A 57,516-nucleotide genomic window follows, 5' to 3' on the forward strand; every position below is an offset into this window, starting at 1 on the left:
TGAACTTTGGCTGGTGATTGACTTATGTTATTCGTCGGTATGACTGATGCCTTGGATGCCGGTGAAAAGCTTTTTCGGCGGTGTTGTCGCCGCCGCCATCACGGAGACTGAGCGGCTGACTGCTAGGAACAAGGCATGGCGGGCTGGAATTCTTTTCAGCTTAAGGTGGATGGTCACCCGAACGACTTTCCATCCGAAGAGTCAGAAGCTGTATTCTCCTCTGGATTTTCCTGAGCCTGGCCGAACATATCAGCCGCTCCCGAGTGAGAACGAGAACCACGCTCCGCGCGAATGATCCGCAGAATCCCGCGGACGCGAGCTGCGTTCATGCGAGCTTTCTTGAGGTTCTCGCGAGCCTGCTCCCGCGTTATCAGATTTTCGCGGATCGCTCGGTCAACCCGTCGGAGTAGCGGATCGTCATGCATGTACCCGTAATGCAGATCGGCAAGCACTGTTCCCAACGACTTAGGACGCCGTCCAAATCAATTAGGACAATACGGGCGGCACCGGGGGCCGCCGCCGGTTGAGAGCGGCGACGGCTTTTGCTTTGCGCGCTCAAGCAGCCGCAACTTACCGCCGCGCGGCGTGAAGGAAACGGTCAGCGGGCGCACCGAGGCCATCAATTTGATGACGTTCCCGTTCGCGCAATTCATTGACTAGACGTTCGAGGTAGGGCGGCAAAGGCGAGGCTTCGAGAGATAAGTACTGTTGCAACCTGTTACCCACCTCGTCACAGATCGACCGGGAAGTCTTATGGTCGATGTGGTCCGATGTTCGACCGGTCGGTTTCATATCGCGACCTTTCGATTGGGCCCCACGATTTGCTTAAGTTCACGAGCCTGAAAATGTTTCCCGTACCTTGAAGGATGCCCATAGTTCCATCTAATGGAACGAAGCACTGCCCATATCAGACCCGAGTTGGTGCAGCCTTTCATAGGGCAGCATGCGGTGCGCGTCAGACTGATTGCCATCGTCAGCGCTGATGCGAGCAGCCCGCCGAGTTAGTGAAACTCTAGGCGCTTTTCAACACGTTCCGAATGTCCGTTCCGGGTCAAAACCGGCGATGAGGTGAGCGTGGACCGATGCCGGTCTGCCGCTGACAGCAGACGTGGCAACGGCTGAGGCGTTGTTCGGCTCGGCGCCAGTTCCGGACATTCGGGCTTTACAGCGGACGTTCGCGCGCGGAAACGGTCGAAGGTGTCCCGCCACTAACTAAGCACGATCCAAAATTCTAGCGATTAAGGTCGGGGACACAGGCTAGTCCCAGCGATACCTTGTCGACTGCCTTCGGTCTGCAACAGCCCTACACAGAATGATGGCAAGGGCTTACTTGAGCCACACAAGCAACGGAACAGATGCCCGACCGGTGCACGACAACGTCCCCTCGTAAGCGCGCGTTTTGCGGGCGGTATACGAACAGCGAGCGCCGTCCAACACCATCTCGGCTGCCACCTGCGCATCCGGGCCAGCGAGTTGCAGCCGTATCTCTCCGGCTCGTTCCTCTGGTCCGTCCCGAGTGCAGATCCCCACGTGCTTCATCTTCAGCGGGCCGGAAAACTCCTTGCGAGGGCCCGACCCGCTTTCGATGAGATTGCCGGTCAGTTCCCATTCGCCCAGCACACCGGCCTGACCAAGGAACTCCATGGCTCCGAGCTTCGGCACGTCGCAAAGACACAGTGCAACGGCGCCGAGCATGGCCGCCCCACCATCGCGCCACATCCTCCGTAGCATCAGAGTTTGCTTCCGGTTGTCTCTCGCATTTCTATCAGCTCGGGTCGCGATACATCGGCATCAGCGGTGAGCCGAGCAATCTGCACCGCACATTCTCGGACCTTTACTTGATCGCCGGACGCCTTGGCGCTTTTGCTCACCCCGATATACGTCACGAGCCGATTAGGCTCCTTTTTGAGAACGGCCTCATAGGCGGCAAGCGCTTCCTTGGCCATGCCGCGGTCAAGCAACATTGCGCCATAGAGCTCGCGCGCCGGCGCCAGCGGTCCCGGAGTGACGGGATGTTTCTCGGTCGTGTCTTCCGCGTCCACAGCGGCACTCATCGCATTGAGCGCCTCGTCGTACTGGCCTTCGGCGTACAGCACCCAGGCGCTCGCGACCTGCCGCTGGATGTCGACGATGTTGGACCAATAGGCATCCTTTGCCTCATTCAGTTTGTCGCGCAACTCGACGAGCTTGGCGATGTCGGCCTTGGCGGCAGCCGTATTATCGGACCGCGCGGCGCCGACCGCCCGCGCAAAATAAGTAATCGCATCTACATAGGGATATTTGGTCGGCCGCACCTGGAGCGCGGCCGCCGCCTTCCAGTCGCCGCGTTCGAACACATAGCGAGCCTGGCTCGCCGCGACCGCATAGGGGCCGGGGAACCGCTCGAGCTTGAACTCAAGCTTGGCGAGTTCGTCGACCACCGCGCGCGCTTCCTTGTCCTCGGCCAACTGGAGATAGGCATAGACCAGATAGTCCATCGCGTGCGCTTGGTCGTGCTGTTCGCCGTCCTCCTTGGCGAGGCGCGCGGATTCCTGGTTCGAGGCAATCGACTCCTTCCAATAGCCGACGCGGGTAAAGATATGCGATGGCATGTGCTGGGCGTGCGGCGCGTGAGCCGCGATCTTTGCATAGCGCCTTGCCGCATCGAGGCCTTTTTCCGCGAGTGCCGGGCAGTCGTAGAGGTGGATAAGATAGTGGGCGACGCCCGGGTGCTCGGGCTGGCGCTTGAAGATCGGCTCCAGCAACGCCGCACCTTTTAGCTGGTTGGCGTATGTCTTGTCGGTCGGGGACGCTGCGACGTTGAGTGTGATCGCGTACGCGATCTGCGCCTCGTCATCGTCCGCATAGCGTGTCGCCACCTGCTCTTCCGCCGCAAGATACCTCTGTACCCGTATGCGATGGTCGACCTTGTCATAATCGACGTACATCGCGGCGATCGCATCAATGTAATCGCGTTCGCGCTGCGTCTTGGCGCCGAGCGTCTGGCCTTCTTTGACGGCTTCGAGACCACGAGGAAGACTGTCCGGCGGCGGCGGCGCGTGCGGGTTATAGAGATAGCTGAGCGCAATCCCCCAGTAGGCGATGGCGCATTGCGGGTCTTCCTTGAGGACCTCCTCGAAGGTGCGTCTCGATGCGCTGTACCAGAACGAGTGCTGATACAGCATGCCGAGATCGAACAACTCCTGGGCCTGCGGGTTGCAGGACGTGGCAAAATGCACTTTGCCCAGTCGTTGTTCAGCAGCTTGTGAGGTAGCAGGTTGCGAAGCGGTCGCGGCCACCAAGCCAACGACCATTGCGAGGGGAACCCGTTTCATGGACCCACTCCGTGCCGTTGATGGAGAGCGTGAGAATATCACCTTTCCCGGATATCCGGAACAAGATAGTCCGTTGTTCCGGAGTACTCATGTCCGAGTTGGGTCACGAGCGCCTCTCGGAAGGGCGACCAGTCACTTCCGGTCTACCCCGATAAGCAGACCATTTCAGAACCGCGCTGACTTCGCATTGGGCCACAAGCGGACTTTGGCTGGCGCCAGCTCAGATCAGCCTTGGACCAATGCCAGACAAACGCCACCACTAAGGTGTTCGAGGGAGGCGAGGCAAGAAAAAGTGCGGGCCGAAGCGGAGAAAGCATTGGCAGAGCGCAAGCGACGCCGACGCTTTCTAAGCGAACTATGAACGGCTAAGGGCCGATCGGCTTGCGAGGCCCTCGTAGTGAAGGTCTCCGGCGTTACTGGGGAGGCCTTTTGCGAGGAAACGCTCCGCCCGGTCTGCTGTATACATTCACCCTTTTTGCTTTTCTTCTGCGCTTTTTCCATCGGAGCTTTTAGAGCGTTCTTCGAAGCGATCAGCGCCCTTAGCTAGATCGTGCCCCGTCTTGCTCTCGTTTTTCGCTTCTTCGTTAGCAGTCGCCTCGCGCAAGTCTTCAGCGGCCCGTTCCCCCGCTTTTGATGATTTTCGTTCGTCTTCCATTTGATGCTCCTTCCCTGATAAAGACGCCTCACCAGGAATAGGTCTAGCCCGGCTCTAACAGTTTCCAATCAGATCGCCTGGACATTGTTCCAATTCCGTTGAAGCTGCCTTCAGGAAGTGAATTGCCATCGGGGATCGATCCAGGAAATCAGCGGGCACCGGTCGTTTTGGGGTGCTAAACTGTCTCTGGAGAGCGCTAGCGCGCCTCCTGGCGCAAAGCTGACCTCAGTCGAGCCGCGCGGTCCATATCAGCTTAACAGCGCAAAGCCGACATCGAAGCTTACAAACAGCATGTCCGCTTCGGGTCCAGATTCGGAATTGGCGGGCCAGCGCATTTTGGACCGCTTTCCACCCGGTAGCTGACCCACTCTTCGGCGGTCGTGATGGCAGCCAAGGGCCCAGGCTGTGTGAAAACGATCTGTTTGCCGTGATTCGCGCGATAAGATTCCCTGCGTTTGCAGGGGGCATCTAATGAAGCGCTTTGTTGAAGGGGTGAACCGCGGACAGAGCACGTTGTTTCCTGCACTGCTCGACGACTACGTGGCCGAGGACAATCCGGTACGTGCGGTTGATGTGTTCGTCGACGGGCTCGATCTGGCTAAGCTCAGCTTCGTTGGCGTCCAGCCGCTCGACACGGGGCGACCCGGCTACCATCCCGGCATGATGCTCAAGCTCTACATCTACGGCTACCTCAATCGTGTGCCGTCGAGCCGACGCCTGGAGCGGGAATGCCAGCGCAATATCGAGATGATCTGGCTGACCGGGCAGCTGGCGCCGGACTTCAAGACCATCGCAGATTTCCGCAAGGACAATGGCAAGGCCATTCGTGAGGTCTGCCGCGAGTTTGTCGCGCTGTGCCGCAAGCTTGACCTGCTTGTTGCAGCGAGCGTCGCCATCGATGGATCGAAGTTCAAGGCCGTCACTGCGCGGGACAAGAACTTCACCGAGACGAAGATGAAGCGGCGCTTGGAGCGGATCGACGAGAGCATCGCCCGCTATCTCTCGCAGCTCGAGACCGCCGATCGGCACGGCGATGCAGTGCCAGAGGCGAAAGTTGCGAGGTTGAAGGGCAAGATCGAGAAGCTCAAGGAGGAGACCGTCCGGCTCAATGCGATCAATGCGGAGATGATGAAGAGCGAGGACAAGCAGATCTCGCTGACCGATCCTGACGCGCGCTCGATGGCGACAAGCGGCAAGGACACCGGGATCGTTGGCTAAACGTGCAGATTGCAGTCGATACGCAGCATTATCTCATCGTGGCTCACGAGGTGACCAACGTGGGCACCGATCGCCACCAACTCGCTAACATGGCCGGGCAGGCTCGCGACGAGATGGCTGTCGAGACGCTCGAAGTCGTGGCAGACCGCGGCTATTACGATGGAGAGGAGATCAGGGCCTGCGCGGAAGCAACGCACTTTCTCACGAAAAAGCTGCCGAAGGTGGCCACTGAGATGGCGCTCACCGTGCTCGCCTACAACATGAAGCGCGTGATGACGATCATGGGCGTAGGTGGATTGCTGGAAGCGATGCGGGCGTGAGGCCGGCCTCTGCGCGACCAAATCAGCGCCTACATGAAGCTCCCGATTGCCACCGAGATGAGAGGTCGATTCCACCGAATTAGAAGTTCGGCGGCCGCGAAATGCGCCAGTGCGCCCCAAGTTGCGTGATTTTCACACAGCCTGGGCCAACAGCAGTCGTTTCAGCAAACGATTCGCTACCTGCAACCCGAAAAGTGAGCCCGGCTTGGTCCCTGCCGTCAGTTATTGAGAGCGCCCCACAATTGCTTTCGGGCATGCGGTCTGACTCATTGGAGTTACAGCCTGGTATTGTTCTCGACGACGACGAATTGAATCGTGGTGTCTCCTACGTTTTGCAAACTCATGCCATGGGGGCGGAGGCTCATCTAACAATGCGCCCGCGATTATATAGATCTTTACACAAATCGGGCATGGACCACTTTCGGTAAGATGCCTTCATCGCAGAATAAGTTGTTACCTGAACGCTTGCCAATTCCAACCGATATAGGCCGTAAAGAAGGCAACGATTCCCGTCCCCACAGCCATGGCGAATATCTGCTCTAATGAATCGAGTGGAACGACACTGGACACGGCCAACGCAACTCTTCCGACGAGTACAACTACCAAGCACGCGACAGCGAGCGCGGCAGCCCGTCTGCGCAACGTGAGGAGAAGTAGCCCGGCAATTGTGTATAGGGTGCCGTATCCAAAGACTAAAACCGCAGAAACAGCGCCGAGTGCAGTGGAGATGCCAAAGAATTTATGGGTAAAAGCAGTTATCACCTCCGCGGCGCCGGACAAAATCATCAAGACCCGACGATGGTGAGACATCGATTTTGCCGTATCTGCGATATGTCCGCTGTCCGGCTCAACCCAACCCAGACCTCTGAGTGGTTATGAGTCCAAGCCCTGAATGCGACGGCACCATCCTCGCCCGCGCTAGTGAAAGTGAGCGCGGTGAGATGCTGAACTGGCCTGGCTTCCACGCCAACTGAATGGTGCCCCGTGCCATCGGGCGAAATGATCCGCGAGGCGTTTGAGTACGTGCTCGGCCGATGTGGAAGTCGCGCGCGTCGTGATGAGGTTTGTTTTGGCTTCCTATCATGACCAGCTTGCGCCGTGCATTGGCCGCTCTCGCGCCCCGCGCGCATGAGGCGGCGCAACAGCCTCTAGATTGTAAATGCATTTTAGTTTCAAGGTGTTAGCCCCTTCACAGTCTTTGTGAAGCCGAGGGCCTAAGCTTTGAGAACCACCGCTCGGAAGGCAACGACGACTACACCGGAATGGTATTCCGTACCTGCGACTATCGCCGCCGTTTTTGGCTTGGCCATTATCGTTTTAATTGCCATTGGGGCTTGGTAGGCAGGAGAGCAAGACTGCTTTCAAGCCGCTCGGGAGGCAAAGATGAACACACCCGAGGCTGTGCGATGCCCAAGATCCTGCTGGTCGAAGACAACGAGATGAACCGCGACATGCTCTCGCGGCGCCTCGTGCGCGGCGGCTACGAGGTCATCGTTGCCGAGGACGGAGCGCGCGGCGTCGCAATGGCGACGAGCGACAGGCCCGATCTCATTTTGATGGACATGAGCCTGCCGGTGATCGACGGTTGGGAGGCGACGCGCCGGATCAAGGCCACGCCCGAGCTGCGCAAGATCCCCATCATCGCGCTCACGGCGCACGCCATGGCGACCGACCGGGACAAGGCCCTCGAGGCCGGCTGTGACGACTACGATACAAAACCGATCGAGCTGCAGAGGCTGCTGAGTAAGGTCGAGACGCTGCTCGCGGCTGCGGGACAGTAGACGACCACAAGGTCTGAAGATGCGATGAGAGGGAGTAACTCATGAAAACGGCTCAATACAAATGGTCTCAAAGTGAGGGGTGGCGCCCGAATTTGCCGACCGGTGAAGTCGGACGACAAAGTGTCGTGTTCGTTTTTGGCGCGAGATCGCTGATGCAGGCAGGCGCCCCCGTGGGCGAGTTGCGCGACCATTTCAAAGGGGCCGCCATGCTCGGTTGCTCGACTTCCGGCGAGATCGTCGGCGACATGGTCGTCGACGACTCGGTGATTGCCACCCTTGCGGACTTCGAACATACGCGGCTCCGGTTCGCCTCCGCTGCGATTGGCGAGGCGAAGGCAAGCTATGACGTCGGCAAGGAGCTCGCACGGCAGCTCAACGACGCCTCGTTGCGCCACGTGTTCGTGCTTTCTGATGGCTTACACGTCAATGGCTCCGACCTGGCGCGCGGTCTCGCGGGCGGCGTCTCGGAAGGCGTGTCGATCACCGGCGGCCTTTCCGGAGATGGAACCAACTTCGCCGAGACTTGGGTGATTGCCGACGGTGGCGCGGGCCCCCAGCGCGTGGCAGCGGTCGGCCTGTATGGCAACGATTTGCGTATTGGCTACGCATCGATGGGCGGCTGGGAGCCATTCGGGCCGCTGCGCATCATCACTCGGGCCGAGGGCAACATCCTCTACGAGCTGGATAGGCGGTCAGCGCTCGATCTCTATAAATCGTACCTGGGCTCACACGCCGACCGGTTGCCAAGCTCTGCCCTGCTCTTTCCAATCTTGGTTACCGAAGCAAAGGGCGGCCAGGGTGTCGTCCGGACCGTCCTGGCTGTGGACGAGCAGAACAAGTCAATGACGTTCGCCGGCGACATCCCACAGGGCGGAACGGCGCACTTGATGAAGACCCATGTTGACGATCTGGTCGACGGCGCGACGGCCGCCGCCAAGGCCAGCCTCAGTGGGCTGGGCGGCAGGCGACCAGATCTTGCAATTCTGGTGAGCTGTGTCGGTCGTAAGCTGGTGATGAAGCAGCGTACCGAGGAAGAAATTGAAGCAATCCGGGATGTCTTCGGGACGGATACGAAGATTTCCGGGTTCTACTCGTACGGCGAGCTCTGTCCCTTCGTGCACGGTGGCGAGTGCCGCCTGCACAATCAAACCATGACCATAACGACGTTCGCCGAGCACTGAACCTCATAGGGCACCGATGCACAGGCTGCTACGACGCCAGCTCAGAAAGCACCTCGGTATCGAGGACGCAGTACCGGCTGTGCTGCAAGCTTTCGTAGCAGCCGTCGATGCCGCATACGCCGATTTCGATGGCGATCGGGCGATACTGGAGCGCTCACTCGAGCTGAGCTTGAAAGAGCTGTCGGAGGCACGCGACAAGGCCACGCAGGCCCAGACCCGGCTGACCGACGCGCTCGAGAGCATTTCGGAAGGCTTTTTCCTGTTCGAATCCGATGATCGCATGGTGCTATGCAACTCACGCTATCGCGAGCTCTATCCGGGGTTGGCCGACCTCATGCAGCCGGGGCTGGAGTTTGAGCATTTGATCGAGACCGTGGTCGAGCGCGGGATCGTGGCCGATGCAGCTACACGACCTCAAGAATGGGTGGAGCAAAGACTTGCCCGGCATCGCAACCCCAGTGGGCCGTTTCTACAGCACCAGTGGGACGGTCGCTGGATCCAGATCAGTGAGCGCAAAACACAGGATGGTGGTACCGTTGCCGTGTTCACGGACGTGACCGAACTCAAACGGCGAGAGGAGGAGTTGGCAGTTGCGCGCGACACGGCAACGGAGGCCCAGCACCGGCTGGCCGACGCGATCGAGAGCATCTCGGAGGGTTTCTCGCTCTACGATGCCGACGACAAGCTGGTGACATACAACCGGCGGTACCGGGACATGCACGGCACCGGCAGCATCGATGTCGTGAATCAGGGCGTATCGTTCGAAACGATCCTCCGCAATGCGGCCGCGAGCGGCGAGATCCGCGACGCCGAGGGACACGTCGAGGCCTGGGTCGCGGAACGTCTGGCCCGGCATCGCGATCCCCAGGGCCCGCATGTGCAACGCCGCTCAAACGGGCGCTGGATCCAGATCAACGAGCGCAAGACCGATGACGGCGGCACGGTCGCGACCTACACCGACATCACCGACGTGAAGCAGGCGGAGCAGGCGATCCAGGAGAGCGAGCAGCGGCTGCGCATCATTGCCGAGGCCGCGCCGATGGCGGTGGCGATCGTCACCTTCGATGACGGGATCATCCGGTATGCCAATCAACGCTTCAGCGAAATGTTCGAGCTCGAAAGTTCGCCCGCCCTGGGCGTGCAAGCGAGGACTCTCTACGCAGACCCGCAGTATCGCGAGCGCTTCATCGGCGCACTCACCGAGCAGGGCCATGTGGAGGGCATGGAGATGCTGTTCAAGCGGGCTGGAGGCGAGGAGTTCTGGGCGCTCATAGCGTCGCAGCGCGTCCAGTTCGAGGGGCGCCCGGCGATGATCAACGGCCTCGCCGACATCAGCGACCGCAAGCGCATGGAAGGCGAGTTGCACAAGGCGATCTGGGCGAGCGAGCAGGCGACCCGCGCGAAGTCGGATTTCGTCGCCAGCATGAGCCATGAGCTGCGCACGCCCTTGAACGCGATCATCGGTTACAGCGAGATCCTGTTTGAGGACGCCCAGAGTTCCGGGCGCGAATCGGAGATGGCGGACCTGCGCAAGATCCAGGATGCCGGCAAGCATCTGCTCGGCCTGATCGACAACGTCCTCGATCTTTCCAAGATCGAGGCCGGCAAGATGACGCTCTATCTCGAGACGTTCGAGCTGCGGCCCATGATCGATAGTGTGGCGGCGACCGTCACCGCGCTGGCCAAGAAGACTGGCAACGTCCTCGTGGTGAACTGCGCCGACGAGGTCGGCGCGATCCACAGCGATCTGACCAAGGTGCGGCAGATCTTGTTCAATCTTCTCAGCAATGCCTGCAAATTCACGCGGAACGGGACGATCACCCTGGCCGCGCTCCGCGATACGAACGAGGCCGGCGACGGGATCGAGTTCCAGGTGCGCGACACCGGTATCGGCATGACGCCGGATCAGCAGGCCAAGGTGTTCGAGGCCTTCACTCAGGCCGATGAATCGACGAACCGCGCCTATGGCGGCACCGGGCTCGGCCTCGCCATCACCAGGAGCTTCTGCCGGCTGCTGGGCGGCGATGTGACGCTGACCAGCGAAGCCGGCAAGGGGACGACCTTTGTGGTTCGTCTGCCGGCGGTGACACACGCCGCTCCGGACGCTGCGACCGGGGCGGTAGAGAAGCGTTCTCTGGATCTGCAGGTCGCGGAGCCCGAGCATGCGCCCATCGTTCTCGTGGTTGACGATGATCCCAACGCGCGGGAGCTGCTGCGTCGACACCTGCAGCGCTGTGGCTACGCCGTTCGCATGGCTGCCAATGGCGAGGAGGCGATGCAGCTTGCCCGCACGCTGAAACCCGACGTGGTCACGCTCGACGTTCTGATGCCGCAGATGGATGGCTGGGCCGTGCTCAGTGCCATGAAGGAAGATGCGGCACTCGCCGAAATTCCCGTGATCATGGTCACGATCGTCGACAACCAGAGCATCGGCTTCTCGCTCGGCGCCGCCGATTACCTGATCAAGCCGATCAATCGCGACCAACTGGTCCGTGCGGTGGAAAAGTGCTGCCCGCGGGGCGAGCCACGGCACGTGCTGATCGTCGAGGACGACGCTCCGACCAGCGAGCTGATGGCGCGCGCCTTGCGGGAGATCGAGTGCACGGTCACACAAGCGGAGAATGGTCGGGTTGGCCTCGAACGCTTGAACGAGGCCTCACCGGACGCAATTCTGCTCGACCTGATGATGCCCGAGATGGACGGGTTCGAGTTCGTCGCGCGGCTGCGCGCCGAATCCCGCTGGCGACGCATCCCGGTCATCGTCGTCACCGCGAAGGCCCTGACGGCCGAGGATCTCGCGCGTCTCAACGGCCAGGTACAGCATTTGGTGCACAAAGGCGAATACAGCGGCAAGGCCGTGCTGGCGGCGCTCGACGAGCTGGTCCCCCGGCATGCCCACGCGCGGATCCGGAGCGACCATGAGCATCATTGACACCGACCGCGCGCGCGCCTCACGTATTCGGCTAGCTAACCTTCGCCAGGAACTGCTGTCCCCGGTCAACGCCCTGCTCGGCTATGCAGAGATCATGCACGAAGAGGCGTCGCGGGAAGGGCGTCAGGATATCCTGCCCGATGTCAACCGTGTCCTCCGTGCCGCCCGGGATCTCGCCGACAAGGTCGACCAGCTGGTCGAGGGCGATCGCGAGAACGACGCGACCGACCCGGCGGCCGCCCCCCAGGAGCAGCAGCTACGCCATGAGCTGCGCACACCCTTGAACGCGATCAAAGGCTATGCCGAGATGCTCAGCGAGGATCTAGCCGATATCTCGAGCGGCGCGCTGCGGTCAGACCTCGACCGAGTGCTGCTGGCGGCCACCGACCTGCTGCCACGTCTCGATCGCATCGTGCGATTTTCGGCCGATCTCGGTGAGACGAACCTAGCCTGCGACCAGACCGGCGCGGCAATGGTAAGCGAACTGATTCGCAGCCTGGGGCCAGTCCGGCAAGAGCCGTCTGCCGTCACCGAAACCGGCTCCATTCTCGTCGTCGACGATATCGAAGCCAACCGCGATCTCCTGTCGCGCCGACTGGCCCGCGATGGTCATCGCGTCGCTTCCGTAGCCGGGGGTCAGCAGGCCCTGCAGGCGCTCGAGCACGATGAGTTCGATCTCGTCCTGCTCGACCTGATCATGCCCGACATCAACGGACTTGACGTGCTCGTGCGCATGAAGGCGGATGAGCGGCTACGTCGCATTCCGGTTATCATGATTACGGCCCTGGCGGACACAGAGAGCGCCGTCCGCTGCATCGAGGCCGGCGCAGAGGATTATCTCCCGAAACCGTTCGATCCGACCCTGCTGCGCGCGCGCATCAACGCGTGCTTACACAAGAAGCGCTGGCGTGACCGCGAGCAGAGGTATCTTCGCCGCATCGAGGACGAGACCGCCAGGTTCGAGCGGCTGCTGTTGACCATCCTGCCAAGACAGGTGATTGGCCGCCTGAACCAAGGCGAAGCCATGATCGCCGACCGCTTCGAGGGCGTGAGCGTTCTGTTCGCCGACCTGGTGGGCTTCACCGAGCACTCGGCACGGGTCACGCCTGGAGCGACGGTCGAGTATTTGAACCGGCTGTTCTCGGAATTCGACGCGCTTGCCCACGAGCTCGGCGTCGAGAAGATCAAGACCATCGGCGATGCCTACATGGCCGTGGCCGGCTTGCCCGATCCGAACCCCGATGCGTTCGCAGCGATCGCGAAAATGGCGCTCGGCATGATCGATCGGCTAGGCCGCGTCAACGGCCATTTCGGTTGGCCCTTGCAAATCCGGATCGGCATACATTCCGGTCCGGTGGTCGCCGGCATCATCGGCACGCACCGCTTCATCTACGACGTGTGGGGCGATACTGTAAATGTCGCCAGCCGGCTCGAGGCCTATTCTCTGCCCAATCGAATCCATGTGTCCCAGGATATCGCCCGCCACCTCGTCGGTCCCTTCGCGCTGGAGCCACGCGGCAGCATTGACGTGAAGGGCAAAGGCAAACTGGAGGCGTTTTTCTTGAGCCGGATCTAGGCGCGCACCCGCGGGCGCGTCTGATGCCGCTCGGGCGCGCGAACGGCGATCGAAGCTTGTGCCGACCGACGACGCGCCGCCCAGCCCTCCTCGTTTAGGAAGTTAGGTGTCCCATCACCACGCCAACGACTGCCCGTCATGTCCGCGTGGTGGCTCAATTGGAAGGGTCATTGAAGCTTTTTCCCCCTCGGACGGGCGGATGACTTCCGAGATCGGTCAATTGCGTCATTCCGACCGTGCGCCAGATACTTCTGGTCGATCCCTGATAACAGACATTTTGGTGCCTGCCGGCACGTCTCAAAGGTGCGAGAGTCGGAAGCGTCCTGCCTGCCCGCTCCGAGCACTCTCGCTTAGCTGTATATGCGCTGGTTAGGATCCGAGAGCTCAACCTATGCAGGGTTAAGTTCTCCTCAGCAAACTAACGGTGGGACCATCAGAAAATGCGCCGGGATGCGCCGCGGGGGAGCTTCGGGTTATCTATCAGAGGCGATGACGCAAAAGCGACGTGGACAACTATCTAATTAAAAGATCTTCTCACGACAGCAGACGTGCAACCCGGTTCGCTTCGGTTCAGGGCCAATTGCGGAACAAGTTGGCGATGATCGGAACGCTCCCCATCTCTCAATCTCCTCGTCGTCGGCGCCATTCGTCTGGAGAAAGGCCAACGCACGTTCTTGAAAGCGCGACTGAACGCAGCTTCTGATTCGAAGCCGACAGCCGCTGCGACGGAGACAACCTTGGCACCGTCTTCGACAAGCACTCGCCCGCACATCGGATGGCGGTCAGGTGCAGAAGTATTATCGGCTTTCAGCAGCAACCTCTAAAGCGACCTTTCCCGACGGCATAGCGCGCTTGCTGGCGTTCGCGAAAGAATTCCACATACGTCATGATCGGCTGGTCGGGATGCTTCACTCGCCGGTGCGCAACGTATGTTTCGTAATCGGGAACGCCGATCATAAGACGCGCAGTACGCGTGCTCCAATAACCGGCGGTTCGCATCGCGCTGGCGGACTGGTCGAACAAATTCTGCAGGTCAGGCATGGCTACCTCCCGCGGCTACCCCGGCGAACTCTATTTCCATTGCGGTCGGCTGCGGATTGCCCAGTGCTCGCCAGATATTGATCAGGCCGTAGATCACTGTCGCAACGACCACCAGCACGAACAAAGCTGCGAGCGATGCATCGACGTAGTCGTTGAAGACGATCCGACTCATCTCGCCAAGCGTTTTTGCCGGTGCCAACAACTGACCTGCTGCGATCGCATCGCTATATTTGAGCGCGTGGCTGACGAACCCCACGTTCGGATCGGGGCTGAACACCTTCTCGAGCCCCGCGGTCGTCGTGCAGGCCACGAGCCACGTGGCGGGCACAATCGTCACCCAAGCGAACCGCTCGCGCTTCATCTTGAACAGGACGACGGTGCACACCGTCAACGCGATTGCCGCCAGCATTTGGTTGGCGGTGCCGAACAGAGGCCATAGCGTCCAGATACCACCCAATGGGTCGATCACGCCGACGTAAAGAAAGTAGCCCCACAGCGCGCACGAAAGCGCCGAACCGATCAGGTTGTTGGTCCAGGACGCAGTCTCCTTGAACGCTGGGACAGCGTTGCCGATGAGATCCTGAATCATGAACCGGAGCACGCGCGTTCCAGCGTCAACCGTGGTGAGTATGAACAGGGCCTCGAAGAGGATCGCGAAGTGGTACCAGATGCCCATTAAGGTACGGCCACCAAGGAACGACGACAGAATATGGGCCATGCCGACGGCGAGCGTTGGTGCGCCGCCGGTGCGTGACATGATCGACGTCTCTCCGACGTCCTTGGCCATTTGAGTAATCTCGTCCGGGGTCACCACGAACCCCCAAGCCGAGATCACTTGCGCGGCTTGCTCAGCCGTGGTGCCGATCAGTCCTGCAGAGCTGTTCATCGCGAAATAGACGCCGGGATGGATGATGCTCGCGCCGATCACCGCCATGATCGCGACGAACGATTCCATCAACATTCCGCCGTAGCCGATGAAGGCAATCTGCCTTTCGTTCTCGATCATCTTCGGCGTCGTCCCTGACGCAATGAGAGCATGCCATCCGGAAACGGCGCCGCAGGCGATTGTAATGAACAGGAAGGGGAATAAGCCGCCGGCCCAAACTGGTCCGCTGCCGTCAATGAATTTGGTGACAGCAGGCATCTGGAGATTGGGACGAACGATGATGATGCCGATGGCCAAGAGCGCGATTGTGCCGATCTTGAGGAATGTCGAAAGGTAATCGCGCGGAGCCAGAAGCAGCCAAACCGGCAGCACGGATGCGACGAAGCCGTATCCGATGATGATCAGCGCCAGCGTCTCGCCATGTAGATCGAAGTACACCGCGAGCTCAGGCGTCTCGGACACGGTCTTACCATAGATCAGCGCAGCGAGAAGCAGCACGCAGCCGAGCAGTGACATTTCGCCGACTCTGCCCAGGCGGATAAAGCGGCTATAGACACCCATTAGTAGCGCGATCGGAATCGAGCAGAACACCGCGAAAGTTCCCCACGGACTGCCGATCAATGCCTTGACGACAACGAGAGCGAGGACCGCAAGTACAATGACGCAGATCAGGAGAATGCCTACCCCTGCGATCGTGCCAGCCACCGCTCCCATCTCGGCACGCACGATGTCGCCGAGCGAGCGACCATCGCGCCGCGTCGATAGAAACAGAACAGTCATGTCCTGGATCGCACCGCCGAACACCGCGCCAGCGAGAATCCAGAGCGTACCCGGCAGATAGCCCATTTGCGCGGCAAGCACTGGACCAACCAGTGGACCCGCGCCGGCGATCGCCGCGAAATGATGGCCATAGAGCACGTACCGATTGGTCGGAACGTAATCGAGACCATCATTATGGCGAACGGCAGGCGTTAGTCGTGTGCCATCGACCCCGAGCGCCCGGTCGGCGACGAACAACCCATAAAACCGGTAGGCGATGAAATAGATGCAAATCGCGGCGACGACCAGCCACGCTGCATTGACAGTTTCACCTCGGTTGAGCGCCACGATCGCGAATGCCGCGGCACCCAGAAGAGCGACCGCGATCCATAAGAGCTTCGACTGGCGCGCACTTGAATTGTTGATGATACTCATGGATGTCCTCCCGTACTGCAGGAAGCCCAACCAAACAAAATTCACCCTGGCGGGGACCTAGATCGAGGCAAGGGTGTATTGGCTGGGATCCTTCCTTTCCGTACACCAGGTCGGGACTGGGTATTTCGCTAAGCTCAGAGCCCACTATAGTTCCGCCTGACGGTATAATTCTAGGACTCTGTTTGTTCGCTGGGAAGTGATTAGGATCGTGCGAAGAAAGTCTCGTGGCTGGGCCAATGGATGATGGGCACCTCATCAGGGGGCTGGCCCAGCGACAGCGATCCATAACCGTTTCGCGTGCTAGTTTTCATCAGGTGTTGGAGTACAGCAACTTGGTCCGTTCAGGGTCAGAACCGGACCTCATATGCCCTTCTATGAAGAGAGCGATGCGACACGAGCCGCCAGACTATTCAGGCTCGCCTACGGCCGGCGCCTCCGATGCCTACTCAAAGCACATTCAGGAGTTGGGCCCGACGCTCCGGAGCATGACCTTGTCCCGGTGATGGCGTGGCGCGGTATCGTGCCCGCTCACGGATCGCGAGATGCGAGGTACGCTACAATCGCGAGAAGATCCTGCTCGTCAAGATCGGCGACAACTTGGGCCATTAACGGGCTCCATTCTCCCGTTCGGGCGCCGTGCTGGAAGTCATAGAGCTGCCGGAACATGTAGCTCGGTGAACGACCAGCAATGCTTGGCAGCGGTCCAAGCCCTTTCAGGTCCGCGCCATGGCACAAAGTGCATTGGATCGTTTTGCCCGACCCACCTTTCATGACTAGCGCCTCGCCTTTGGCGAGGCTCCCGATTGGTGCATACGCTGTGAAGGTCGATCGAGGGTCGCGGCTTTCGAAGCGGAGCAAATCGTCGGGGACCTCCACGATTCGCGCTCCGATCGGCTCGCGCTCGCTGGTTTCCACCGCAGCCCAAAGCAGACCCGCCACATAGGTCTTTGGCGCGGTGTCGCTCTCGACCACCTTGATGCGTTTGCGCGGTTGCAAGGCCGAAAAGTAGGCTGCCGCGGCTTCGATTTCGGCGTCGGTGATCGGCTTAGAAAGCTCGATCATTAGCTTTGGCGGAATTCGCCCGGGGAGAGTTGTACCGCGTGCCCCGCTCTTATAGTCGGCCATCTGCTGGATGATGTAGCTCTTCGGCAGCCCTGCAAGGTCCGCGTTTTCCGGACCACCTGGCCCTGTGGCGCGGTGACAATATCCGCATGCGAACACACCGGGTTTGCGGCCGTTCGCGACGATGTCCGGCAGCGCGCCGTGGTCGCTGGGGTGCCAAACCGGCGCAATGAAACGATCACGCAACTGGCTCCAGGTATAGCCGGCCGTGCTGTCTGGTACGCGAACTGGCTTTCCGTCATCGACGGGAGGCTTGTAGTCGGGATTGTTCGGCGTATAGGCCCAAGCGGGGGGACCGTCTGCGGCGGTCGCAATCCGCATCGCGAGCAAGCCACAAACGATCACAGACGAGAGCAGCGCGGGAACAATCCTCATTTTCAGTTCCCCGACTGTCCGAGCCGGCAGCTATGGGGAGCTTGCCGCACCCATGAACTCCGGGCAAGTGCCCGCGAATGTCAAGGTACTCGAAATAACTGAAGCCGTCCGAGCAAAGCCTGGCCGCCGCGTGTGCCCCGCCAAAGCCATTCAGCCCGACGTTTGATCTCGGTGTTGCTCTGAAGCCCCGCCGGGTCCGACGCGACCAGGTCATTCATGACGCGGAAGTCGGTACGTTTACTACATGTCTGGGCTGGGTCATTCGAGCCACTTCCGGTCCGCCCCGATCAACGGACATTCTCAGCGCCCGTCGGCATGTCTCAAAGGGGCCATTGGCGGACATGCGGCACGTTTCGGTCATTAGATCATACGGACGAGAGAGTCATACGGACGAGGTTTCCGGCAGCCCGGTGTCGGCTGCCCAGGCGGCCGGTCGCTCAAGGACGCGCAATGAGCAACGGCTGGACGTTTTCGCCGCCTGCCATGAGGGGATTCGACGGCTCGAAGTGCTCGCGCAGTTCTCGCCTTTTGACGAGCGAGCGCGCAACAACAAAGGCGTCCTTCAGGCGTTTCGCTTGCCGGACTGCGACATTGAAAAAGGCGTTGCCGAAATAGGTCCACTTGGCTTTGTCCCGGCAGCCGAACGATGGATGGTCGGCATCGGCCGCGGTGATGACCAACGTATCGGGGTTCGCGAGACGAGGGATAAAGACCCCGGAATAACAGGCCGAGATGACCACCACCTTGTATCGCATACCGGTCCGCGCCAGCATGCCGGCGAGATTGGACGGCGTGAGCGTTTGCGTAAGCCGGCCCGCTTTGACTGCAAGCCCGTCGGGGGAGCCGTGCGAGGTGAGAATCAAGAACAGAACATCGTTCTCGGCGTCCATTCCATTGGCCGCCGCCTGCAAGGACCTAGCGAGGCCTTCAATCGTTGCACCTCCGCCTATCTTCCAATTGTATTGCACGTTGACCGGGCCGCTCCCGAAACGGCCCGCTACGACCCGTGCTGCACCGATTGCCTCGTTTCTAAACACGCCCTGATCGCCGAAAAGGCCGAAGGACACGACGCTTACCCTGCGAGCATCCTCAACGGCGCGCGCCGGCGAAAACGACGGCGCAATGGTCAAAACAAAGGCGATGAGCGGCGCGCCGAACCGGCCGATCCAACGTGGATGCACAGCTTCACCAGGCCATTTCGTTCAACAGGTCACGTGAAAGAGCCCGATCCTCCTGGCGTGCGAGCGGTTGAACATCCGGATCGCCTCGGGTGTCGGCCTCAACAGCACCTCGCAGCCCTTCCTTTCGAAATAGGCTTCGGCTTCCGGTGACAGGTGCACGTTGCCCATCTGACCGGAACCAATGACGACTTGGTCGCACCCTTTCTCGAAGAGAAAGCTTCTTTTTCCGCTTCACAACTTTGCCGGAAAGACGAACGACCACGTCGTGCTGATACGTCGTTCCGTCAATCGTAATCGCGCCAAATGTGGTGCTGTCAATCTTCATCGTGACCTCCTGATTAGACTCCAGCTCCAAATATGCAGCAGTGAGGCGCCTCGACGTCGGCATCATCTCCCTCAAGAGCGTTCCAATAGAGCACGTCGATCTTTATAGCCGCATACAGCGCTTCGAAAAAATCTCGTCTCGTAAGGGCTACAGCGTAAGGGCCCTTGACTAAAAGCACGCCGTTCGAGCACGCAGCCCTCGCTAAAATACGAAGGCAAACAGGGCGTTGTGAATCCTATTCGGCCGCGCTTTGTGCTAGTCTTCCAGTCGTCCATACCTTGAACCAAGCGAAATTAAAACAGGAGGATGGGCCTGACACAGACAATCAATCAGATCCTACGGTGCAGTCTGCGGTTTCTCAGCGAGGTCAGTTTTGCCTGAGACCGTGCAAGGGATCTCCTAGGAAAGATTCTCTTGCTCACCTCGAAGACACGCTCATGACGGCTCCTGTAGGAAGAGGGAGAGACGATCATGATCAAGGTGAAGATTAATGGCCAGGAACAGAATTGGGATGGCGATCCCGATCTTCCGCTACTCTGGTTCATCCGTGATGAAGTGGGACTCACCGGCACCAAGTTCGGCTGCGGCCAGGCGCTGTGCGGCTCATGCACCGTTATCGTCGACAAGCAGGCGGTGCGCGCCTGCATCACCTCCGTGTCCGATGTCGGCGGCCGCGAGGTCACCACCATCGAGGGCCTGCATCCGACCGGCGACCACCCGGTGCAGAAGGCTTGGCGGCAGCTCAACGTGCCGCAATGCGGCTTTTGCCAGACCGGCCAGATCATGCAGGCGGCGGCGTTGTTGATGGATAATCCAAAGCCGTCGCACGACCAGATCCGCGAAGCCCTGTCCGGGAATATCTGCCGCTGCGGCTGCTACCAGCGGATCGAAAACGCGGTCCATCTCGCTTCGACGGGGGTGTGACATGAATATCCTCACCAATCCCAGCAAGCTTCGCGGCTTCGAGAAGCACATCAAGGTCGAGAACGTTTCGCGGCGCAGCATCCTCAAGGGCCTCGGCCTCGCCGGCGGCTTCGTGCTCGCCGCACCCGTGATGATGCGGCCGAGCTTCGCCTACGAGACCGGCGCGGGGAAGATGCCGCACGGCGTCGTGGTCGACCCGCGCGTGTTCGTCTCGATCGCGCCGGATGGAATGGTCACCATCGTTGCGCACCGCTCCGAGATGGGAACCGGCGTGCGCACCAGCCTGCCCCTGATCGTCGCTGAAGAACTGGAGGCCGACTGGAAGCGCGTTCGCGTCCAGCAGGCGCATGGCGACGAGGTCAAGTTCGGCAACCAGGATACCGACGGCTCGCGTAGCACGCGGCATCATCTGATTCCGATGCGCCAGATCGGCGCCTCGGCCCGCACCATGCTTGAGCAGGCCGCCGCAAAACGTTGGGGCGTGCCGGCAGCCGAGGTGAAGGCCGTCAATCACGAAGTCGTCCACAGCGCGAGCAGACGCAAGCTCGGCTTTGGCGAATTGGCCGCCGATGCAGCCAAGGAGTCGGTGCCGAGCGTTGAAGGCCTGAAGCTCAAGGATCCCAAGGACTTTCGTTACCTGGGCAAGGGCGAGATCAGCATCGTCGATCTTCACGACATCACGACGGGAAGGGCCGAATACGGCGCCGACGTGCGGTTGCCCGGCATGAAATATGCCGTGATCGCCCGCCCGCCGGTGACTGGCGGCAACGTGGCGTCGTTCGACGGCGCGGAGGCGATGAAGGTTTCCGGCGTCGAGAAGGTGATGGAAGTCAAGGGCTGGCCATGGCCCTCGAAATTCCAGCCGCTCGGCGGGATCGCCGTGATTGCCCGCAACACCGGCGCGGCGATCAAGGGCCGCGACGCGCTGAAGGTCACCTGGGAGGACGGCGCCAACGCCAAATATGACTCGGTTGCCTATCGGGCCGAGCTCGAGGACGCGGCGCGCAAGCCCGGCCTCGTCGTGCGCAAGGAAGGTGACGCCGAAGCCGCGCTGAAAGGCGCCGACAAGGTGATCGTGGGCGAGTACTATTTGCCCCACCTTGCCCATGTCGCTATGGAGACGCCGGTCGCGGTCGCCGACGTCAAGGGCGACAAGGTGGAGGTCTGGGCTCCCGTGCAAAGCCCGGGCGGCACGCGCGAGGACGTCGCCAAGACGCTCGGTATCCCCGAGGAGAACGTGACCGTCAACGTCACGCTGCTCGGCGGCGGGTTCGGGCGCAAGTCGAAATGCGACTTCGCGCTCGAAGCCGCGCTGCTGTCGAAGGAGCTCGGCGCGCCGGTCAAGGTGCAGTGGACGCGGGAGGACGATATCCGCAACGGCTTCCTGCACACCGTCTCCGTCGAGCGCATCGAGGCGGGCCTCGACAAGAGCGGCAAGGTGATCGCCTGGCGGCATCGCAGCGTCGCGCCAAGCATCGCCTCGACCTTTGCGGCCGGCACGGTGCACCAGGCACCGTTCGAGCTCGGCATGGGGCTGGTCGACATGCCCTTCGAGATCGCCAACATCCAGTGCGAGAACCCGGAAGCGGCCGCGCACACCCGCATCGGCTGGTTCCGTTCGGTGTCCAACATCCCGCGCGCCTTCGCGGTGCAGTCGATGGTCGCCGAGATCGCGCAGGCGACCAACCGCGACCCGAAGGACATGCTGCTGGAGCTGATCGGTGCGCCGCGGATCCTCAACCTCGCCTCGGTGAAGGATTTATGGAACTATGGCGAGCCCTATGACAGCTATCCGATCGACACCGGACGGCTGCGCAAGGTGGTCGAGCTGGTCGCCGACAAGGGAGGTTGGGGACGGCAGGTGCCCAAGGGCCACGGCCTTGGTATTGCGGCGCACCGCAGCTTCGTCAGCTATATCGCGACCATCGTTGAGGTTGCCGTCGACGACAAGGGCAAGTTGACGGTGCCACGGGTCGATACCGCGATCGACTGCGGCGCCTACGTCAATCCCGAGCGCATCCAATCACAGATCGAGGGCGCGGCGATCATGGGGATGAGCCTCGCCAAACATGGCGAGATCACCTTCACGAACGGCAGAGTGCAGCAGGGGAATTACGACGACTTCCCGGTGATCCGGATCGACGAATCGCCTGCGGTCACCAACGTCTACATCGTGCCGCCCGCGAGCCCCGATACGCCGCCGAGCGGCGTCGGCGAACCCGGCGTGCCGCCGTTCGCGCCGGCCCTGATCAATGCGATCTTCGCCGCCACCGGCAAGCGCATCCGCGCGATGCCGATCGGCAAGCAACTGGAGGCGTGAGGTGGAACGTAACTTCGCACCAACCGTTTCATTGGTCTGGACAGGAGACGGACCGATGAAACAGATCTTGGCGGCGCTCGCGGTGTCGCTACTGTCGGGCGCCTTTCTTTTGAGCGCGCAAGCTACGAGCGCTCAAACTAACCCGCCGCCGGCCACTGCTACACGGCCGGCAAAGACGCCGAAGGATCAGAGCTCTGTACCAAGCAATGCGCCGAAAGCCACGCGAACCCAAACCACTGGCGAAGGCAGCCGCGATCCGACGGTGAAGGACATGAACGTGAAGGAGAAAGGCAAGGTCGAACGGATGGGCAAGTAGTTTGGCCGTGACGTTTGACCTTCTCGCGTGCAGCTCGGTTCCACCTCGCTCGAAACGCTTGAGGGCTTTATCCGGCAACGTGGAAGCCGATGAGAGAGGATGACGATTCGAAGAAAGTCATCGCGCTGAAACGGAAGCGGCGGACCTTTCGGTCCGCCGCTTTTTTGCAGCCGTTCCGCGTGCGGCTATTTCTTGACCGCAAACACCCAGACGACGCCGCCCTGGGGCACATTGTTCTCCACGCCGACATTCTGGGTGGCCAAGGCATCCTGGATGCGCTGCGCATCGACGCCCCAGCCGGACTGGATCGCAATATATTGCGTGCCGTCCACCTCATAGGAGACCGGCATGCCCATGATGCCGGAATTGGTCTTCTGCTCCCACAACAGTTCGCCGCCCTTGGCGTCGAAGGCGCGGAAGTAGCGATCGTTGGTGCCGCCGACAAAGACCAGATCGCCCGCGGTCGCCAGCACCGAACCGAACAATTGCGACTTCGGGAAGGTGTGCGACCAGACCTTCTTGCCGGTGGCCGGGTCCCAGGCCTGCAATTCGCCGATGTGTTTGCCGCCGGGACGGATCGTCAGACCGATGTCCTCCGGCTTGGTGCCAAGCCAGAGCTGGCCTGGAACCAGCGCCACCTTCTCGCCGGAGAAGCCGCCGCAGGTGTTCTCCATGGCCGGCACATAGACATATTTCGTTTTCTGGCTGTAGGCCGCCGACGGCCAGTCCTTGCCGCCCCACAGTGACGGGCAGAACTCGACCCGCTTGCCAACCACCGGCTTGTGCGCGGGGTCGACAATCGGCTTGCCGCTCTCGGGCTCAATGCCTTTCCAGACATCGGTGTAAACATAGGGCCAGCCGGCTACGTAGCTGATCTTGTCCGGCTTGCGCTCCAGGATCCAGAAGATCGCGTTGCGTCCCGGATGGATCAGACTCTTGACAGATCGGCCATCCCTTTGCAGGTCGACCAGCATCGGCGCCTCGACCTCGTCCCAGTCCCAGGAATCGTTCTGATGGTACTGGAAATGTGCCTTGATCTTGCCGGTCTCAGGATCGAGGCCGAGCACGGAGGTCGTATAGAGATTGTCACCGGGATGAGCGTCCCCGGGCCACGGCGCAGCATTACCAACACCCCAATAAATGGTCTTGGTGTCCTTGTCGTAGTTGCCGGTCATCCAGGCCGATCCACCGCCGGTCTTCCAATCGTCGCCCGTCCAAGTATCATGGCTGGGTTCGCCGGGGCCGGGGATAGTGAAGGTCCGCCACAGCTCCTTGCCGCTATTGGCGTCGTAGGCGGCGATATAGCCGCGGACGCCGAATTCACCGCCGGATCCGCCGACGATGACCTTGCCGTCGACAACCAGCGGCATGAGGGTCAAATACTGCCCCTTCTTATAGTCCTGGACCTTGGTGTCCCAGACCACCTTGCCGGTCTTCGCATCAAGCGCGACCAGGTGATCGTCCGTCGTGGCGAGATAGAGCTTGTCCTGCCACAGGCCGACGCCGCGGTTGGTCGGATGCAATTGGAACAAATCTTCCGGAAGTGACCGCTTGTAGCGCCAATATTCTTCGCCGCTCTTGGCATCAAGCGCGATCACCTGGCCCATCGGCGTCGTGACAAACATCACGCCGTTGTTGACGATCGGCGGGGCCTCATGGCCTTCGATGACGCCGGTGGAGAAAGTCCATACCGGCATCAGGCTCTTCACGTTCTGTGTGTGGATCTGCTGGAGCGGGCTATAGCCCTGCCCATCATAAGTCCGCCGATACAGCATCCAGTTGCCGGGTTCGGGATTTTCAAGGCGGGCTTGCGTCACCGGACTGTAATTTTCGATCGGACCGGCGACAGCAGCGGTTGAGATAAGGGTTGTGAACGCAACACAACCCGACAATAGCCATTGCTTTCTGGTCATGACGCCATCTCCCTGTGCTCTTCTCTCCCTCCCCTATGGTGGGTGGTGCGATCGTCTGGGGCACGGGAATCGGATGCGACCGCGCCCCATCACCCTGGCTGTTGAGCACCTACCTTTCCAACGAAGGTTGCAGTTATGGTGAGCGAGCCGTCGGCTATCGCCAACGGCAGTGCCGGCAAACGCCGGGGCGCGGGCCCGAACACGACTTCCGCGCGCTCGCGGGGATCGAATTCGGAGTTGTGACAAAAACATTTAAGAACGTCTTTGTCGCCCGTCTCGGACTTCAGCCAACCGGTGACAGAACATCCGGCGTGAGTACAGATCGCCGAATAGGCGACGATGCCTTCAGCAGAGCGTGATCGGGTCTCCTCATCCAATTCAGCGAGATCAAGCCTTATGATCAGAATCTCGTTGAGCCGCGAGCCGTTGCGGACTACCGAAGTCTCGGGGTCCTTTGGCCAAGCGTGCAGCGGAGGGTCGCCGAGCTTCAAATCATCGGGCTTGATGACGTCGCCGGCACGCTCTCCTTCGGAGACAACAAGGAGATCCCCTTTCTTCGGCCGGTCGCTGCTGCCGGGCTGATCTTCCTGCGCCGCAGCGAACCTGTTCGCCGCCAGGAACGCTCCGGCCGCGAGCGTCGTCAAGAGAAGCGAGCGTCGCGTTTGGTTCGGACACAGCATTGTCTTCTCCAGCTCCGCCACCGAGCCTGAATTTCAGTCGCGCGTAACCTCCCTGCCCAACGGCAAAACGCTTAAACCGGCACGTGGCGACGCGGTCACATGCAGGCTTGCTACCCTCTACGAGGCTCAACGCGGCCTTTCAGCGCTGCCAGCCGCCCCCGTCGAGGTGCCGGTGGCTGAGCCCGTTGTCGGCGGAGCAGTGTCAGTCCGCCCAGGAGGATGGGTGGAAGCGCCCGGCTTTTCCTGCTCACCGACATAGCCTGACTCGCCGGACTGGCGGGTCTTGGCACCCTTGTCCGCCTCCTCTTGCACCTGCTGCGGGTTGGGTGCCGTCTGCTGCTGCGCCAGCGCCGGCAGGGCGATCATGGTTCCGCTCACAACAAGCATCGCAACGATTATGGTTCGCATGGAGGGTCCTCCCCATCGTAGCGTCACTTTGTACGAATACGAACGCGCCGGTTCGCGAAGGTTCCTAGTTCAACCTCATATTTTCAAGACAAGGGATGCGGCGCAGCCGCGCAGCTCGGGAGATAGGCGACATGGAAACAAACTCGCCGACTCGGCTTAGTGTGATCTCGGCGCCTCAGAGATCTTAAGCCATCTGGACCGCGCCACTGTTTCGTTCCTCTTGCCGGGGAGCGCCTGATGTCCTGCGCGATGCCAATTCACCGTTGAGCTGTTGCCACGGCGCGCCGGGCCATCCCGGACGCCAGCATGCTCTCGTCGAGCCAAGCAATGGCGCAACCGGATCATCGGTGCCATGGAGGCTCTGCGAATACGGAGCGCGAGTAGCCGCGCTGTTCGATGATATCATCGAGCCCGCGAGGAAACGCGACGTCGCAGAAGCACAGCTTTTGGCGCAAGCCGGCCCTAAAATGCCGACCCTATGTAGCACCGGGGGATCTCGCGCGCGAAGAGCTCTTTCGACAGCACGCGCCTAGGCATCAATCAGGACGCCCGGATTGAGCATGCCTTCCGGATCCAATTCGCGCTTGGCTGCCCGCAATGCGGCGGCGAAAAGCTCTGGCCGCTGTCTGTCGTACCAGGGTCTATGATCGCGACCAACGGCATGATGATGGGTAATGGTGCCGCCTGCGGTGATCAGCGCGTCGCTTGCCGCGTTCTTGATGGCCTGCCACTGTTCGAGAAGCGCGCCGTGTCGACCGCGCGCGTGGAAGGAGAAATAGGGTGCGGGCCCGTCCGGGTAGACATGGGTGAAGCGGCAGGTGACTTCACCTTTGATCCCAGTTGCTTCCAGAATCGCGCGTTCGGTTGCTGCTTTGACCTTGTCGTGAAAGTTTTCGAACCGATCCCAGGTGATGGCGCTCTCGAACGTATCGTTGATGAGGCCGGCGGGCGTCAGAAATTCGCGCGCATAGGGCATGCGAATAAATGCGTTGCGCCAGACGCCTGCCGCGCCTTGGAGATGCGCGTCGCTCGCCGTCGCAGGCTCCGGCGTCCCGCAGTGGTCGGCGCAGCATTCAAGTGCGCGCGCGAACCAGGCGTCCAGAGGATGATCGCCCGATTCGAATGCGAGCACCATGACTGCAGTGCTGCCGTCGGCCGCACCCGTGTTGAAGGCCTCCCGTGGGTCCAGGATCCGGCAATTGGAGGGATAGAGGCCGGCTTGCGCGACCGCACGCACAGCGCACGCGGCATCGAAAAATGAGGGAAAGCGAACCGATGCGCCAGCGCGGAACTTTGGACGGGGCTGCAATCGCATCCAGGCGCGCGAAATCACACCCAAAATTCCTTCCGAGCCGATGAACATGCGGTCGGGACTCGGCCCGGCACCCGAGCCGGGAAGTCGGCGCGTCTCCAGCACGCCAACAGGCGTCACGACGCGCAGGCTTTCGACGAAATCGTCGATATGAGTATGAAGACTGGCGAAATGGCCGCCCGATCGTGTCGCAATCCAGCCGCCCAGGGTTGAATATTCGAAGCTCTGCGGAAAATGCCGTAAGGTGAAGTTGTGCGGCTTGAGCTGGTTTTCCAGAGACGGACCATAGGCGCCAGCTTCGATCGATGCGACGCGCGATAACGGATCTACTTCGATGACATTGGAGAGATTGCGCAGATCGAGGCTGACGGCAGCCTTGTGCGTGATGCCGTCAACCCGCGGCTCGACGCCGCCGCACACGCTCGATCCGCCTCCAAAAGGTGTCAGCGAAGCGCCAACGGAGCCCGCCCAGTCCATCACAGCGGAAATCTCCGACTCGTTACGCGGATAGGCGACGACGTCGGGCGCACTATCGTAATTGCCAAGCATTGCTCTAACGTAATCCGGATAGGACTTGCCATAGGTGTGCGCGGCACGATCGTAGCGTTCGCTCGTGCAGAAGGGCGTGAGGGAAGCCGGCGGCACCACGCGCGGCTCCCGCAAGGAGAGCTCTTCAAGGCCCGGAACAGCGACCGTGTCGAATTCGTCAGCTCCAAATTTGACGTGATAGCGGCCGAGGACAAACTTCCGTTCCTCTTCGCTCATGCCTTCGCCTTCGCGTCCCCAGCCGTAATGTTTCAGCCTTGTGTCGGTCATGAGCGTTCCTCGCAGGAGCAGCGGTTAAGCCTAGCGCACGTCACGTCCGGTCTACCCGCGGTTGCGGACATTCGAACCAATTCGAGCGACTTCGGCTCGGGGCCAAGAGCCGACGTTTCCCTTCCGGCCCTCGCGACGATAAGTGTCCTCCATGGCGCCACCGCGTCGAGTAAGATTTTCGCCTCCTTCGAGTCGAGCGTGCCGAAACCGTGAACCAGCAGTAGATCGGAGCGAGGAGATCACGGGCTTCGACGTTCCTGCGCCCCCTCGCTCCAATGGCGCGCGGCGTGCGTGTTGGCTGCAGTGCAGCAATCTCGCTCGGCTGGGTATCCCCCACGTCGGTCATTCTCTTTTATGGCGGTGCTGAAAGAGGAATATTTGTGGCCGTGCGGAAGAAGGAGTACCATAACTTCAACTTGCACTGCCGGGTGACCTCGTCCTGCCCTGTTAGGGAGAAACGATGGGTTACGCAGGTGCTGTAGCTCCCCATCGCTAGTTACCCATCCCTAGCCTCGGCTTGGCTCGCGCCCAGGAGTGGTGGAGCGCGCCGACTGACACGGGCGCGGTTTGAGCTATGGTCAGAGCCGGCTGCCATGACGGGTGTGCCCCGGGTATCGACGTATTCTATCGCGGCCTGAATAACCGTCTTTGGACAAGCTGGGGGCCGGACCAACCAGGAGGCCAGTTTTGCAGCGCGCCTGCCGACCTAGGAGGCGAGGCTTTTACATACATTGGCGCCCACCGCAGTCGAGGAAGCAGGCTAAGGCATTTTTAGCGCCAGCCTGCAAAAGCGGCTTCCACGTTGCAATGTGGTTGCCCCGGACGACTTGTCAGGAGGAGACAAACATGCGGTCAGAACGAGAAATTTGCACATCATCCGTCACACGACGCGGGTTCTTGAAGCAGGTGGGCGCCGCGGCTGGAGCTGCGGGTTTGGCGCCGGCGGTTTCGTCGCCGTTTGTGTCTAGCGCTCTTGCACAGGCCAAGACACTCAAGATCCTCCAGTGGAGCCATTTCGTGCCGCAATACGATAAATGGTTCGATGGTTTTGCAACGGAGTGGGGCAAGAAGAACGGCGTCACCGTAACTGTTGATCACATCCCGCATCTGGAGCTACCGGCGCGCGCCGCGGCCGAGATTTCTGCGGGAGCCGGACACGACGTTTTTGCCTTCAATGGATCGGGCGGCCCGCACCTGTACGAAAAACATGTCGTCGATCTCACCAGTCTCGTCAGCGAGGTGGAGAAGAAGCACGGCAAGGTCCAGCCGATCGGTCGCCAGATCGCGTACAACGAGGGTACGAAGGTCTGGAGCGCCCTTCCGGCCTACTACATCCGGTTCCCCGGCCTTTACCGGAAGGACCTGTGGGACGAGATCGGGATGAAACCCGATACTTGGGAAGATATCCGCGTCGGTGGGGCCAAGCTGAAGGCGAAGGGCACCCCGATTGGTATCGGGCTTGGGCACTCCGTCGACCCGAACCTCTCGTACCGCAGCATGTTGTGGAGCTATGGCGCGTCTGAATGCGACGAGACGGGCAAGCGCGTCACCCTCAACTCGAAAGAGACGCTCGAGGTCGTGAGGCTGGTTCGCGCCCTTTATAAAGAAGCCATGGAACCGGAAGTCTTGTCCTGGGACGATGCCAGCAACAACCGGTATCTGGCGTCCGGTCGAGGATCATGGATTCACAACCCGATCTCCGCATACCGGTCGATACAGAAGTCCAGCCCCGAATTGGCCGACAAGATCTACGTCTGGAAGACGCCGGCCGGCTCTGTGCGTAGGCTGGCGAGTGGAGCGCCCAACTCCTACGTCGTCTGGCGTTTCGCGCGCAACAAGGACACAGCAATCGAGTTCCTGCACTACTGGACTGACAATTGGGTTGCATCCTTCGAGGCGAGCACGGGCTACAATCATCCGCTGTTCGAGAACATCTTGCCCAAGCCCATGCCGATCTTGTCAAACGACCCAACCTCACACCCAGCCGACAAGCTGCAGGTGCTGGAGACCGCCAATGAGTGGCACGCTACTTATGGCTATCCGGGACCGGCCGGACCGGCCTCGGACGAGGTCGCGGACAATTTCATCCTCGTCGACATGATGGCCAAGGCCGCGACCGACAAAGCGACGCCAGAGGAAGCGGTCGCCTGGGCGCAGAAAGAGATCGAGCTGATCTACAAGAAATGGTCGGCGGTATGAACCGATTCGAACAGCGGGGCGGGCGGGTAGAGCTGCTCGCCTCGCGAAACGTTGATACCGATCGGGCAAGGCAATTGCAGCCTGCCGGCCGCGGAGGGCTTTAGGTCACTGCTCAAGGCACAGAGGAAGTCCAGATGGCCGCGGTGGTTGCCAAAGACATCAGAAAGGATTTCGGTGACGTCGCTGCCGTCGATGGTGTCAGCTTATCAGTCGGCGACGGCGAGTTTCTGGTGCTGCTCGGTCCATCGGGTTGCGGCAAGACCACCTTCCTGAGGATCATCGCCGGTCTCGAGCGGCAAACGTCCGGCGACGTCCTGATCAACGACGAAATCGTCAATGACATCACGCCGCGCGCACGTGGCGTCGCTATGGTGTTTCAGAGCTATGGCCTCTATCCGCACCTGACTGTCGCCAACAACATTGCATTTCCGCTGAAGACGCAGGGTACGCCGCGGCCCGAGATCAAGCGCAAGGTCGATTGGGCGGCTGGCCTGCTCGGCATCGATCGCTTGCTTCACCGGCGTCCCCGCCAGCTTTCGGGAGGCGAGCGCCAGCGTGTGGCGCTGGCCCGCGCGCTCGTACGCAATCCAACCGTGTTCCTGCTGGATGAACCGCTGTCCAATCTGGACGCGAAGCTACGGGCAAGCGCGCGCAGTGAGCTGAAGCAGCTCCAGCAGAAGGTGGGAACGACCACCATTTACGTCACGCACGACCAGGTCGAGGCCATGGGCATGGGCGATCGCATCGCGGTTATCGACTACGGCAAGCTCCGACAAGTCGGAACTCCAAGCGAGATTTACGACCACCCCGCCGACGATTTTGTCGCGAGTTTCCTCGGCACCCCGCCCATGAACCTGGTCGAGCATAACGGTGGACTGTTGGGCTTTCGGCCGGAGCATTTCCTGCCGCGGGAGATGCTTGATGGAGCCGCTCTCTCCGAGCTGCCCTTCCGCATCGATCGCATGGAGTATCTCGGATCGGAGCGTATCTTGTACGGCGCGTTGGATGGCTTCCAGGCGAAGCGCGAAGTCACGGCGAAGCTGCCGGCCCACGTTCCGCTGTCTGGCATCCGCGCCGGTGAATGGCACAAATTTGCGGTTCGGGAAGCCGAGCTGCGCTATTTCGACCGGGACGGTCGGCGTACCGTCAGCCCCAAGGAGCAGGCTCGATGAGCGCGATCGCCGAGGCAGCCGCGCCCCGCCGGCGGGCGCGATCGCGGTTTACGTTCGATCGGCTCGAGGTGCTCGGGCCGCTGTTCATCCTCCCCGCGATCCTTTATGTCGTCGTGCTCGTCGGGCTGCCATTCCTACTTGCCCTATATTACAGCGTCAGCGCCTACAGCATCTTCAATCCGAGCTACGCGTTTGTCGGGTTGAAGAACTTTCGCGAGGTCATCGACAGCGAGATCTTCCGGCGGACGCTGGCCAACACCCTCATCTTCACGATCAGTGCCCAAATCATCGGCCTGCTGCTGGGCAAGATCGGCGCTATGCTCCTCATGCAGGAGTTCCCGGGGCGCCGGCTTGCCCGTGCGCTTATCGTTCTGCCCTGGGCAGTACCGGTGTCACTGGCGACGCTGGCCTGGGTGTGGATGTTCGACTCGCTCTATAGCGTCATCAACTGGACGCTGATCGCGGTAGGATTGATCGATGCGGCAAACCGGCCACAGTGGCTGGGGCAAGAAGATTTGGCGATGATTGCCGTGGCGGTCGTGCATGCCTGGCGGTTATTTCCTTTCGGCGTCGTGATCTTCCTTGCCGGATTCACGTCGGTGCCGCAGGATGTGCTCGATGCCGCCACGATCGACGGTGCGGGCTTCTGGCGGCGCAACTATCAGATCATCCTGCCAATCATCGCCCCGATCATCATGATCGCTGTGATCTTTGGCACCGTGTTCACCTTCACGGATCTCAGCGTCGTCTATTTGCTGACGAAGGGCGGACCGATCAACAGCACGCAGGTGCTCGGCTCGCTGGCGTTTCAGGTGGGCATCCTCTCGGGCGATGTCGCTCACGGGGCGGCCATTTGTTTGTTCCTGTTCCCCTTCCTTTTGGTCGCGGTGATCTTTCTCTTGCGGTCGCTGCGGCGGCGGGAGATTTGACATGCCGCGCCTTGCCGGAAAAGTAGTTGGGCAGAGTTCGTTTTATGCCGCGGTGGTTACTTTGGTTGTATTCGCCGCGTTTCCCTTCTATTGGATGCTGATCACCACTTTCAAAACTGACGGCGACCTCTACAATCTCAAGTCCATCCCTTATTGGTTCAACGCGCCGCCGACGCTCGAGCATCTCAATTATTTGTTTGAAGACACGCTATTCGTGCAATGGCTGTCCAATTCCGCCCTCATCGGGCTTTGTGTCGTGGCGATCACTCTTCTCGTGGCCCTGCCAGCCGGCTATGGACTAGCGCGCATGCCGGGTCGTAGCGGCGAAAATCTGAGCATCGGTATCTTCCTGACCTATCTGGTGCCGCCGACGCTTCTGTTCCTGCCTTTAGCACGAGTCGTTACGTTGCTCGGATTGCAGGACAGCATGTGGGCTCTTGTCGTCGTCTACCCGACTTTCACCATCCCGTTCTGCACCTGGCTGCTCATGGGCTTCTTCAAGTCGGTGCCGCGAGAGATCGAGGAGGCCGCAATTGTCGACGGCTGCACTGTCGTGGGGGCATTCGTGAAAACGGTCCTTCCTCTTTCGGTGCCTGCCATTCTGACCGTAGTGATCTTTGCGTTCACGCTAACGGTGCAGGAATTCGTGTACCGCTGACCTTCATCTCCTCTTCCAGCGAGAAGCCTGTTACTTTGGGAGTCGCGACGGATTTGATCCGCGGAGATATTTTTTATTGGGGCGAATTGATGGGCGCGGCGCTCATTTCCAGCATCCCGGTGGCGATCGCTTATAATCTCTTTTTGGACCGCTTCATCAGCGGCATCACAGGCGGCGCGGTCAAATAATCGGCCATTTTCGTGCTGCGCCTTAGCATGCACGGTCAGAGCCGGTTGGCACTTCGCAAAAGTGCCATTTCCAGCCCATGCACCGCAGCAAGCAGCTCTATTCGATCGGCTCGTCCGCGCGGGAGGGCAGCATCGTGACACGGTGAGACCAAGCACCTTTGCGGTCTTCAAGTTGATGATCAACTCGAACTTGGTCGGCCGCTCGACCGGCAGGTCGGCAGGCTTCGCACCCTTGAAAATCTTATCGACGAAGACAGCGGTGCGACGCAGGGCGCATCAGCGCACCGGCATTTCGTTCTCGATCCAGGCGGTCAACGAAGCGTGCTTGGGCGACCAATCCAGCTCCGCCCGCGCGCGCCTGCCACGCACCCGGCTGTTCGAGCCCAGCGAATAGACGGCGTGGCCGAAGCCCAGCGCGGCGATGGCGTCGTCGATCGGCCAGGGCTGCGGCGCGCCGAGACCGAGGCGCCGGGCGATCGCCGCTGCGGCCTCGGCGAAGGAGGCCTCGCCGTTCTCGACATAGTAGAAGGCACCGGCCGGGGCGCGGGCCAGCGCCAGCGCGTAGAGCTCGGCCATGTCCTCGACATGCGCGTTCGACCAGATGTTCCGGCCGCGCCCGACATGGCGGACGATGCCGGTCTGCTGCGCCTGCGCGACCAGGGTCGGGATCTGCACGCTGTCGGGGTGCAGCCCCCGACCGGTGCCGTAGATCAGGCTGTTGCACAGGACGACGGACCGTAAACCGCCGCCGGCGGCGCCGATGATCAGCCGGTCGATGGCGACCCGCGCCGCCTTGCCCGGCACCGGCACAATCGGCGTGTCCTCGTCATAGATCCGGTCCGAGGCCCAGTCGCCGCGGGCGTCGTCGGCCACCACGCTGGTGCCGCTCGTGTGCAGGAACGGCTTGCCGCTGCCGGCGAGGGCTTCAAGGAAGGCGTCGACCGCGGACCGATCGTCGGAGCTGGCGGCATTGATCACCGCATCCGCCGACTTCGCCTCCTGCGCCAGCAGCGCAGTGTCCGAGAGATCGCCGAGCACCGGCTCGATGCCGAGCGCCTGCAGCCGCGCCGCCTTCTCCGGCGACCGCACCAGGCCGCGGATCCGATGGCCCGATGCCTTCAACCGGAGGGCGACGGTGCCGCCGATAAAGCCGCTGGCGCCGGTCAGGAAGATGTTCATGCCTGTTGCTCCCTACATGCCCCCAGTCCGGTGCAAGACCGGAAGGGCTGATAATTCGGCTTCCCGGTCGCGTGAGCGCGCCGATTGTTGCCATCTCTTCCGATGAAAGCTCAAAGTCGAAGATCGCGGCGTTGTTCCCGATGCGATCGATCTTGGTGCTCCGCGACAGCGCCACCACCACACCGCCATGCGCGCAGTAACGCCGCAAAGAACAGCGTGCTCGATATGTGGCGAACTTTAGATTCACGTGACTAGACGCACGCGGGATCGAAGGACCGCGCCCCTCCCCGCATTAGGCGTCAAAGCAATTTTAGTCGGCGAACTGACTTCATCCCGGGTTTGGCGCCGGCCCGTGACGAATTGAGTCATGTTGCCTTCCGAAGGACGTCTGTCAGCCGCGCTTGCACGAGCGCCTTTCAACGTCTCAGAAACAGGCCGAGCCCGTTGCTGTTGAGATATTGGATCGTCAGTTCGTGTGCCGGCTCGTTACCACTCCGTTCGAATGTGATCGACGACAGTGAACCATCCGGTTCGTTCTCGCTGGAGGGGCTCACCGAAAACACGTCACCGTTCCAGTGTGTCAGCACGTATGGCGTGCCCGAAAGTCCGATCTTCAGCTCCAGATGGCCATTCACCTGAAAGATCTCGGCATTGCCGAAATAGGAGCTGGCATAGGTACCGACATAGGATGAAAGCTTTGCCGTCGGCGCTGGAGTGGTGGAGGGCGATTTGCCGACGAGATCGCCTATCGGCGCCATGAGCCCCGCCATCGCCACGCTATAGACAGCAAACCAATCCCGCGTGATCATGCCGAACTGGACAAGATCCGTGAAGGAGGCGCCGAGTGCCTCCGCTGCACCGCCCGGTCCCGCGTTCGTCAGCACGACGATGCCAACCCCGGCCGACGGGATTATTGCGTAATGGGTCCCGGCCCCCATCGCGAAGGCACCGGAATGACTAATCATCGTGCGGCCTGCCGGTGTGATTCCAACGCCGAATCCGTACCCGTAGAAGCTAGGCCTTGCGTCGACCGCGGAGGAGTGGCTCGAAATGACCTCGGCCGTCACGGCCGGAAGCAGCGCATCTGCTGGAATGATCTGCCGACCTTCGAATTTGCCGTTTTGCAGCACCATCGCCACCCAGCGGGCGAGATCATTTGCCGACGAACTGACGCCGCCGGCCGGCGACTGCGGGTCGGGCAGACGTTGATACTTCGGCTGAAAGCCGGCGCCGACCTTCACATGCCCAAAAGCGCGATTCGATCGCCTTTCGAAATCAGCGAAGCGTGAGCTAGTCGCGGTCATGCCGAGCGGCTTGTAAAGGACATCTTCGGAAAGGTTTTCCCAGCCCTTGCCCGATGCGGCAGCCACAGCCTCCGCCGCCGCCGTCAGGCCGAAATTTGTATAGGCGTAAGTATCGCGGAAGCCGTGGAGCGGCAGCAGACGTAGGCGTTCCAGCACGGTTCGTCGGTCATAGCCGAGATCTTCCAGATCATCGCCGGCGTGCTCCGGCAAGCCCGAGCGGTGGCTGAACATATCGGCAATCGTGACATGCTGCGTAACCCAGGGATCACCGAGCTTAAACCAGGGCAAGCGCGCGACGAGAGGCGTTTCCCAGTTGATGATGCCCGCGCCGACTTGATGAGCCACCACGCTGGCCGCAAGGGATTTCGAAAGGGAAGCGATCTGAAACACGGTATCTGCGTCGATCGGCTGGCTCTCGGTGATTTTTCTGACGCCAAAACCCTTCGCGTAGACCGTTTTGCCATCTCGCACCACCGCCACCGCCATGCCCGGCACACCGCTCCTCTTCATGACGTCGCTCGCGAGCGCGTCGAGGCCAGCGATAGCCTTGTCGATCTGGTCCTCGGATATGGGCACGCCGGCGATCTGAGGCGGTGATGTGTCGGCAAGGCTTGGTATCGGCGCGGCAGCCCAAATAAGACATAAGGCAACTAACTTGGCGGCAATTACGCTCCTGCCCGGGCAAAATACCGCAATCGACTCTGGCAAGGACATGATGCGGCACTCCCCTGTTGCAACGCCCCATTGAAATGAACAGCGGCCGTTGTGGCCATGATACCGCTCCAGCCTAGTCAACCTCTCCGGCAAGACAACCCATAATTGCTGACCGCATTCGATGTGCCAAATGGCTTGTGCGAGGTCGGTTCTGACCGCCAAGCGGAAATCTCTCGTGACCCTGGCTGATACGCCGACGAGGTGATCGAAGCCGAGATCAACCCCAGTCAGAATGTCTCTTCCTGGGCCCAAAGCTGCTGATTTGACTTGGTCGGCATTCGCTTCGGCTGCTGGAGGGACACCGCTCGCCCGTAGCACTTTGGCCGTCCCATCTTGCGGAAATCCATTGCGTGCTGTACTGCTTTCTGAAGAATTAAGTACAAACCGGACTTAGAGCCGTGGTACGCAAGGCAAAACCCGTTGAAGCTGTCGCTTATATGCGTACCAGCAGCGCCGCAAACGTTGGCGAGGGCAAGGACAGCGAGCGCCGCCAAAGGCTAGCCATCGCAGGCTATGCTAGAGTGGCGGGTTACGAGATCGTTGATTGGTTTTACGATGCCGCTGTTAGGGGCGCCGATCCGGTCACGGCTCGTCCTGGCTTCTCAGCTATGCTCGATCGGATCGCCAGCAACGGCGTCCGCACAATCATCGTTGAAAGCCCAGATCGCTTCGCCCGCGACTTGGCCGTACAGCTCGCCGGCCATGACTACTTGAAGCGGCTGGGTGTGATGCTGGTTCCCGCCAGCGCCCCGGACTTCTTCGTCGAGGATACGCCCACAGCCGTGCTCGTCCGGCAGGTTCTGGGCGCCATAGCGCAATTCGACAAAGCGACAACGGTCGCGAAGTTACGGGCGGCGCGAGACCGCAAGCGGAAAGAGGTCGGCAAGGTCGAGGGCCGCAAGACCTATGCCGAGAAGGAGCCCGAGCTGGTGAGCTGCGCCCGCGAGCTGAGCGAGCAGCGCCCGCGGCTATCGTTGCGCCAGATTTCCGCCGCGCTTGCATCGAAGGGATTCACAACGCCGCACGGCAAAGCCTATTCGGCCTCGGCTGTGGCGTCGATGCTGGATAGCCTCCCAGGCGGCGCGGCCAAGGGCGCAGAGCCGAAGCGTGGACGTCGACGGAAGCGAGTGTCTTGACCGCGCACGAGCCCTAATCTTTGGTCAGCAGCGGGATGGCCACAATTTGAGTCGGACAAGATCGACCACACCTCGTTTGCGAGCGCGATTAGCAACAGGCTGGGGTAGCTCACGGATCAAGTTCCTGTGGCCGGCTTTACGTCGGCAAATTACCCAAATAAGTTCCGCCCGCGCGCTGGTGGCTTGAAATCCGCTAGTGCGTATCGAAGGCAGCAGAGGTAGAACGGCTTACGCCGGGTGGCTCCAAAAATAACCGCTAGTAGCAACACCGGGTCGCTCCCGGTGCGGTGGGAATATTGGGGGTCAGCACCTCTGCTGCTGAATTTCAACCACCCGGCACCAGCCGGGCTCAGCGCAGAGGGCTGAATTTGCGGATCTTGGTATTCTCCGTTCTCGTCGGGCTCGCCCCGACTCTTGGCGCGTGCGCTGGATCAATTGTCGGCGACGCCATCGCTGGTCCTGAAAAGCCCAGCAGGACGCCGCCTATTGCCAATCAATTGGCACCCAATTCGGAACGCCGGAATATTCGAATTGCCGGCTGATCCAGCAGCAAACCCGCGAAGCACGGCACGCAAGCAGGCTTGGAATTGCTGCGGCCGGAGCTGAGATTGCAGCGTCAACCGCCTCACCGCCGTCCACGACGCGCTGTCAGCGTCTCGGGCAAGAGGTCATCTGCAACACACGGTAACTACTTTGCGGATCGCTGGCGCGTAGACCGGTCCGCCGCTGGGTAGTTACTAGACTAGGAGGGCGACATGGCCCCCGGACTATTCACCTACAAACTTTTCGATACTAGCGAGGGCGAGCGCGCACTCTTCGGAATCGTCAACGCGGCGCACATCGGAGAGGCCCTGGAGAAGGCCTCAAGCTTAATGCGACACCATACCGCCTCGCGCGTGGAGATCGAGAGTACCAACCAGGCGCACTGTGGTGGCCTCGGGCACCTGAGCATGGTCGCCGAGCTTGCCGTTTCGAAATCAGCCCCGTGCTCCCGGGCGACCTCGGTGCGTGCTGAAGTGAGGCGAGGCCCTGATGAACGCGCGGTCCATATGTCTTCGCCCGAGCAGATCAGAAAGTTCGACTGAAAGCCGGCGTAGTGGTGGCGCTCTTGATCACTACCGCGTGCATTGGAAACCAGAGGCTAACTCGGAATTCTGGATCGCAAATGAGCCGCCGCTCTCTCCTCAGCCTCTTTGTCGTCTTAAATCTTGCCTGCTGAATAAGCTTATTTTCTTAGCGTGGCCAACCAAAAACGCGACCCCACCGCTCGTTGCCCGAGTGGAGCGGTGACTGACGACGGCGTCCCATCTGACTCGCTCATCAAAATGGCCGAGCCTTTCCTTCCCGTAGTGGCGCGCTCGTTGGCTTAGGACGCTTGCCTTACGAAGCTCAGTGAGGCTTCTGCATTCTTTTTGACGGCGAAGCTCCCATTCCTTGAGCACCCTTGCCAGACCCAGCTTTTCCGGGCGAGAGAAGCTCTGCGATGCAGGAGTCAAGTTCTTCGTCCGTCATGCTCTCGAACTCGCCCGGCTTACCGAGTTCCTTCCGGTCGATGAACATGCCCAATTCCTTGCCGAGCAGCTCCAGCGCGCGGTTCGCGACGCTTCCCTGGTACTGGTACTCGCCCTGCTCTTCCCCCTCTTTGCCACGCACCGGCCGGGCTTGCAGCGCACGCTCAACGTTCTCGATTAACTTATCTATGACCCACTCTTTGGTCAGCGCGAGCTTCTCCACGGCCTTCTCGGTGGCTTTCGCATCCACCCTTTCGCGCTTCTCAAGCAGCTCAGATACCCGGGTTTTAATGGGTTGCGTCCGGGCTAGAGCGGAGGCGTTGTGCCTATTGGCTTTGTAGCCTGCCTCTATGTACGCCTGGGCAGCCGAGCGTCCTTTCGCCAGCTCCTGGGCGACGCGCTCATGTTTGGGGTTCTTAAGGATTGGCATGGATCGTCACCGTAGTAGCCGTCGCAGTGGCAGCGTTTCCCGCGAGAAGACGTTACCGAAAACAGCTTTACAAATTTTCAAAGACTGGATCAGGTCCGCAGCCTCTATTTGCTTGCCCACGTGCACCACCCTACCCGTTTTTGGCACAGTTCGCGGATTACATTGTAGGCCCGATCGGTCCGCTTCGGCAGTTTGGGATCGAATAGCTCCCCAAATGCAAAGGATCACCCGGCCACGATGTCGGTGTCTGCCAACTTCGCATCACTGACATACAGGGTGTGGATTACCCCGTTTTTGAGAATTGGCTTCGCCGTGACCTTCAAGGGCAGATTGCGATCCAGTGCCGTTGTATAGACGTTGCTTGGCATCGCTAGTGCAGGGTCGGTGATCTTCCCTGAAACGATACGATTATCCGGCACCAATTTCAAACGACAAGCGCCATTGGTCTTGAAGACGCCCTCAACGAAAACTTGGTCAGCGGTGTCGCCGAGTTCAAGCGGCTCTCTTGCCCGCAATACCTCCGCCGCTGGCTCGTCAACCATCGGTCCAACCGCGGCGAGCCTATCTGCAATTGGCGAACACTGTGGCCAACGGGAGCTGGTAGCTCGCGCAACGGCGTCCGGTTTTCGGCAACCAGCCGTTCAATCATACCTTGCATCCACGCCTTGTCCTGCATCTGGCCGGCGTGAACCTCTCGGCTAAACTCCATCTGCTGCGTAGCCAGGTCGTGAAGTTTATCCATAGCCATCCCGGCATCCGTTTTCCGACCAAGCGCGGTCTTGATCACTACGTCGAATATCCGTTCGACCAGGACGCTGCCAAGCTTCAGCAAGATCGGATGAAACATCGGCATTGCGCCGTTGTTCATCACCGCAATGATTTCCTACAAAAGCCCGTTTTCTTTGCTTGGCCTGACGTAGAAATTGATCTTGTGCCTCTTCGGAGACGCAATTTCGGCGAAGAAAAGAAGGTGAACTATATCGTTGCCGATACGGGCGATGCTGGCTACCGATCTACCGAAGTGGTTGGCATCAACAAGATGACTGTCAGCAAAAAGGCCCGTGTACCTGATCGGTACAGGTTCAAACACTTGGTCGTCCATAATTTTCCCCTGCGAAATGAGCATTACACAATCGAGGAAAATTGCAACCGTCGCGGGAATTTGACCCATTTTTCGTTCGACTGATGTCAAAAACGCCACTTTCGAAAGCAAGGGCGGTTCAACACCCGGATTCCGACGTGGTTTCGCTCTGGTGATCTGAGGGACTATCGACACCGGCGTCGGTATTCGGACGGCCAATACCTGATCCGGAATCTGTAACGGTCAATTCTTTGACGAGGCCAACGTGACAATACGGGCGACGGCATTTGCAATTCATTGTGGCCGCCGGGACGGTGATCAATGCCATCTTTTCCGCTTCTCGCGGTTCACTTGGGCCAAAAAATTCGACGGCCGCAGATTGCCTGCTGGTCAATTGTTCAAGGAATGCTTGGTGCATTGCTCCAATTGGTAAGGCCCGCATTTCCTTGATCATGCAAACCATGAAATGTGAAGCGCTAAGAATGGGAGCCCTTCATTAAGAAAGCGAATTGCTAATTGCGCATCGACCAATTCAATTCCTGTTCGCTCGGGATTCCAATGGCTCATGATTTCCCTATGGTCGGGATTGACCGTCAGTAGCTCCTCCGGGCGAATTGAGGCGAGTTTGTCGGTGAATAGATTGCCCCGATTGCCGCAATGACGTCTCGCCCATTCCCATCGGACTTGTTCGGCTTGAGCGAGGCCGGCTAACCACATGGATATCCCCCGATTTGATCAGCCGGGCCCGTGGCGCGGTGAATCGCTGACGGCGCCATCAGCCTCCACGCACGACGGCGTGTATCTCGTTGGCGATGCAGAACGGGCGGCCCCAGTGATGCCGGCGCAAGAACATGAGCAAGGCAAAGTCGTCCGGTCCTTCATCATGATGTTGTCGATCTCAGTGAAGTAGATTTTCACGTCGATCCTTCCATTGCGGGTGAAACCATTGATCGGATTAAGGTTCTTCGACTTTGTACCTACATAATGGAGTAGGTTCCTTCCCCCTTCTCCCCCCGCGGGGGTTATCCTATCCGGGCTGCGTTCGGCCCTGTTGATAGTTCTGCCCACGCTCGGCTCATCGCTGCTGCTGCGGCCACCGCGTGGCGCTGCGGCACTACTAAGCTGTCATGAACCGGTAGCCCTGGTGTTCCGTCGGTGTTTAGAATCTTCAGCGCGCGCATCATGATGTCGGAGTCTCGGCGCATCAGGCGAATGCCTGCGTCGGAGCCGAACGCGCCGGCAATAGGGTTGTGCTTGGCGCGGACAGCGAGAATGACCTCGGCGGCCCTCGGCCTGTCGTTCGGCGCTGAGAAGCCCGTGGCCTGGCTGAGCGCACCGATTGCGCCCTGCGTCGTCGCGGCATTGAGCGCGATATTCACGGCCAGTTTGACGTCGACGCGTTGCCATCCTGGAATCGCATATGGATCGCCCGCCGGCATCGGCGTGTTGGCCTCGTTGTAGAGCATGGACAAATGCATCGCGCGAAAGTCGAGTTCGGCCGTCGTCATCCCGTTGATTATGATGCGCTTGCGCCACTCCTTCGGAATATTTTGGTACCAGCCGTAGGCCCTTCTGCCGAGCTTGAACGAGCTGCGGGCGAAGATCCGCCGCACCGGATTGCCTGGCACCGGCCGGACGAAGCTTTGCGCGCCGTCGGCACCGGTGAAGACCATGTGTCGGCCTCGCCAGGCCACGCCGTCGACCTCGATTTTGATCGACGAGAGCATGCCATTGACCTCGCGCAGTTCTCCGCGCAGACGCGCGGTCATGGCGGTGTCTTGGTAGCCGATGCTGTCGCCGTTGGCGTCGCGTAGCACTATCGGGTCACCGGGGCTATGGTTCAGCGCTTGCGGTCGACTTCGCCAAACGCCCATCAGCTCGTCCGTAGCCTCCAACCAAGATTGCCAGCCGCGATTTCCGGGAGGAACGGGGTAGTCTCGAATTAGCCCAAGCCTTTCCGCTTCAGCTACGCTGCGCAAAACGCGGCGATAGCTCCAACCCGTGCCGTGATATCGGCCGATGCCGGCATAGAAGTCTTTGGATCGAGAATACGAGACCGCGCAGCAGTCCTCAGCAGCCAAGCATGCCTCGGTGAGCAGTGACTCGAGCGCGCGATCAGCCGGGGCTAACCCAAGCGCCTCGGATAATCCGCTCGAACGCCAGTGGAATCCTAGCGGCCGGTCACGCTCGGTCTGGCTATCCCAATAATACGCCATCGCTGGCCCTCAGATTGAGAGGGCGGCTCACAGTGCGCTTGCTTTGTTTGCACACAAATGGCATGATCGAATCCTTCCAAAGATTTCGACGCCCAAGTTCCAACGCCTTCCGTTTGCCGCGGGAGGCGTTGCTCCTTGTGCCGCTCGAGTTTGAGCGGCGCTGTATTCGGGAAAAAGACGTCACCCCAACTCCTCTTGACGAGGAGGAACTCGGGATGAGCGGGCACATCATCCATTTGCGATCTCGCGGTTGGCGACGAAACATCCAACTGCGTCAGAGCTGGCCGCCGCGCGCCACTCGGTATCCTCGAAGTAGCCGCCCGCCTCCATCTCGTTACGCTCGGCGTCGAGCCAGTGGCGCCTATTGAGCTTGCGGTCTTGTTCGAAGGGGCAGTTTCCGAAGGCGGCTCCGACGGTGACCAGTCGGAGCTGGACGGGGGTCAGCGCTGAACCCGCCGCGATACGGCAGGGTCGGTGGCTTTCGACACGTTCACTCTCTGTATTTTCAGTGATTCCGAAAGCAGAACGGTGTTGAGCGCTACCCCTGCCCACTTGCGAAGTTTTTGGCCCTGCAAAGCTTCCGAGAACGCCGTGACGCTTGAGTAACCGGAACTCGGTCCTGCATCCAGGGCGGGAGCAGACGAGCTGGTTCCCCGCCTTGCGCTTCATGGTGCCTTCGCAGACCAGACACTTGGCCGCGAAGAACATCCGATAGCAGCCTCGACAGCAGAACGACGAGCGCATGTTCTCGGTCGGCTCGGCGAGCTTGGCGCGGCAACGGCGGCAGTATGTCCGGGCCTCGGTTACCGGCATGCCGCACCTGTCGTCTGTTCGGACAAGGCGAAAAAACCGTTTGCACGCAATGAAGGATTTTGAGGAGATTTGTCCGAACGGGAATTGAAAGTATTCAGCCGCCGAAAGCCTTCCAAGCTGAATACGAGGGTTCGATTCCCTTCACCCGCTCCATCGCTCAGCTCCAAAAATCACGATAAAACAACGCGTTGCATGTACTTTCGCATGCGGTCAAATCCGCAGGCGGCGTAGCTATTGGGGTTTCTGCAAACGGACCCGGAGCGGAAATCCTTGGTTCGACATTTGCCGCTTTGGCATAGCGCAGCACTCCATTTGCGATCATTTTTCCGAGGATCAGCTACGGGAGTGGATAAGCTACGGAGGCAAAAAATGAAGCGATCGATTGCCTTGTCGGCATCGCTGATTGTTGGTTTCTCGGCTGCGAGCACTGGAAGCGCGAGCGCCGTAATTTACTGCCAATCCGTTGGCTATCCCGCCAATTGTGTCGTTCGGCCCGGCGTCATCGTCGCGCCAACCCGTGACCTCCGCAGAATGCCACCATCAATCAATGCCTACCCGAGCGGCATTTTAAGGCAGGACTTGTTCGACAGGAATAACCCGAACAACCTGCGATCGGATTGGCCCAGTCCACCCGCTCAACCGGCCCAGTTCTGAAAGCAGCGCCGCAGCGCCGTCGTGGCTGTACACGGCCCAGATCAGAAGCCGACATCCTCGTTCATGTAGAAGGTGTTGAGGATGGATATCCGAGGGCGATCCGTCTTGATGGGCGGGCGGCCGTGCCAGCTTATCTTTGTCAGGGAGTGATAGGCTTTCAGGACCACGAACGCGTAGCCGAGGTTGGGCAGGAAGGGGATGGTTTTCACAGGCTCGAGGCAATAGGAGCCGACGTGAAACAGGCCTCTGAGCGAAGCCCGATAAAGCGTCGTGCCGAGCGCTTCCTGGCTGCTGTCGGCCGGGCAATAGAGCTGCATCGTCACAACCTTTTTGCGTGTGTCCGGATGCGGCTTGATCTGGTAGCCGTCCCTGTCCCAGTAGACCACCGGCTTCGCGACCAGCTTCAAATCATCGGGGCGAGGCACCTTGTCGCCGCGCGCACGAATTTCGAGCCCGTCGTACAGTCTGCGCCGGACCGCGCACTCGACCTCCATCGAGGTCAGCATGGTCGACACCGCAGCCCATGCGGGTCGCAGTGACGGATCGATCTGCTCTACGTTCTCGCCATAAAGGCGCAGCGCCATACGGGTGCCCGTGCCGGTGATCGGATCATATCCTTTAGTGGGAACGCTCCGTACCAGATCCCGGTAAAAATCTGCCGGGAAGAAATCGCGGAAGACGATATGGGGGAAGGGTAAAGAGAAATGATCAGCAGTCTCGATGCTGGCAACCGCATGCGCGGTGAGCTCGTCGACCAGGTCAGAAGGAGCTGTCTCCGCAAGTGCCACCATAAGGACACCTCAGAACACGCTTACACTTTAACTTGCTTGTTGAATTCCCGTCTTGCGGCCAAAACAAGGCGCGAGCGGCCATCGTGCACAAAAATGAAGGACGCGGCGGCTCAGAAAGGGTAACCCGGCCAGGACGATTTGTCGGATTCGGTCTGTTGCAGACGTCCTTCACTTGGCTATCCAGCAACGAGAGGTACCGATGCTCTACGCCATCCTCGCCTATCACGTCGAAACGGAGGTCATGTCCTGGACGCCGGAGGAAGATGCCGCGCTGATGGCGGACCTGCATAAAGTCCATGACCGCTTGACCAAGGAAGGCCGCCTCGGGCCGGCGGCGCGGCTCGGCGAGACCGGAAAAGCCCGCACCTTGCGCGGTCCGGGCGCCGGCGTCGTGATCGACGGCCCCTTTGCCGAGACCAAGGAGCAACTGCTTGGTTTTTACGTCGTCGACTGCGCCAGCGAGGACGCCGCAATCGAAGCCGCGCGCGACCTGCGTCGGGTCAATCCAACGGCCGTTTACGAGATCCGGCCGATCACGCTCTATCTTCCGGGCACGGCCTTTCCACTGACGGAAGCCGTTGACGACAGCGAACCCTCTTAGTCGCAGAACCCTCGCGCTCGCCGGACTGTATCGGACGGATACAAGCCAAATGCGGAGCGGTACAACGCTGCAAAACGGCCCATGTGAGTAAAACCCCACTTCAGTGCAACTTCGCTTACCGGAAGCAAGTTCTCTGGTCGCGATAGCTCATCGTGGATCGCCTCAAGTCGAATTCTTCGCAAATAGGCGACAGGCGTCGTGCCATGGATTCTACGAAATCCCGATTCTAGCGATCGGCTGCTAACACCAACCGTCCCAGCAATATCGGCTATCGTAAGCGGCAGATGAAGATTGGCGCGCATATACTCGATAGCCCGCCGAATGTAACGAGGAGGCGCATCCAGTGGGTAGCGGCTCAACCGGTCGATCAGCCGATGGGGGACATTTTCAAGTATGAGCTGTATCGCAGCTTCTGACAGCAGAGCGCTGGCTTTCGGAGAGCGTGCCAGGATCCCGTCATACAAGCCAGTCGTGCTGGCACGAACAAGCTGAAAAAGGATCTGCCCGGCGCCGGTAGACAAATCGACCGTTGGTGTCAAATTGAGATCTTCCAATGCTGTGCTCCCGAACGTCGCAGACAGCGCCTTTGTAACCATACCCGTATGCAACGTTAGCGTTACACTTGAGTATCTTCCATCGACCGCTTCGACCCTCTGCTCTTGCAACGTCGGAAGCGATACGATGGCGATTTCAGAGGGCGTTCGTTGCACGTTCTTTCCTGCAATGAGCATTTCGGCCTTGCCGGCATTCAGCAAGCTTATTGCAAGCTCTCCCAATGAATTCTCGTATGAATAGCGCCAATCCCAACCAGCAGAAAGTTCCGCCCTTACGACGTCAATTCCTGCTCCAACTGCAACATCCGCATGCCAACGAAATGATTTGCCAGGCCTCGGCGAGGAGCGGGCATTGATCCCGTGAGGTTGGAGTATTTCAAGCAACTCTTGAAACGAAGATCCTGATCGCGTGGGAGGTGCGGCGAGTACATCTTCGTTCATGCAAATCCTGACCATTGGACTTTTGCTGGACGCGAACCGATCTCACCCGCCAGACCGAGTATCCATCGTTCGGGGCGTCCGCCGGAGGCACAGACCCGCGTCACCACGCTGGCACAGCTTTGGCAAACTCAGGTCGAGGCCTCTTTCTATCAATTCTTTCTCTCAATATCCAATCGTCGAACGAAACATCCAGATCGCGCAACCTGTCGCGAAAGATAAGATTCGATTTAATTCGTGGGGCCTCTATTCCGAAAAAGCGCCGATCCATTCCCGCAGCGCTCGTTGAAGGCGGGCTCCGCCCACGGGTGAACGTAGCAATGCGAGCGTCGGCGTTTGCTACGTCGGCCAGATCGCCGATCGCTTGCAGGATCACTCCGTGCACTAGCCAAAATCCGAATGCCTCCATCCAGAATGCGAAGGCATCCATGGACTCACGGCGCGTTTGGTCTCAATCCTCCCGACTTACTCCAACAGGTTATGAAAGCATGCTTACAAGAATAACTTGCGTGTTCACGCTCATGGCTCTGTCGTCTATGCCCGCACTGGCCGATGGCTGCGCAGAGCACTTCCAGAGCACCGGCGTTCCGATGGTGACGGGCATGACCCACAAGACTTGGATGATTTTCCCGTCAGTCAATCCCAGTGTCGCCCTTGACAAGGTGTCCCGGGCCGTTCTGGCAGAGGGCTTTGTCGGTGTGAACGTGGACAAAAAGCTTGGCACGCTGACCACTCAGCAAGAAACAACCGGATCCGGCCGACCACAAACGTTGCAAGTCGTCGTCCGCAAGGAAGGCGGAGGTAGCCGCGTCGATGCGGTCTTCGTCTTGCCGCCAGGACAATTGGCTCCGGGTGTCAGCAATAACCTGTGCCGCGTCGTGGACGCAGCCGGCCAATAAACACCGCCCATCTGTGAACTTAAGCTGACGCGCGAATTGTAACCGGCCGTGCGTGTACGGTCTCGCCGGGGCCGAAGCCAGGCGAGCCCGTAATCCATGTTCAGGAATCGGGAGGCAGGCGCCGGCCTGCGCCCACAGGAATGAAGCAGGAGATTCGATGCGCATCGATCACATTTTGAAAGTCGTTTTGATGGCCACCACCGGTGCCGTGGCGCTTTCAGCCTCCGCGATTTCGGCTCCGTTACCGACCGGCACGGGTCTTGCGGCCGCGGTCCCGGCATTCACCCAGAAGGTCTGGTGCCGTTACGGACAGTGCTATGACAACGGTGCCGGTGTTGGCGGACTGGTCGGCGGCCTCATCGGCGGCGCCATCGCGGCCGGTGCGGCCACTGCCGCCGCGCAGCAGGAAGCCGCCGCCGCCCAGCAGCACGCGGCCTCTTGCGCGCAGCGCTACCGCTCCTACGATTCAGCGACGAATACGTACGTGGCAAAGGGCCGGCGGTATCCCTGCCAGTAAGTTCTTTGAGATGCAGTCGCGACTGCATCTGATTTCGGGGCTGCGGTGTGACACCGCCGCCCCTTTTTTGTTTGCTGGGGCCTGCGATAAGAGATTGGCGGTTCGCCGAGCAGGCGGAGAGGTCTGGCCGAGCGCTTCGTTCCGAGCACACGTCGACGCGATCATCTCATCCGCGCTTCTGCTCGGAAGCGACCGCAAGGAGAAACTCCGCGAGTGCCTGCTTTCCAGCCTCTTCCGCCGCGCGCTGGGACGAATATCCATCTCCGGTCACTCTGACGCCCATCGGCGCGCCTCTGCGCTTGATTTCCCAGCGCCACGCGGAGCGACATTCGTCGCTGAGGGTCACAATGTAGTATTCGCGCTGGAACACGAGGTGGCTGGTGTCGTGCAAAGCCGGCCCCGTTACGCCGATAGCGGCGGCGTCGCATCCGCCGGCAGCGCACCAACCTTTTTCAGCAGCGGAACGTCAGCCGGACAGGGACCGCCGACACTGACGATATGGCTGCCGCGATCGGCTGCGACCGCATGCTTGACGCCCACGGGCACGTGGACGACGCAGCCGGCATGGAAGGGCAGCGAGATGTTGTTGGTGTAGTCGTGAATCGTCCCCTCGCCTTCGAGGATGAAGATCGTGTCCTCCGACTGGGTATGGATGTGGGGGACGTTGGCCTCGCCGGGTTCGAGGCAGACATAGTTGAGATTCGCCTGCCAGGCGCCGACGCCAGGCCAGATCACGAAGCGCGCGTCCTTGGAGATCAGCGGCAGCCGCAGCGTCGGATGGTCGCGATGAAACAGGCGAATGGCCATGGTCTAGCTCGCTGCGATCGTTGAGTTGGGATTGGCATCCGCCGGGCACGGCCCGCCGATCACCTTGATGCCGGCTGCGCCCGCCTCGATACGATAGCGATCGCCGGCGTCGATATGGACCATGTGCCCTTCGGCCACCTCATACCGCGAGCCGCCGGCCGTATCGACGATCGCGCCCTCGCCCGCGATCACGTAGTACACGCAGTCGGACGCATGGCGGAGGTCGATGGTGCGCGCATTCTGCTGCAGCGACACCAGCTGAAAACTGCGGAACGCGGCGCCATTGTGCGGCGACAGCACAACCTTCGCGTTGCCCTCGCCCTCCACGATCGGTATTTCTGGACATCCGGCGGCGCTGTCGATGACTCGAACCTGGGAAAACCTGAGATTGGCCATCGCCGCCTATTTTTTGATCCAAACTAAAGTATTTTTAGTATATTCAAAATCACAGGACACGCAACGTCTTCTTTGCGAAGACCAGGACGAACGGCGCCGGAGCGTCAGCACATGAGCCAATCCGAGACCGACACGAATGCCGATCTTGCCCATCTGTCGGAGGAAATCGCCGAAACCACCGCGAACACGCTTGCGGCGATCGGCGTGCGCATCCGCGAATTGCGGCAGGCGCGCGGACTGACGCTGCAGGAGCTCGCCGACGTCTCCGGCCTCAGCACCTCCATGCTCAGCCTGGTCGAGCGCGGACGCGCCTCGCCCTCGATCGGATCGCTGATCGTGATCGCGAGCGCGCTCGGCGTCACGATGTCGGATCTGCTCGTCAGCGGCAGCCTTGCCGAGGAGAAGATCGTGGTGCGCGCGTCCGAGGCGCGCGTGGTCGAGACCGCGCAGCATGTCGTGCGGCGGCTGATGCGGGAAGACCGCAGCCGCGGGGTCTCCGTCGCCGTCAACGAATATGCCCCGCATACCGGCAGCGCCGAGCATCCGATCACCCATGACGGATTCGAATATGGCTTCGTGCTGCAGGGAGAACTAACGGTCGAGGTCGACGGCATCAAGCACGTGCTGCGGCAAGGCGATCTCATCGCCTATAGCTCGCGCCGCAAGCACAAGCTCTGGAACCACGGCAAGACCAAGGTCCGCACGCTCTGGTTCAACCTCGATCGCGATTGAGGCCCCCTTATCATCGGCCTCCGCGCAGGATGGCGTGCAGGCGGCCGGGCGTGATCGGAAGCTGCGCGACTGCGCCGGGCTTTTGAATCGCAGCGTCGATGGCCCCTGCGAGTGCAGCGCCGGCCGCGTTGATCCCGCCCTCGCCCGCACCCTTGACGCCGAGCGGGTTGAGCGGTGACGGCGCATCCTCGCGCAGGATCACCTCGACCTCAGGCACCTCGTGACAGGTGGGCATTAGATAATCGGCAAAGCTCGCCGCCAGCGGCTGGCCGTTCTCGTCATAGACAAACTCTTCCAGGAACGCACCGCCGACGCCCTGCGCCACGCCGCCCACGATCTGGCCTTCGATCAGCATCGGATTGACGGCGCGCCCGACGTCGTAGGCGACGACATAGCGCTCGATGGTGACGGCACAAGTTGCGGGATCGACACGTACCTGTGCGGCGTGGATGCCATATGGATAGGTCATGTGCGAGGAGGCGAAACGCCCCTCTCCCGTCAAGCCGCCCGTCTCTTCGAGATGCGCGGCAACATCGCCAAGCGACAGTGAGGCGCTGCCATTGACGGTTTCGATCATGCCGTTCGACAGACGCAGCGCCTCCGGCGTGGTCTGCAACAGCCTTGCCGCTACTTCCAGCGCGGTAGCGCGCAGTGCTTCGGCGGCGATCTTCACGGCCGAGCCGGCCATCACGGTGACGCGCGAGGCAAAGGCGCCGAAGCCGATTTCGATCCGGTCGGTCTGGCCATGGATCACGCGGATGCGCTCGATCGGCACCTGCAGCGTCTCAGCGCAGATCTGCGCCAGCGCAGTCTCGACACCCTGCCCGACCGAGGCAACGCCGGTGACGATCTCGATATCGCCCCGCAGGTCGACCCTCATCCGCACCAGGTCCTGCGGACCGAGACCGCTCTTCTCGACGAAATAGCCGAGGCCGAGGCCGACCAGCTCACCGCGGCTCCGACGCTCCGTGAGCTGCTGCTGCAGCCGGTCATAGTCGAGATGCGCCAGCACGCGCTCGAGCAGATCGGCGTACTTGCCGGAGTCGTAGACGACCCTGGTTCCCAGCGTCTCGAACCCGCGATCGAAAGGCATAGCGGCTTCGCCGATCAGGTTCACACGGCGCACTTCGACCGGCGAAAGCCCCAACTCGACGGCGATCGCGTCGATCAGCCGCTCGCGCGCGAACGTCGATTCGTAGCGGCCGGGCGCGCGATAGGTGCCGGCCGGCGTCTTGTTGGTGAGCCGGATATGGCCCGCGACATCATAGGCGGGAATGACGTAAGGACCCGGCAGCAAACCAGCCGAGAGATCGGTGACGGTGGTGCCGTGGGTGCGCACATAGGCGCCCTGGTCGGTGAAGAAATCCGCCTTCAGGCCAAGGATGAATCCGCTCGAGTCGACGGCGGCCTTGAGCCGATAGACCTGGTCGCGCGAATGGTTGGCCGCGAGCAGATGCTCCCTGCGATCCTCGATCCATTTCACCGGCCGCTTCAGCCGCAGCGCCGCGGCGCAGACCAGCACGTCCTCGGGATAGAGCTCGCCGCGGATGCCAAAGCCGCCGCCGACATGGCCTTCGCTGAGTTCGAGCCGCCCCGCCGCAAGCCCCAGCATCCTGCTGATAGCGTCGCGATTGTAGTGCGGCACCTTGGCGGCGCCGTAGAGCCGCAACGTATCCTTCTCTGTGTCGTAGACACACAACCCGCCGCGGGTCTCCATCGGCACACCGGTGTGACGTCCGATCTTCACCTCCAGCTCGACAACCCTGCGCGCACAGGCAAAAGCCGCGTCGAGATCGCCATAGCCGCGGCGGATCACCGCCGGCTCGGACATCAATCCGGGGTGAACATCGGGCATGAACGCCACGGGCTCGGCAGTGGCATCGAGCTGCGGCTCCAGTTCCTCGATATCGCAAAACACCAGATCGGCCGCATCCTCGGCGACATAGGGATCGACAGCAACGACCACGGCCACGGGCTCGCCGACATAACGCACATAGTCGCGCGCCAGCACGAATTGCCGGTATGGCGCAAGCCGCTCGAGCCCCATCTGGCGGAAATCGATCGGCGGCAGGTCGTCGAGTTCGGCGATGGTCCAAATTGCGACGACGCCCTCGAGCGCAGCGGCCTCTTCGGTCTCGACGCCGAGAATGCGGCCGAAAGCGACCGGCGAGCGCACCACGCGCATGTGAAGCTGGCCGGGCCAGTTGCAGTCGGCGGCGAACGCGCCCTGGCCCATCAGCAGCGGACGGTCCTCGATCCGCCGGAGCGAGCGGCCGACAAAGCTCATGCCCGCGTTCTCGCCCGCATTTCGCGCGCGGCCAGCCGCACCGCTTTGACGATGTTCTGATAGCCAGTGCAGCGGCAGAGATTCGACGACAGCACATCCTTGATGTCGTCGTCGGACATATCCGGATTTTCCTGCAGCGCGCCGGCGGCGAGCATCAGGAAGCCCGGCGTGCAGAAGCCGCATTGCAGGCCGTGATTTTCCCAGAACGCCTGCTGCAGCGGATGCAGCGTCTCGCCGTCGGCCATTCCCTCGACGGTGCGGACCACCTTGCCCTCGGCCTGCACGCCGAACATCAGGCAGGAGCGGACCGGCTTGTCGTTCACCAGCACCGTGCAGGCACCGCAGACGCCGTGCTCGCAGCCGAGATGGGTGCCGGTCAGGCCGCAATCGTCACGCAGGACGTCGGCGAGGCTCCGTCGTGGCTCGATCGATACCGCGTAAGTCTTGCCGTTCACGGCAAGGGTGATGTCGCGCTTGTCAGGCACAGCTCGCAACTCCAGCCTGGCGCAGCGCCTCGCGGACGCGCTGCGGAGTTGCAGGCAATTCGAACAGCTCGATGCCGAAGGGCGCCAGCGCGTCGCAGATCGCGTTGACGATCGCCGCCGGTGCGCCGATCGCCCCGCCCTCGCCGACGCCTTTCGCCTTGGTCACGCTTTCGGGCGAGACGGTTTCCATGTGCATGATCTCGATCTCCGGAATCTCCGCCGCGGTCGGCGGCAGATAATCGGCAAAGGACGCGGTCAGGAGATTGCCGGTGTCGTCGTAGACGATCTCCTCGAACAGCGCATTCGCAATCCCCTGCGCGACGCCTCCGGTGATCTGGCCGTCGACGATCATCGGATTGATCAGGACGCCGGCGTCCTCGGCGACGAGAAAGCGCTCGATGCTGACGCCGCCGGTCTCGATGTCGACCTCGACAATCGCGACGTGGCAGGCATTGGAGAATGTGCCGCCGGGATCGTAGACCGCGCTCTCATGCAATCCGGGCAATAGCCCCTTGAAGCGGTGGCTCTGGTGATAGGCAGCCCGCGCCAGCGCACCGATCTCCATAGCCTGGTTGGAATGGCTGACCCGTGCCCAACCGTCTTTCAACTCGATGTTGTCCGGTGACGTTTCCATCAGCGTTGCCGCGATCGTCTTGAGCTTCACCGCGACCTTCCCCGCCGCGAGCTTCGATGCGCCGCCGGCGATTACCATCGAGCGGCTGGCGAAGGTGCCCCAGCCATAGGGCGTCGCGTCGGTATCGCCCGAGATGATCCGGATCCGCTGTGGCTCGATGCCGAGCTCGTCGGACACCAGTTGCGCGAGGCTGGTCTTCAGGCCCTGACCATGCGGCGACGAGCCGATGCGCAGTACGACATCGCCGGAAGGGTCCATGCTGCAATCGACGATCTCATAGCCGGGCACGATCTCCATGCCCCGCGCGGCATAAGCCGGCGTGCCGTAGCCGGTGCGTTCGCTGAACACGGAAAGGCCGACGCCGAGATAGCGTCCGCGCTCGCGCATCGCGGCCTGCCGTTCGCGGAACGCCGGCAGGTCGGCAGCATCGAGCGCCACCTCCATCGCCTGCAGATAGCTTCCTTCATCATAGACAAGGCCGGTCGGCGAGCGATGCGGGAACGTCTTGATCAGGTTGCGGCGGCGGATCTCGGCGGCATCGATGCCGAGCCGTTTCGCTGCGACATCCATCATCCGCTCCATGGAGAAGGTCAGCGTCGGCCGCGACACGCCGCGATACGGCGCCATCATGCAGGTGTTGGTGGTCACGCCGCGCGAGCGGACGCCGTATTCGGCGAAATCATATGGGCCCGGCAGTTCGGCAAAAGCCATCAATGGCTCGACGCCGCAGGTCACGGGATAGCAGGAGAACGCGCCGATGTTGGAACGCAAATCCGCATCCAGCCCAAGCAGCCTGCCGTCCCCGGCAAAGGCCGCGTGCAGGCTGAAGGCCTGATCGCGGCCATGGGCGGAGGCGAGCAGGTTTTCGCGGCGATCTTCGATCCAGGCGACGCTCCGCTTTAGCTTTCGCGCCAGCCACACCAGCACGACATATTCGGGGAATAGCGACATCTTCTGCCCGAAGCCGCCGCCGACATCTGGCGCGATCACGCGCAAATCCGACTCTGGCATGCCGAGGGTGTCGACGATGCCGGTCCTGAGCATGTGAGGCATCTGTACCGAGGCTGTGAGCGTGACGCGCCCCGATACGGCATCATATTCGGCGAGCCCGCCACGGTTCTCCATTGGCGCCGCCGATTGCCGGTGCGAGCGCACGTCCAGCGTGACGATCTCGGCGGCATCCGCAAAGGCCTTATCGAGTCCTTGCGTCCTCATGCGCCCTTCGACCAGCACATTGGATGCAGCTTCGGGATGCACCGGCGTTGCATCGGGGGCCAGCGCGGCCTCGAAATCGATGATCGCATCCGCGACGTCGATATCGACGAACACCTGCTCGGCGATATCTTCCGCTAGCGCCGGATCGTCGGCGACGACGACCGCGATCGCCTGCCCGCAGAAGCTGACGCGATCGACCGGCAGTATGGGCTGGCCGATCGCGACGTAATCGGGCCGATGCAGAATGGGGCGGATCGGCTTCACGTCGGCAAGGTCCCGCCCGGTGAAGATGATTCCATCCGATGGAATCTCAATATCGACGATCGTCCCGCGCGCCACCGGACTGCGCACGAAGCAGACGGCGGCCGCCTTGCTCGCACGATCGGCCACATAGCTGCCGCCGCCTTTCAATAGCGCCGGATCTTCCAGCCGTGGCAGCCGTCGGCCGATCCAGTTCATGCCAGCGCCTCGGTCAATGCGCGCTTGACAGAAGCGGCGATCAGATCGCGCCGATATTCGGGAGACGCATGAATATCCCCGTTCGGCTCGATCATGCCCTGCGCCTCGCGCGCGATGCCGTCGATGACATCACACGACGCAGACTTCCCGACAAGCTGATCTTCCAGCGCCCCAAGGCGGATCGCGCGATCGGCGACACCGCCGACGCCTAGCCGGGCCTCCCGGATCGTACTGCCTTCAACCCTGGCCGCCGCCACCGCCATCCCGAGCGCAAAGTCGCCGGCCCGTCGCGAGAACTCGTAGAAGCCCACGCGCCAATCCGGCGTCATGATTGGAAGGCGGATTTCGGTCAGGATTTCGTCGGGTTCGAGCGCGGTCGTGAACGTGCCGTGGAAGAAATCGCTTGCGGCAATCACCCGTTCGCCGCGCGCGCTCCTTGCGACCATCTCGGCGCGAAGGGTCGTGGCGACCAGGCACCATTCCGAGGCGGGATCGGCGTGCGACAGGCTTCCCGCAAAGGTGCCGCGCTGGCGGATCGGATAATGCGCGATGTGGCGCACGACCTTTGCGAGAAGCGTGCCGAGCGGCCCCTCGACCACCGGCCGATGGAACGCGGCGTGCCGCGTCAGCGCACCGATCTTCAACTGACCGGCGTCCGCGCGCAGGTGATCCAGTTCGTCGAGGTCGTTGATATCGATGAGGATAGCGGGCCGCGCGAGGCGGAAATTCATCGCCGGAACCAGGCTCTGGCCGCCGGCCAGGATCTTGCAATCGTCCTTATGTGTCGCGAGCAGCGCGAGCGCTTCGCCGAGACTTGCCGGCCTGAGATAGTCGAATGCTGCAGCCTTCACATTTCAACCTTGCTCAATTTTATTTAGTCTGATTAACATGCCCCCATTGCGGTGTCTACTGTTCGGGACGGTTGTCTGCATGGGTTGGTCCAGGGCCGAGGGGCAAAAGCGCAGAGCGGCAGGTGGCCGCGCTTTCGCTTCTCCCGATGCGCCGGGTGGTTTCAACTCAACGGGCGCGCCATTCCGCAAGCAGGTCGGCGGCGTCGGTGACGATGCCAAGATGCAGCGACACCATCTTCAGCGCGGCGTCTTCCATCTCCTCATTGGTGCCGCGCACGAGGTCGCGCAAGACAACGACGCGGTAGCTGAGATTGCTGGCATCGAACGCCGCGTTGAGGATGCAGCAATCGGTCATGCCGCCGTCGAGCACCACGGTGCGCACGTTCATCTGCCGCAGCAGGAAATCGAGATCGGTGGCGAAGAACGGCGACAGCCGCTTCTTGCCGGCGACGACCAGATCCTGTGGCTCGACATGGGTGACGAATTCGGTCCAGCGCGAGCCTTCGATCGCATGCGCATCGGAGTTCGGGATCGCGCCGACATAGAGCGGAAAGGTGCGCCGCCATGCCGACGGAATGCCAGCGATGTCGTCGACCCCGCCCTTGCGCAGCACCGACTTGACGTGGATCACCGGCACGCCGATCGCGCGCGCGGCGGCATGGAACTGATCGATCGGCGCAACGATCTCGCGCGCACGCGGCGCAGGGCAAGGACAATCCCGCGTATCGGCCAGATGTCCCTGGTGCATGTCGACGGAGATGATCGCGGTCCGCGCGGCCTGCGTGAAATCCTCGAACCCCTGCGGCAGCTCGCGCTTCGCACCGTACACATAAGCCTTCATCGTTTCTCCTATCGCCGAAGCAGTTTTCCGTTCCGCGCCAACGCACGCATCGATCACAGCGCATCGGCGCTCGCCAAGCAATATTCAAGCCGCGACGAGGCGCTCGCGCAAACGCGCCAACATCAATCACACACCAATTTTCGGTTGCGCCTTGCGCGTGACCGGATGCCGCCGGGCAACACACTGGAATGTGCGGGCCGAAAGCAAGCTCGCTTCGCTCATTCCTGCGCGCGACCGCACGCGGTCGCGCGACGAAGAGAATGCAAGGGGGACTGCCCATCGATTGGCTCGACGGTGACTAAACAATTGGCGTGCTATTTTTTCCAACAATGCGAAGATTTTTTCGTAACCCGTCCTGAACGGTCGACAAATTTTCGCACATCGAGAGGATTTTGCGTGATGCGCTGGACTACAATCCCTGTTCTTGCCGCTGCCCTGACAGGCGGCGCGGCAGCCGCCTATGCCGCCGGGTTCACACTCCCGGTGCCGGCCAAGATTGCGTTCCTCTATTTCGCCGAGAAGAACGATGGCGGCTGGACGCAGGCCTATGACGAGGCGCGCCCGAAGATCGAGAAGGACGTCGGCATGCAGATTCCCTTCGTCGAAAATGTGCCTGAAGTTGCAGGACAGATCACGCCGGCTGCGGAGCGTTTCATCCAGCGCGGCTACAATGTGATCATCGGCACCGCGTTCGGCTATTCCGACACCTTCAAGGAGCTGTCGCAGAAATATCCGAAAGTCGCGTTCCTCAACGGCTCCGGCACCACCAACGGCCCGAACCTCGAGTCCTTCTACGGCCGCACCTATGAGAGCCAGTATCTTTGCGGCATGATCGCGGGTGCGATGTCGAAGTCCGGCAAGCTCGGATTCGTCGCTGCGCATCCGATCGGCCCGGTGAACTGGACCATCAATGCCTATGAATTAGGCGCGCAGAAGATGAATCCGAAGGCCACCGTGACCGTGGTCTTCACCGGCGCCTGGAACGATCCGGTCAAGGAACGCGCCGCGGCGCAGGCGATGGCCGACCAGGGCATC

At 60.9% G+C, this 57,516-nt stretch carries 50 protein-coding genes and 6 pseudogenes (1 of these 56 only partly in view); 22 read left to right on the plus strand and 34 right to left on the minus strand.

Annotated elements, in window-relative coordinates:
• Positions 1–27: 27 nt before the first annotated feature.
• The 4 genes from AC5ZG1_RS04610 to AC5ZG1_RS04625 all read right to left on the minus strand — a co-directional run bounded on the left by AC5ZG1_RS04610 (position 28) and on the right by AC5ZG1_RS04625 (position 3,969).
• Positions 28–177: a hypothetical protein gene (locus AC5ZG1_RS04610; protein WP_496132097.1), complete on the minus strand. Its 150-nt coding sequence runs from the start codon at positions 175–177 to the stop codon at positions 28–30.
• A 1,149-nt stretch (positions 178–1,326) separates the two neighbouring features.
• On the minus strand, positions 1,327–1,695 hold the full coding sequence (locus AC5ZG1_RS04615; protein ID WP_456647162.1) for a hypothetical protein: 369 nt from the start codon (positions 1,693–1,695) through the stop codon (positions 1,327–1,329).
• A 35-nt stretch (positions 1,696–1,730) separates the two neighbouring features.
• Positions 1,731–3,314 (minus strand): tetratricopeptide repeat protein, encoded by a 1,584-nt coding sequence (locus AC5ZG1_RS04620; protein WP_456647163.1) that lies wholly within the window; start codon positions 3,312–3,314, stop codon positions 1,731–1,733.
• 466 nt (positions 3,315–3,780) lie between these two features.
• Positions 3,781–3,969 (minus strand): hypothetical protein, encoded by a 189-nt coding sequence (locus AC5ZG1_RS04625; protein ID WP_456647164.1) that lies wholly within the window; start codon positions 3,967–3,969, stop codon positions 3,781–3,783.
• Between the two features lie 471 nt (positions 3,970–4,440).
• Here AC5ZG1_RS04625 and AC5ZG1_RS04630 point away from each other — a divergent pair.
• The 5 genes and pseudogenes from AC5ZG1_RS04630 to AC5ZG1_RS04650 all read left to right on the plus strand — a co-directional run.
• Positions 4,441–5,426: pseudogene (locus tag AC5ZG1_RS04630) on the plus strand (IS1182 family transposase); the annotation flags it as partial.
• A 1,487-nt stretch (positions 5,427–6,913) separates the two neighbouring features.
• A complete protein-coding gene (locus AC5ZG1_RS04635; RefSeq protein WP_130231145.1) occupies positions 6,914–7,288 on the plus strand; it encodes a response regulator in 375 nt (124 codons plus the stop codon).
• Positions 7,289–7,329: 41 nt separating this feature from the next.
• A complete protein-coding gene (locus AC5ZG1_RS04640) occupies positions 7,330–8,469 on the plus strand; it encodes an FIST signal transduction protein (RefSeq protein WP_463331497.1) in 1,140 nt (379 codons plus the stop codon).
• Positions 8,470–8,548: 79 nt separating this feature from the next.
• Complete coding sequence (locus tag AC5ZG1_RS04645; RefSeq protein ID WP_496132098.1) at positions 8,549–11,401, plus strand: PAS-domain containing protein; 2,853 nt, start codon at positions 8,549–8,551, stop codon at positions 11,399–11,401.
• Entirely contained in the window at positions 11,388–12,977 is a 1,590-nt protein-coding gene (locus AC5ZG1_RS04650) for an adenylate/guanylate cyclase domain-containing protein (protein ID WP_464346793.1), read from the plus strand. The genes AC5ZG1_RS04645 and AC5ZG1_RS04650 overlap by 14 nt, the downstream gene beginning before the upstream one ends.
• Positions 12,978–13,598: 621 nt before the next feature.
• Here AC5ZG1_RS04650 and AC5ZG1_RS04655 read toward each other — a convergent pair.
• The 6 genes and pseudogenes from AC5ZG1_RS04655 to AC5ZG1_RS04680 form a co-directional block, all read right to left on the minus strand.
• A pseudogene (locus AC5ZG1_RS04655) lies at positions 13,599–13,734 on the minus strand (helix-turn-helix domain-containing protein); the annotation flags it as partial.
• 50 nt (positions 13,735–13,784) lie between these two features.
• Entirely contained in the window at positions 13,785–13,976 is a 192-nt protein-coding gene (locus AC5ZG1_RS04660) for a YbdD/YjiX family protein (RefSeq protein ID WP_456645209.1), read from the minus strand.
• A gap of 34 nt (positions 13,977–14,010) precedes the next feature.
• Complete coding sequence (locus AC5ZG1_RS04665) at positions 14,011–16,098, minus strand: carbon starvation CstA family protein (protein ID WP_496132099.1); 2,088 nt, start codon at positions 16,096–16,098, stop codon at positions 14,011–14,013.
• A gap of 528 nt (positions 16,099–16,626) precedes the next feature.
• Positions 16,627–17,541: a c-type cytochrome gene (locus AC5ZG1_RS04670; protein ID WP_456645147.1), complete on the minus strand. Its 915-nt coding sequence runs from the start codon at positions 17,539–17,541 to the stop codon at positions 16,627–16,629.
• Positions 17,542–18,032: 491 nt separating this feature from the next.
• A complete protein-coding gene (locus AC5ZG1_RS04675; protein WP_456645148.1) occupies positions 18,033–18,662 on the minus strand; it encodes a C13 family peptidase in 630 nt (209 codons plus the stop codon).
• Positions 18,663–18,780: 118 nt separating this feature from the next.
• Complete coding sequence (locus AC5ZG1_RS04680; protein WP_456645149.1) at positions 18,781–19,101, minus strand: hypothetical protein; 321 nt, start codon at positions 19,099–19,101, stop codon at positions 18,781–18,783.
• Between the two features lie 471 nt (positions 19,102–19,572).
• Here AC5ZG1_RS04680 and AC5ZG1_RS04685 point away from each other — a divergent pair, with 471 nt between their 5' ends.
• From AC5ZG1_RS04685 to AC5ZG1_RS04695, 3 genes are read left to right on the plus strand one after another with little or no spacing between them, the layout of a single operon-like run.
• Complete coding sequence (locus AC5ZG1_RS04685; RefSeq protein ID WP_456645150.1) at positions 19,573–20,025, plus strand: (2Fe-2S)-binding protein; 453 nt, start codon at positions 19,573–19,575, stop codon at positions 20,023–20,025.
• 1 nt (position 20,026) lies between these two features.
• The gene (locus AC5ZG1_RS04690; protein ID WP_028167102.1) at positions 20,027–22,345 is read left to right on the plus strand and encodes a xanthine dehydrogenase family protein molybdopterin-binding subunit; all 2,319 of its coding nucleotides are present in this window, start codon (positions 20,027–20,029) and stop codon (positions 22,343–22,345) included.
• A gap of 55 nt (positions 22,346–22,400) precedes the next feature.
• Positions 22,401–22,661, plus strand: coding sequence for a hypothetical protein (locus AC5ZG1_RS04695; RefSeq protein WP_456645151.1), 261 nt, complete (start codon positions 22,401–22,403; stop codon positions 22,659–22,661).
• 185 nt (positions 22,662–22,846) lie between these two features.
• Here the strand turns inward: AC5ZG1_RS04695 and AC5ZG1_RS04700 are convergent, their stop codons facing one another.
• The 4 genes from AC5ZG1_RS04700 to AC5ZG1_RS04715 form a co-directional block, all read right to left on the minus strand.
• Entirely contained in the window at positions 22,847–24,574 is a 1,728-nt protein-coding gene (locus AC5ZG1_RS04700) for a methanol/ethanol family PQQ-dependent dehydrogenase (RefSeq protein ID WP_028167104.1), read from the minus strand.
• An 89-nt stretch (positions 24,575–24,663) separates the two neighbouring features.
• Positions 24,664–25,254, minus strand: a complete 591-nt coding sequence (locus AC5ZG1_RS04705) for a QcrA and Rieske domain-containing protein (protein WP_051397074.1) — start codon at positions 25,252–25,254, stop codon at positions 24,664–24,666.
• Between the two features lie 126 nt (positions 25,255–25,380).
• Positions 25,381–25,662 carry a hypothetical protein gene (locus AC5ZG1_RS04710; protein WP_496132100.1) on the minus strand — a complete coding sequence of 94 codons (282 nt, stop codon included), beginning with the start codon at positions 25,660–25,662 and terminating at the stop codon, positions 25,381–25,383.
• A gap of 529 nt (positions 25,663–26,191) precedes the next feature.
• Entirely contained in the window at positions 26,192–27,790 is a 1,599-nt protein-coding gene (locus AC5ZG1_RS04715; RefSeq protein WP_463331217.1) for an FAD-binding oxidoreductase, read from the minus strand.
• Between the two features lie 846 nt (positions 27,791–28,636).
• Here AC5ZG1_RS04715 and AC5ZG1_RS04720 point away from each other — a divergent pair.
• The 6 genes and pseudogenes from AC5ZG1_RS04720 to AC5ZG1_RS04745 form a co-directional block, all read left to right on the plus strand.
• Positions 28,637–28,756, plus strand: a pseudogene (locus AC5ZG1_RS04720) (twin-arginine translocation signal domain-containing protein); the annotation flags it as partial.
• Positions 28,757–28,807: 51 nt separating this feature from the next.
• Complete coding sequence (locus AC5ZG1_RS04725) at positions 28,808–29,989, plus strand: ABC transporter substrate-binding protein (protein ID WP_456645210.1); 1,182 nt, start codon at positions 28,808–28,810, stop codon at positions 29,987–29,989.
• A gap of 134 nt (positions 29,990–30,123) precedes the next feature.
• Entirely contained in the window at positions 30,124–31,161 is a 1,038-nt protein-coding gene (locus tag AC5ZG1_RS04730; RefSeq protein ID WP_456645153.1) for an ABC transporter ATP-binding protein, read from the plus strand.
• A 68-nt stretch (positions 31,162–31,229) separates the two neighbouring features.
• Positions 31,230–32,090, plus strand: a complete 861-nt coding sequence (locus AC5ZG1_RS04735; RefSeq protein WP_282532709.1) for a carbohydrate ABC transporter permease — start codon at positions 31,230–31,232, stop codon at positions 32,088–32,090.
• Between the two features lies 1 nt (position 32,091).
• Positions 32,092–32,748 (plus strand): carbohydrate ABC transporter permease, encoded by a 657-nt coding sequence (locus AC5ZG1_RS04740; RefSeq protein WP_496132101.1) that lies wholly within the window; start codon positions 32,092–32,094, stop codon positions 32,746–32,748.
• A gap of 35 nt (positions 32,749–32,783) precedes the next feature.
• Entirely contained in the window at positions 32,784–32,936 is a 153-nt protein-coding gene (locus AC5ZG1_RS04745; RefSeq protein ID WP_496132102.1) for a hypothetical protein, read from the plus strand.
• 195 nt (positions 32,937–33,131) lie between these two features.
• On the opposite strand, the pseudogene AC5ZG1_RS04750 reads toward AC5ZG1_RS04745, so the two are convergent.
• The 4 genes and pseudogenes from AC5ZG1_RS04750 to AC5ZG1_RS04765 all read right to left on the minus strand — a co-directional run.
• Positions 33,132–33,206 (minus strand): annotated as a pseudogene (locus tag AC5ZG1_RS04750) (hypothetical protein); the annotation flags it as partial.
• Positions 33,207–33,212: 6 nt separating this feature from the next.
• Positions 33,213–34,115: an NAD-dependent epimerase/dehydratase family protein gene (locus AC5ZG1_RS04755; RefSeq protein ID WP_456645155.1), complete on the minus strand. Its 903-nt coding sequence runs from the start codon at positions 34,113–34,115 to the stop codon at positions 33,213–33,215.
• Positions 34,116–34,531: 416 nt separating this feature from the next.
• Positions 34,532–34,777: pseudogene (locus AC5ZG1_RS04760) on the minus strand (serine hydrolase); the annotation flags it as partial.
• A 195-nt stretch (positions 34,778–34,972) separates the two neighbouring features.
• Positions 34,973–36,133, minus strand: a pseudogene (locus AC5ZG1_RS04765) (serine hydrolase domain-containing protein); the annotation flags it as partial.
• 398 nt (positions 36,134–36,531) lie between these two features.
• Here AC5ZG1_RS04765 and AC5ZG1_RS04770 point away from each other — a divergent pair.
• Both AC5ZG1_RS04770 and AC5ZG1_RS04775 read left to right on the plus strand, forming a co-directional pair.
• Positions 36,532–37,269 (plus strand): recombinase family protein, encoded by a 738-nt coding sequence (locus tag AC5ZG1_RS04770; RefSeq protein ID WP_496132103.1) that lies wholly within the window; start codon positions 36,532–36,534, stop codon positions 37,267–37,269.
• A 755-nt stretch (positions 37,270–38,024) separates the two neighbouring features.
• The gene (locus AC5ZG1_RS04775) at positions 38,025–38,354 is read left to right on the plus strand and encodes a hypothetical protein (protein WP_456645158.1); all 330 of its coding nucleotides are present in this window, start codon (positions 38,025–38,027) and stop codon (positions 38,352–38,354) included.
• 304 nt (positions 38,355–38,658) lie between these two features.
• On the opposite strand, the gene AC5ZG1_RS04780 is transcribed toward AC5ZG1_RS04775, so the two are convergent.
• The 5 genes from AC5ZG1_RS04780 to AC5ZG1_RS04800 form a co-directional block, all read right to left on the minus strand.
• Positions 38,659–39,210 carry a terminase small subunit gene (locus tag AC5ZG1_RS04780; protein ID WP_456645159.1) on the minus strand — a complete coding sequence of 184 codons (552 nt, stop codon included), beginning with the start codon at positions 39,208–39,210 and terminating at the stop codon, positions 38,659–38,661.
• 224 nt (positions 39,211–39,434) lie between these two features.
• Positions 39,435–39,752, minus strand: coding sequence for a DUF7947 five-stranded beta-barrel domain-containing protein (locus AC5ZG1_RS04785; protein WP_496132104.1), 318 nt, complete (start codon positions 39,750–39,752; stop codon positions 39,435–39,437).
• Complete coding sequence (locus tag AC5ZG1_RS04790; protein WP_463331225.1) at positions 39,635–40,078, minus strand: DUF7946 domain-containing protein; 444 nt, start codon at positions 40,076–40,078, stop codon at positions 39,635–39,637. Before AC5ZG1_RS04790 ends, AC5ZG1_RS04785 begins: the two co-directional genes overlap by 118 nt.
• A 15-nt stretch (positions 40,079–40,093) precedes the next feature.
• Entirely contained in the window at positions 40,094–40,423 is a 330-nt protein-coding gene (locus tag AC5ZG1_RS04795; RefSeq protein ID WP_496132105.1) for a hypothetical protein, read from the minus strand.
• A gap of 318 nt (positions 40,424–40,741) precedes the next feature.
• Complete coding sequence (locus AC5ZG1_RS04800; RefSeq protein WP_464346785.1) at positions 40,742–41,008, minus strand: ribonuclease H family protein; 267 nt, start codon at positions 41,006–41,008, stop codon at positions 40,742–40,744.
• Between AC5ZG1_RS04800 and AC5ZG1_RS04805 the strand changes: the two genes are divergently transcribed.
• The gene (locus AC5ZG1_RS04805) at positions 41,007–41,201 is read left to right on the plus strand and encodes a hypothetical protein (protein ID WP_496132106.1); all 195 of its coding nucleotides are present in this window, start codon (positions 41,007–41,009) and stop codon (positions 41,199–41,201) included. The genes AC5ZG1_RS04800 and AC5ZG1_RS04805 overlap by 2 nt on opposite strands.
• A gap of 112 nt (positions 41,202–41,313) precedes the next feature.
• Here AC5ZG1_RS04805 and AC5ZG1_RS04810 read toward each other — a convergent pair whose 3' ends face one another.
• The 3 genes from AC5ZG1_RS04810 to AC5ZG1_RS04820 form a co-directional block, all read right to left on the minus strand.
• Positions 41,314–42,507 (minus strand): hypothetical protein, encoded by a 1,194-nt coding sequence (locus AC5ZG1_RS04810; RefSeq protein ID WP_496132107.1) that lies wholly within the window; start codon positions 42,505–42,507, stop codon positions 41,314–41,316.
• A 228-nt stretch (positions 42,508–42,735) separates the two neighbouring features.
• On the minus strand, positions 42,736–43,215 hold the full coding sequence (locus AC5ZG1_RS04815; protein WP_496132108.1) for a hypothetical protein: 480 nt from the start codon (positions 43,213–43,215) through the stop codon (positions 42,736–42,738).
• A gap of 800 nt (positions 43,216–44,015) precedes the next feature.
• Positions 44,016–44,765 carry a hypothetical protein gene (locus tag AC5ZG1_RS04820; RefSeq protein WP_496132109.1) on the minus strand — a complete coding sequence of 250 codons (750 nt, stop codon included), beginning with the start codon at positions 44,763–44,765 and terminating at the stop codon, positions 44,016–44,018.
• Between the two features lie 199 nt (positions 44,766–44,964).
• Here AC5ZG1_RS04820 and AC5ZG1_RS04825 point away from each other — a divergent pair, with 199 nt between their 5' ends.
• Complete coding sequence (locus tag AC5ZG1_RS04825) at positions 44,965–45,366, plus strand: YciI family protein (protein WP_496132110.1); 402 nt, start codon at positions 44,965–44,967, stop codon at positions 45,364–45,366.
• Here AC5ZG1_RS04825 and AC5ZG1_RS04830 read toward each other — a convergent pair.
• Positions 45,363–46,361, minus strand: coding sequence for a helix-turn-helix transcriptional regulator (locus tag AC5ZG1_RS04830; RefSeq protein ID WP_496132111.1), 999 nt, complete (start codon positions 46,359–46,361; stop codon positions 45,363–45,365). The two genes, AC5ZG1_RS04825 and AC5ZG1_RS04830, sit on opposite strands and share 4 nt — an antisense overlap.
• A gap of 506 nt (positions 46,362–46,867) precedes the next feature.
• Here AC5ZG1_RS04830 and AC5ZG1_RS04835 point away from each other — a divergent pair.
• Together AC5ZG1_RS04835 and AC5ZG1_RS04840 are read left to right on the plus strand one after the other, a co-directional pair.
• A complete protein-coding gene (locus AC5ZG1_RS04835) occupies positions 46,868–47,257 on the plus strand; it encodes a hypothetical protein (RefSeq protein ID WP_496132112.1) in 390 nt (129 codons plus the stop codon).
• A gap of 157 nt (positions 47,258–47,414) precedes the next feature.
• Positions 47,415–47,774, plus strand: coding sequence for a BA14K family protein (locus tag AC5ZG1_RS04840; protein WP_496132113.1), 360 nt, complete (start codon positions 47,415–47,417; stop codon positions 47,772–47,774).
• A gap of 402 nt (positions 47,775–48,176) precedes the next feature.
• On the opposite strand, the gene AC5ZG1_RS04845 is transcribed toward AC5ZG1_RS04840, so the two are convergent.
• Positions 48,177–48,581: a cupin domain-containing protein gene (locus AC5ZG1_RS04845; protein ID WP_282530806.1), complete on the minus strand. Its 405-nt coding sequence runs from the start codon at positions 48,579–48,581 to the stop codon at positions 48,177–48,179.
• Between the two features lie 3 nt (positions 48,582–48,584).
• A complete protein-coding gene (locus AC5ZG1_RS04850) occupies positions 48,585–48,908 on the minus strand; it encodes a cupin domain-containing protein (RefSeq protein ID WP_196237252.1) in 324 nt (107 codons plus the stop codon).
• A gap of 180 nt (positions 48,909–49,088) precedes the next feature.
• On the opposite strand from AC5ZG1_RS04850, the gene AC5ZG1_RS04855 reads away from it, so the two are divergent.
• Entirely contained in the window at positions 49,089–49,709 is a 621-nt protein-coding gene (locus AC5ZG1_RS04855; protein WP_028163319.1) for a helix-turn-helix domain-containing protein, read from the plus strand.
• A 10-nt stretch (positions 49,710–49,719) separates the two neighbouring features.
• On the opposite strand, the gene AC5ZG1_RS04860 is transcribed toward AC5ZG1_RS04855, so the two are convergent.
• From AC5ZG1_RS04860 to AC5ZG1_RS04880, 5 genes are all read right to left on the minus strand, one after another.
• A complete protein-coding gene (locus AC5ZG1_RS04860; RefSeq protein ID WP_496132114.1) occupies positions 49,720–51,996 on the minus strand; it encodes a xanthine dehydrogenase family protein molybdopterin-binding subunit in 2,277 nt (758 codons plus the stop codon).
• Positions 51,993–52,481 carry a (2Fe-2S)-binding protein gene (locus tag AC5ZG1_RS04865; RefSeq protein WP_496132115.1) on the minus strand — a complete coding sequence of 163 codons (489 nt, stop codon included), beginning with the start codon at positions 52,479–52,481 and terminating at the stop codon, positions 51,993–51,995. Before AC5ZG1_RS04865 ends, AC5ZG1_RS04860 begins: the two co-directional genes overlap by 4 nt.
• Complete coding sequence (locus AC5ZG1_RS04870) at positions 52,474–54,789, minus strand: xanthine dehydrogenase family protein molybdopterin-binding subunit (protein ID WP_496132116.1); 2,316 nt, start codon at positions 54,787–54,789, stop codon at positions 52,474–52,476. The genes AC5ZG1_RS04865 and AC5ZG1_RS04870 overlap by 8 nt, the downstream gene beginning before the upstream one ends.
• Positions 54,786–55,640, minus strand: coding sequence for an FAD binding domain-containing protein (locus AC5ZG1_RS04875; RefSeq protein WP_496132117.1), 855 nt, complete (start codon positions 55,638–55,640; stop codon positions 54,786–54,788). Before AC5ZG1_RS04875 ends, AC5ZG1_RS04870 begins: the two co-directional genes overlap by 4 nt.
• A gap of 166 nt (positions 55,641–55,806) precedes the next feature.
• Positions 55,807–56,481, minus strand: coding sequence for a cysteine hydrolase family protein (locus AC5ZG1_RS04880; RefSeq protein ID WP_496132118.1), 675 nt, complete (start codon positions 56,479–56,481; stop codon positions 55,807–55,809).
• 399 nt (positions 56,482–56,880) lie between these two features.
• Between AC5ZG1_RS04880 and AC5ZG1_RS04885 the strand changes: the two genes are divergently transcribed.
• Positions 56,881–57,516: the 5' portion of a BMP family ABC transporter substrate-binding protein gene (locus tag AC5ZG1_RS04885; RefSeq protein WP_496132119.1), read on the plus strand. 444 nt of this gene lie beyond the right edge of the window; the window shows 636 of its 1,080 coding nt (coding positions 1–636); the start codon lies at positions 56,881–56,883; its stop codon lies beyond the right edge, outside the window.

The organism is Bradyrhizobium sp. Leo78 (assembly GCF_059512425.1).

Bases quoted from the DNA above. Each gene is read 5' to 3' on its own strand.
- AC5ZG1_RS04845 (WP_282530806.1), bottom strand. From the start codon at position 48,581: ATGGCCATTCGCCTGTTTCATCGCGACCATCCGACGCTGCGGCTGCCG.
- AC5ZG1_RS04790 (WP_463331225.1), bottom strand. From the start codon at position 40,078: ATGAACAACGGCGCAATGCCGATGTTTCATCCGATCTTGCTGAAGCTT.
- AC5ZG1_RS04815 (WP_496132108.1), bottom strand. From the start codon at position 43,215: ATGTTCTTCGCGGCCAAGTGTCTGGTCTGCGAAGGCACCATGAAGCGC.
- AC5ZG1_RS04705 (WP_051397074.1), bottom strand. From the start codon at position 25,254: ATGCTGTGTCCGAACCAAACGCGACGCTCGCTTCTCTTGACGACGCTC.
- AC5ZG1_RS04625 (WP_456647164.1), bottom strand. From the start codon at position 3,969: ATGGAAGACGAACGAAAATCATCAAAAGCGGGGGAACGGGCCGCTGAA.
- AC5ZG1_RS04755 (WP_456645155.1), bottom strand. From the start codon at position 34,115: ATGAACATCTTCCTGACCGGCGCCAGCGGCTTTATCGGCGGCACCGTC.
- AC5ZG1_RS04880 (WP_496132118.1), bottom strand. From the start codon at position 56,481: ATGAAGGCTTATGTGTACGGTGCGAAGCGCGAGCTGCCGCAGGGGTTC.
- AC5ZG1_RS04830 (WP_496132111.1), bottom strand. From the start codon at position 46,361: ATGAACGAAGATGTACTCGCCGCACCTCCCACGCGATCAGGATCTTCG.
- AC5ZG1_RS04805 (WP_496132106.1), top strand. From the start codon at position 41,007: ATGGATATCCCCCGATTTGATCAGCCGGGCCCGTGGCGCGGTGAATCG.
- AC5ZG1_RS04715 (WP_463331217.1), bottom strand. From the start codon at position 27,790: ATGACCGACACAAGGCTGAAACATTACGGCTGGGGACGCGAAGGCGAA.
- AC5ZG1_RS04685 (WP_456645150.1), top strand. From the start codon at position 19,573: ATGATCAAGGTGAAGATTAATGGCCAGGAACAGAATTGGGATGGCGAT.
- AC5ZG1_RS04780 (WP_456645159.1), bottom strand. From the start codon at position 39,210: ATGCCAATCCTTAAGAACCCCAAACATGAGCGCGTCGCCCAGGAGCTG.
- AC5ZG1_RS04775 (WP_456645158.1), top strand. From the start codon at position 38,025: ATGGCCCCCGGACTATTCACCTACAAACTTTTCGATACTAGCGAGGGC.
- AC5ZG1_RS04660 (WP_456645209.1), bottom strand. From the start codon at position 13,976: ATGCGAACCGCCGGTTATTGGAGCACGCGTACTGCGCGTCTTATGATC.
- AC5ZG1_RS04635 (WP_130231145.1), top strand. From the start codon at position 6,914: ATGCCCAAGATCCTGCTGGTCGAAGACAACGAGATGAACCGCGACATG.
- AC5ZG1_RS04870 (WP_496132116.1), bottom strand. From the start codon at position 54,789: ATGAACTGGATCGGCCGACGGCTGCCACGGCTGGAAGATCCGGCGCTA.
- AC5ZG1_RS04710 (WP_496132100.1), bottom strand. From the start codon at position 25,662: ATGCGAACCATAATCGTTGCGATGCTTGTTGTGAGCGGAACCATGATC.
- AC5ZG1_RS04730 (WP_456645153.1), top strand. From the start codon at position 30,124: ATGGCCGCGGTGGTTGCCAAAGACATCAGAAAGGATTTCGGTGACGTC.
- AC5ZG1_RS04665 (WP_496132099.1), bottom strand. From the start codon at position 16,098: ATGAGTATCATCAACAATTCAAGTGCGCGCCAGTCGAAGCTCTTATGG.
- AC5ZG1_RS04855 (WP_028163319.1), top strand. From the start codon at position 49,089: ATGAGCCAATCCGAGACCGACACGAATGCCGATCTTGCCCATCTGTCG.
- AC5ZG1_RS04650 (WP_464346793.1), top strand. From the start codon at position 11,388: ATGAGCATCATTGACACCGACCGCGCGCGCGCCTCACGTATTCGGCTA.
- AC5ZG1_RS04840 (WP_496132113.1), top strand. From the start codon at position 47,415: ATGCGCATCGATCACATTTTGAAAGTCGTTTTGATGGCCACCACCGGT.
- AC5ZG1_RS04785 (WP_496132104.1), bottom strand. From the start codon at position 39,752: ATGGTTGACGAGCCAGCGGCGGAGGTATTGCGGGCAAGAGAGCCGCTT.
- AC5ZG1_RS04810 (WP_496132107.1), bottom strand. From the start codon at position 42,507: ATGGCGTATTATTGGGATAGCCAGACCGAGCGTGACCGGCCGCTAGGA.
- AC5ZG1_RS04615 (WP_456647162.1), bottom strand. From the start codon at position 1,695: ATGCTCGGCGCCGTTGCACTGTGTCTTTGCGACGTGCCGAAGCTCGGA.
- AC5ZG1_RS04680 (WP_456645149.1), bottom strand. From the start codon at position 19,101: ATGAAGATTGACAGCACCACATTTGGCGCGATTACGATTGACGGAACG.
- AC5ZG1_RS04820 (WP_496132109.1), bottom strand. From the start codon at position 44,765: ATGGTGGCACTTGCGGAGACAGCTCCTTCTGACCTGGTCGACGAGCTC.
- AC5ZG1_RS04800 (WP_464346785.1), bottom strand. From the start codon at position 41,008: ATGTGGTTAGCCGGCCTCGCTCAAGCCGAACAAGTCCGATGGGAATGG.
- AC5ZG1_RS04640 (WP_463331497.1), top strand. From the start codon at position 7,330: ATGAAAACGGCTCAATACAAATGGTCTCAAAGTGAGGGGTGGCGCCCG.
- AC5ZG1_RS04695 (WP_456645151.1), top strand. From the start codon at position 22,401: ATGAAACAGATCTTGGCGGCGCTCGCGGTGTCGCTACTGTCGGGCGCC.
- AC5ZG1_RS04620 (WP_456647163.1), bottom strand. From the start codon at position 3,314: ATGAAACGGGTTCCCCTCGCAATGGTCGTTGGCTTGGTGGCCGCGACC.
- AC5ZG1_RS04670 (WP_456645147.1), bottom strand. From the start codon at position 17,541: ATGCGGATTGCGACCGCCGCAGACGGTCCCCCCGCTTGGGCCTATACG.
- AC5ZG1_RS04825 (WP_496132110.1), top strand. From the start codon at position 44,965: ATGCTCTACGCCATCCTCGCCTATCACGTCGAAACGGAGGTCATGTCC.
- AC5ZG1_RS04740 (WP_496132101.1), top strand. From the start codon at position 32,092: ATGCCGCGCCTTGCCGGAAAAGTAGTTGGGCAGAGTTCGTTTTATGCC.
- AC5ZG1_RS04700 (WP_028167104.1), bottom strand. From the start codon at position 24,574: ATGACCAGAAAGCAATGGCTATTGTCGGGTTGTGTTGCGTTCACAACC.
- AC5ZG1_RS04690 (WP_028167102.1), top strand. From the start codon at position 20,027: ATGAATATCCTCACCAATCCCAGCAAGCTTCGCGGCTTCGAGAAGCAC.
- AC5ZG1_RS04860 (WP_496132114.1), bottom strand. From the start codon at position 51,996: ATGAGCTTTGTCGGCCGCTCGCTCCGGCGGATCGAGGACCGTCCGCTG.